Here is a 57,671-nt window from a genome sequence, read left to right as displayed (position 1 = left end):
TGTACACGACGCCACGGGCGCGACCATCGGGCCCGACCGTCACCTCGCGCACGTAGCACTCGGAGCGCAGGTCGAGGTTGCCGGTCGCGAGCGCCTCCGGCACGAACGTGTCCAGCGTCGACGAGCGCATGCCGCTCGGGTCGCCGTACCCGTTCCAGAAGCTGGTCCAGTTGGACGGCGTACGCCCGCGGTACGCCTGGCTGACCAGCGCCTGCGGGATCGGCATCGCGTTGATGCCCAGCTTCTCGCACGCCTCGTAGAAACGCTTGCCGGCCCGGGTCGGTGGCAGCGGCGGTGTGGGGTACGGCGTGCTGCGGTACGGCTCGTACTTGTCCGCGCCGTCCAGACCCGCGCAGCCGAAGGCCCACTCCACCTTCGACAGGTACGGCTCGAGGTCGTCGTAGGTGATCGGCCAGTCGGCGAGACTGGCCCCCTCGATGTCACCGTGCAGCGTACGCATCATGAAGTCCGACGGGCGGGGGCGCGGCAGCCATCCCGCCCAGTGCACCGTGCCGCCGCCGACCATCTGCGGCACCATCGAGAACGGCGTCGGCACGGCCGTCTCGTTCTCCTCCGTCCGCACGGTGCGGGGATTGACCCTCGGGTCGGACCACAGGTAGGTGCGGTTCAAGAACTTGATCTCGTCGCCGGAGAAGTGCTCGCGCGACCGCAGCCACGGCCCCCGCTCCAGGCCGACCACGTTCAGTCCGGCCTCGCACAGCACCTTCGCGGCGGTGCCCCCGGACGCGCCCATCCCGACGATGACGACATCGACCGGATCCGGTTTCCTCGCGTACTCCATGCAGCTGACCTCTCAACCGGGGCGGGCCGGGGCATCCGCCCCGGCCCGCTCGCCATCTCACGCGCTCTGTACCGCCAACTTGCGGGAGCTGCGGGCCTGGTAGACCTTGTCCAGGACGACAGCAAGCACCAGGATGGTGCCCTTGATCAGGTACTGGTTGAACGATGGAACGTTCATCATGTCCAGTCCGGTGTTGATCTCGCTGACCAGGATCGCGGCCAGGACGGTGCCGAGGATCGAACCCCGGCCCCCGGCCAGACTGGTGCCACCGATCACGGCGACCATGATGACCTCGAGCTCGTAGCCGGTCGCTGCCAGCGGCGAGGCCGACGACAGGCGCCCGGTCAGGATCAGGCCGCCGAGACCCGCCAACAACCCGCTGATCGCGAACACGATCACGATCGTGCGGCGCACGTTGATTCCCGCCAGCCGCGCGTTCTCCGCGTTCCCGCCGAGAACGAACAGGCTGCGCCCGAAGGCGGTCGCCTTGAGCACGAACGCGATCAACGCGGCGAGGACGAGGAAGAGAACCGTGATGGCCGGGATCGGCCCGTAGTTGGTGAGGCCGAACCAGTCGAACAGCGGGTCGGAGAACGTGATCCCCGCCGTGTTCGAACTGCCGATCGCCCACGCGATCATCACGTAGGTGAGGCCACGCGCCACGCTCATCATGCCCAGCGTGACCGCGAACGGCGCAAGCTTCAACAGTGAGATCAGCAGCCCGCTGAGCGCGCCGAGCAGCCCCGTCACCACCAGGGCGATCAACACCGAGAGGGCGGCCGGGAGCTTGACCGGGTTGGCGGCCGTGAACGCGGTGCCGAGCAGGCCGGCGCCGATCGCGCCGCCGAGCGCCATCATCGACCCGACCGACAGGTCGATACCGCCGATGGACCCGGTGCTGATGATGACGATCGTCAAGCCCAGCCCGACGATGCCGAACATCGACGCGCCGCGCAGCAGGTTCTCGACGCTGCCGGTGGACAGGAACTCCGGCGACTGGCTGGTGAACACCGCCGCCAGTAGGGCGATCAGGACTACGAGCGCCAACTGCTGTCCCTGCAGCGGCAGGCGCCGCATGCCGGCCGCGCCCGATTCACGTTGACGCCCTGGAATCCGTGCTAGCAACGACGACATCTACCTGTTCCTGTTCTCTGCGCGGGGCAACCGATGCGGCGTCGATCTCCTCATGTCCGCCTCCGGCGCCGGGCGATCCCGTCGAGGCTGATCGCCAGCAGCAGCACCAGCCCAGTGACGACGTACTGGATCTGCGTCGAGGCCCCGAACAGGTTGAGCGCGTTCTGGATCACGCCGACGGTGAAGACACCGATGAGGCTGCCGATGACCGAGCCCCGGCCACCCACCAGGCTGGTCCCGCCGATCACGACCCCGGAGATCGCGATCAGCTCGTACCCCGTGCCGTTGACGGTGGTGGCGCTGGCGAGCCGCGACGTCAGGATGATCCCGGCCAGGCCGGCGAGGAGGCCCAGCAGCGTGTACACCATGATCTTCGTCCGCTCGACCTTCAGGCCGCTGAGCCGGGCCGCTTCCGGGTTGCCGCCGATCGCGTAGATCGCGCGGCCGACCGTCGTCCGCCGCGAGATCCACCACAGCGCGACGACGATGACCGCGAACACCCAGACCGGCGTCGGGATCCCGAACAGTGCGCCCTGCCCGATGAATGCGAAGTCGTCCGGCATGGGCTGGAAGTTGACCGGGTACCCGCCGGTGAACAGGTACAGCAGACCCTTGACGAAAATCATCGAACCGAGGGTCGCCATGAACGGCTCGATCTTCGTCTTGGTGATGATCAGACCGTTGACGAACCCGATCAGGCTGCCGACGGCGAGTCCGACGAGGACGGCGAGCGGCACCGGCAGCTTGAAGGCGGTGACGAAGTCCGAGTTGCTGGCGGAGTTGGCCACCAGCGACGCGGTGACCGCCCCGACCAGGCCGACGGTGGAGCCGACCGACAGGTCGATACCGCCAGTGATGATCACGAGGGTCATGCCCGCGGCGATGATGCCGGTGATGGCCACCACCCGGGCGATATCGAGGAAGTTGGAGAACGACAGGAACGCCGGCGAGACCAGGCTGAGGACGATCACCAGACCCACCAGCACGACGCCGCTGGCGATGTTCTCGACCTGGATGTTCAGTCGAGCCAGGCCGCGCTTCGGCGCTTCGACGACCTGCCGGTCCATCTGCGCGGTGGAGCTCACGCGTTCGACCCTTCTTTCGTTGGCTCAAGTCCCGAGGCGTACATCACGATGGCCTCCTCGCTGAAGTCCGCCCGCGCGACCTCGCCGGCGATCCGCCCCTCGTGCATGACGAGGATGCGGTCGCTCATGCCCATCACCTCGGGAAGGTCGGACGAGATCATGATGATCGTCGCGCCCTCCCCGGCGAGCTCGTTGAGCAGCCCGTGGATGGCGGCCCGGGCACCGACGTCGACGCCGCGGGTGGGCTCGTCCACGATGAGAATCCTGGAGCCCGCGAACAGCCACTTCGCCAGCACCACCTTCTGCTGGTTACCGCCGCTCAGGCGGCCGGTCTCCTGCTCGGCACGCGGCGGGTAGACCTGCAGGTCCTGAATCAGCCGCTTGGCCTCCTGCTTCTCACCGCCCCGGTTGAGCTGACCGAACCGGCTCACCTTCGACATGCAGGCAAGGCTGATGTTGTGCGCGTTGCTCATCGACAGGACCGCCCCTTGGAGCTTGCGGTCCTCGGGCACCAGGCCGATGCCGTGCCGGATGGCGGCGCCCGGCGAGTCGACCGTGACCTTCTCGCCGTTGACGAAGATCTCGCCGGCGGTGATCGGATCGGCGCCGAAGATCGCCCGGGCCAACTCGGTCCGGCCGGAGCCGACGAGGCCCGCGATGCCGAGAATCTCGCCCTGGTGGGCGGCCAGGCTGACGTCGTTGAGCTTCACGGTCGACAGGCCCGATACGCGGAGCGTCTCGCGCCCCCGCTCGTGCTCGGTCTTCGGGAAGAGCTCGGAGAGCTCCCGCCCCACCATCATCGTGGCGAGCGAGTGGGAGGAGGTCGTCCTGGCGTCGACGGTGCTCACGATCTTGCCGTCGCGCAGGATGGTGGCCCGGTCGCAGATCTCGGCGACCTCGTGCAGCCGGTGCGAGACGTAGACGACGGAGACGCCGTCGGCCTTCAACGCCCGCATCAGGGTGAACAGCCGCTCGATCTCCGCCTCGGTGAGCGATGCCGTCGGCTCGTCCATGGTGATGATCCGGGCGTTCATCGAGAGCGCCTTGGCGATCTCGACCAGTTCCTGCTCGGCCGTGCCGAGGCGGCCGACGATCGTACGCGGATCGATCTTCACCGCGAGCCGCTCGAGGATCTCCCCCGCCTGCTTGTAGCAGGCCGCCCAGTCGACCAGCCAGGGTGCGCCCTTGCGCCGGGGCAGCCGCCCGAGGAAGACGTTCTCGGCGACGGTGAGGTACGGCAGGACACTCAGTTCCTGGTGGATGAACGCCAGGCCCGCGTCCTGCGCCTGCTTCGGCCCGGCGAACTCGGCCGGCTCGCCGTCGATGTGGATCGAACCGGCGTCGCGCTCGATCACCCCATTGAGGATGTTCAGCAGCGTCGACTTGCCGGCGCCGTTCTCGCCCAGCAGCCCCAGGACCTCGCCACGTCCGACCGAGAGGTCGACGCCGTGGAGCACCTGGACGTTGCCGTACGACTTGGTTATGCCCTCCATACGCAGGAGGGGCTGTGGAGTCGATGAAGCGACCATGGCACGCCCCCTTTCTCGTACTCCCGTTAGCGATCGGCCGGTAAGGGGCCCTTTCCGCTCACCGCGGGTCGGCGGTGAGCGGAAAGGGCAGATTCCGCAACGAAAATCCGGTCTATTACCAGCCGACAAACATCGGGTCGTTCATGTTGCTGGGGTCGACGCCGAAGAAGTCCGGCTTCACCCACGGCATGCCCTCGTGCTCGACGAGAGCGGCCTTGCGACCCTCGAACTCCTGGTTCGCCAAGTCGGGCTTCTCGCCCTTGAGCTGCTGGGCCATCAGCCGGGTGCCGATGACGCCTTCGTCCTTGGGGAAGAAGATGCCGTCGTAGTCGATGCCGCCCTTGCGCAGAATGTCCAGGGCGTTCTTGTCACCGTCACAGCTGATGATCTTGAGGCTGTCCCGGCGACCGGTGTTGTTGATCGCCTGGATGCCGCCGAACAGCATCTCGTCGGCCATGTAGTAGATGGCGTCGAGCTGGCCCTTGGGGAAGCGCTGGAGGATGGCTTCGGTCACCTGCTGACCACCACTGCGGGTGAAGTTGCCGTCCGCCTTGTAGACCACCTCGATGCCCGGGTTCTGGGCGATCACCTTGTAGAACGCACCACCCCGGTCGACCGTGGAGCCGGCCCCCGCGGTGCCCTCGACGACCGCGATCTTGCCCTTGCCGTTCAGCGCCTTGACAACCTGCTCGCCGCCGACGGTGCCGGACTTGACCATGTCCCAGCTGACCAGGAAGTCCCACTTGATACCGGAGCCCTTGGTCTCCATCCGCCGGTCGACGATCGCGAACGGCACCTTCGCCGCGTTGACCTTCTTCACCGCCGGAATCATCGGGTCGGAGACCGCGGGCGTCAGGATGATCCCGTCGACCTTCTGCGCCAGGAAGTTGTTGATCTGCTGCGTCTGGATTGCCGGGTCGTTCTTGCCGTCCGCGAGGATGACCTTCACGCCCTGCTTGGCGGCTTCCTCCTTGACCCCTTCCATCATCAACTGATAGACGGGGTGGTCGAAGTAGGCCACCGACCAGCCGATCGTGATCTCCTTGTCGGAGCCGCCGCCCGCCTTCGTCCCGGAGGCGCAGGCCCCCACGAGCAAGGCAGAGGCCGCGACGAGGGCCAAAGACGCGCGTCGCGTCGCCTTCGCGCCGAGAACTCGCATATGCGTACGTCCCTTTCGCTTCCGAGGTATCGCGTTGTGCAGGGAATGGCCTGCTGGCCGTTGATGAGTGCGCCGCGCGAGCACTCCCGGCAGAGCCGGGAGGTCGGCGGTGAAAGCCTGCTGAATCCGTCACCGGGATAGGCCGTGGAGGGGCTTTTCGACCAGCGTCGGTCCGGTGTCTGCTGTACGGATGACGCGCGTGCGGTCGCGTCGGAAACCGGGAAGGTAATCGATGTCACGACCGTGTGCGAACAAGTTAGGGAGCGTTAACCCGCATGTCAACCCTCTTCCAGACTCGGCGCTTACGGTGGCTTGGTATCGCCACGACGTCCGCGCATCGGCACAGCGTCAGGGGTGAATCTGGCGACCTGAGCAGGAAGAATACTTATCTTCCCGCTCGGGTTGCCGATGGGGCGCACGCCAAGCGACGGTCGCCGCCCGGAGGCCGGAACAGGCGCGTCAGTTGCCGCTCCTGCTGCGGATCCCGGACATCGAGACGGCGCGGGGGGCTGGACGGACCGCGGATCAGCGTGGCGTCCGACCGTCCGGACCGGCTTGTCTGCCTGGTCCGATGCCCTCCGAACTCGTCATCGTGAGCCGTAGGTAATCGATGTCACATGGTGGTTAGAACGTAGACACGCGCCCGAAACATGTCAAGAGGCCGGGCGGCACGGATCCTGACCGCTGTCGCGGTCCGATTCCGCCGGTCCGCCGAAGACCTCAGGGGCGAGTCTCCACCATCGAGCTGTCCCCCTCGCTGAGCAGGGACAACATCCGCTGCACGACCTCGGAAACGCCGGCGCGCGCGGGCGCGAGGTACTTGCGCGGGTCGACCAGGCTCGGCTCCGCCAGGGTCTCCCGTACCGCCGCGGTGAAGGCCACGTTGAGGATCGTTCCGATGTTCACCTTCACGATGCCGGCCGCCACCGCACCGCGCAGGTCCTGGTCCGCCACACCGGAGGAGCCGTGCAGCACCAGCGGCACGGGGACCGCGTCACGCAGCCGGGTGATGAGCTCGTGGTCCAGCCGGGCCGTCCGGGTGGTCATCGCGTGCGAACTGCCGACCGCGACGGCGAGGGAGTCCACGCCGGTGGCGGCGACGAACGCCGCCGCCTCGCCCGGGTCGGTACGCACGCCCGGTGCGTGCGCACCGTCCTTGCCACCCACCTTGCCCAGCTCCGCTTCCAGGTGCAGCCCTCGGGCGTGCGCCCACTCGGCGGCGGCCCGCGTCGCGGCGACGTTGGCGTCGTAGTCCAGATGCGACGCGTCGAACATGACCGAGCTCATCCCCGCGTCGGCCACCTGGTGCAGCAGCGCCGTGTCCTCGACGTGGTCGAGGTGCAGCGAGACCGGCACCGCGGCCTGCGCGGCGAGCGCCGCCGCGGCGGCGGCGAGGGGGGCGAGCTGGCCGCGATGGAACTTCACCGCGTTCTCGCTGATCTGCAGGATCACCGGCGCGCCGGCCTGCTCCGCGCCCGCCACAATGCCTTCGGCGTGCTCGAGGGTGATGACGTTGAACGCGCCGACTCCGACCCGCCGGGCGCGCGCCTCATCGATGATGGCCTGGGTGGTGACTAGCGGCATCTGCTGCCTCCGGGATGGGGGCCGGATCCGACCGGCGCGGGTGACGACAGGCGCGGACGATGAGACCCGGTGGGGAACCCCGACTCGTCGCGCTCTTGACAGAACTCCAACGAAACGCAACGCTATCCACCGAAACGCAACGGTGCAATGGTTAGCAGGTCGAGGAGACGTCATGATCCCGTTGCTCGTCGGCTTGGACGTCGGGACCACCAGCAGCAAGGCGGTGGTCTTCACCGCAGCCGGTCAGCCGGTCGCCCAGGGTCGCTCCGTGACTCCGTGGACCACCACCGCGCACGGCGCCGAGATGGACCCGGCCGCCGTACTCGACTCCGCGCGCGAGGCGCTGGCGAATGCCATGGCCGAGGCACCGGACGGCACGGTCATGGCGGTCGGGGTCACCAGCATGGGCGAGTCCGGCGTGCTGCTGGACGCACGGGGCGCGCCGCTCGGGCCCGTCATCGCCTGGCACGACACCCGCGACCGCGCGGAGGTCGACGACCTCGAGGCGACCGTGGGCGCCGACCGCTTCTCCCGACACACCGGCCTGCCGCTGCGCGGGCAGTGGTCGCTGACCAAGCACCGGTGGCTGCTCACCCACCACCCGCAGCTGCGCGACGCGACCCGCCGGCTCAACATCGCCGAATGGGTCGTCCGCGGGCTGGGCGGGGAGGAGTCGGCCGAGCAGTCGCTCGCCTCGCGCACCGGCTGGCTGGAGTTGAGCACGCGCAGCTGGTGGCCGGACGCCCTGGAATGGTCGGGAGCGGCGCGCTCGCTGATGCCCGAGCTCGTCACCGCCGGCACCCCGTTGGGCCGGGTCACCGCCGCAACCGGCCTCCCCCGCCTGACCGGCGCGGTCCTGACCGTCGCCGGCCACGACCACCAGGCGGCGACCATCGGCGCCGGCGCCTCCGGACCGGGCGACGAGCTGGACTCGTGCGGGACCGCCGAGGCACTGATCCGCACCGTCCCCATCGGACTCGACGCGGCCTCGGTCGCGAAACTCGCCAACGCCGGCATCACCGTGGGCTGGCACGTGCTGGCCGACCGGTGGTGCCTGCTCGGCGGCACCCAGGGCGGACTGGCCCTCCAGCGGATCCTGACGCTGCTCGGGCGCACGTCGCAGCAACTGCCCGACCTCGACCGCGAAGCGCTCACCCGCGACACACCCCGGGTGACGGTCAGCGGAGTAGACGACGAGACGCTGAGCATCTCGGGTCTCGGCAGCGGAGTGGACCCCGCCGACCTGTGGCGTGCCGCGCTCGAGGCCGTCACCGCGCAGGCCGCGTACGTCCACTCGGCCATGTCCGCGGTCGCCGGAGAGCACCAGTCGCTGGTGGTCACCGGCGGATGGTCGCGCAGCCAGGCGCTGCTCGCGGTGAAGCGCCGCGTCCTCGGTCCGCTGCGCAACCGCGGCGAAATCGAGGCCGGCACCCGCGGCGCGGCGCTGCTGGCCGGCATGGCGGCCGATCTCTACGCCACGACGGCCGATTTCCCGGCGCTCGATTGACACCGCCCGCCTCCATTGGCCGGTTCGCCGCTGCGCCTGGCCGTTCCGGTTCATCGTGAATCATCATCTCGGAAGCGGTCCGGTGGCGAACCCGGCGATGACGAAGGAGTAGATGGCATGAGCACGACGTGCGGCCCCGGCGGCGAGTCGACCCGGCCCGCCGCCGACGACCCCTCCGGTCGCCGCCTCACCCATCGCAACGCACCCCGTCGTCGCCGCGTCACGCACGAGGCAGGGAGCGCGTCGTGACCGCCACCGTTCCGCCACCCGACAACTCCGGCGACGCGCGCCGCGCGCCCTACGCCGCCGAACGCAAGCAAGCGATCATGACGGAGCTGCGGATGGCGGGACGGGTCGACGCGGCTGAGGTCGCGGCCCGGCTCAACGTCACGAAGGAGACGGTCCGCAAGGACCTGATCGACCTGGAACGACAGGGGCTGCTGCGCCGCGTACACGGCGGCGCCGTCCCGGTCGGCCAACTCTCGTACGAACCGGCCGTCGCCACCCGCACGTACTACTCCGAGGAGAAGACGCGCATCGCCGCCGCGGCGCTGGCCCACCTGCCCGCGGCGGGCACGGTCCTGATCGACGCCGGCTCGACCACCGCACGGCTCGTCGAGATGTTTCCGACCGACCGGGAACTGACCGTCTACACCAACACGCTTCCGGTCGCCCTCGCCCTGGTCGACCGGCCATTGCTCACCGTCGTCACCCTCGGCGGTCGGGTCCGCCCGCTGACCCTGGCGGAGGTCGACGACTGGGCCGCCCGCGCGCTGACCGAGATCAACGTGGACGTCGCGTTCCTCGGCGCCAACGCCATCTCCGTGGAGCGGGGCCTGACCACCCCCGACCCGGCCGAGGCCGCCATCAAGCGGCTCATGCTCGCCAGCGCGCGCCGGCGCATCCTGCTCGCCGACCACAGCAAGGTCGGCGGCGTGAGCCTGTGCAAACACGCCGACCTGTCCGACATCGACCTGCTCATTACCGACACGGGCCTGCCCGCTGCCGACCTGAACGCGCTCCGGGCCGCTGGCCTGGAGGTGGAGCTGACATGATCATTACCCTCACACCCAATCCCAGCGTCGACCGGACCGTCTTCATCGACGCGCTCCCGCGCGGCACCGTCATCCGCAGCAGCCGCAGCCGCAGCGAGCCCAGCGGCAAGGGCGTCAACGTGGCACTGGCCCTGCGCGCCCACCACCACGACGTCGTCGCCGTCCTGCCGGTCGGCGGCGCGGTCGGCACACAGCTCGTGGAGATGCTCCGCGCCACCGACGTCGCCCATCTCACCGTGCCGATCGCCGGCGACATCCGCAGCAACATCAGCCTCGTCGAACCGGACGGCACCGTCACGAAGGTCAACGAGCGCGGGCCCGCCCTCGACGGCGGCGAAGTGGAGGCGCTGATCGCCGCGACGCTCAAGGACACCCACAACGTGACCTGGCTGGCCGCCTGCGGCAGCCTCCCGGCGGGTGTGCCCACGGATCTCTACGCGCGGCTCACCCTCGACGCCCGCCGCAGCGGCGTCCGCACCGCCATCGACAGCTCCGGCCCGGCCCTGCGTGCCGCCCTCGCCGCCGGTCCCGACCTCGTCAAGCCCAACGCCCACGAACTGGCCGAGGTCGTCGGCCGTGACCTGCAGACCGTCGGGGACGTCGTCGACGCCGCCCAACTGCTCCGCGCGCAGGGCGCCCACGCCGTGCTGGCCAGCCTCGGCCCCGACGGGGCGGTGCTCCTCGACGACCAGGGCGCACTGCACGCCGAGGCGCCCGTGCCGAACGTGGTCAGCGCCGTCGGCGCCGGCGACGCGCTGCTCGCCGGCTTCCTGGCGGCGGGGGGCAGCGGCCGCGACGCGCTGCGGAGCGCCATCACCTGGGCCGCGGCGGCCGTCCAGCACGAAGGGACGCTCTTCTCCGGCGCCGACCCCGACTGCACGGTCACCATCCACGAGGAGGTCTCGCGGAACCGTCGGCTCGCCGAGCCGGTCACGCACGGGAAATGACAGAGTCAGGCTCCACACCCTGTCCGGTGCTGCGCGGCATTGGTTCGTCGCGGGGGTGATCGAGGGGTCGGGCCGATGGCAGGCTGACCTGCATGACGAGCAGCCATGCCGTGTTCGCGGTGTGCCCCGACCTCACCGATGACGAACTCAACGAATTGTTCACCGCTTCGTGGCCCGGCCATACATCGACGTCCTTCGCACCGATGATGGCCCGCAGTATCGCCTGGATCGCCGCGCTTCGAGGACGTCGGCTGGTCGGGTTCGTGAATGTCGCCGGTGACGGCGGAGCGCACGCCTTCATCCTGGACACCACCGTCCATCCGGATGAGCGTCGGCGGGGGGCCTGGGCTACGGCTGGTCCGCGCTGCCGCCGAGGAAGCACGAACGCGCGGAGCCCGGTGGCTGCACGTCGACTATGAGCCCCACCTCGAGTCCTTCTATGCGCAGTGCGGGTTCCGGCCCACCGCTGCGGGTCTCATGCGACTCGTCCCTTACGACTAATCGGCGAAGGCACCAATATCTACAACCGCGACCTCGGCCACACACTGAGACAGCATCGTCGAGCAGGAGGCTCTCCGTCGCCCCTTAGCGCGCGTCACCGTGCTGCACCCCCAGCGGACACGCCCTAGCGCTGTGCCACCGATGCCATCGCGGCCTGCCGGGTGGCGACCAGCAGTTCGGGTCGGAAACCGCACACCTGCAAGGTGAACAGCGTCGAACTGCCTTGCGGGGCAACGATGCGGGCCAACGCGCCCCCTTTCTCCTGCCGGCCGACGAGCCGGTCGATCAACCGGACGCCCGCACTGTCCAGAAAGGACACCGTGGCGAGGTCCACGATCAGGGCCGCCGTCGCCTCCGTCTGCCGCAGGATCTCCGTCTCGATCCGATCGGCGACCGCGATGTCGACATCGCCGTCCAGCTTGGCCACGTAACCGCCCGGAACGACGAGCACCGTCACCTGTGCCATGGTCACGCAACAGCCTCCGATGTGAGCCGCCGCCGCATGGTCACGACAGTGCCGACGCCACGCTCGACGGAAACCCCATCCATCAACGCCTTCATCAACGCCAGTCCACGGCCACGGTCGGTCGTCGCAGCCGGGCTCCGCCAGGATCCCCGGTCGCGCACAATGAGTTCGACCACCCCGTCGGCCACCCGGGCCCGCACCGACACCACCCCGATACGGTCGTCGCGGTACCCGTGCTCGACCGCGTTGGCGGCCGCTTCCGAGCAGACCAACAGCAGCGCGTCGCGCTCGTCGGCGCTCAGGGCGAGGGTGGCGAGCCACGCCCGGAAGTCGTCGCGCAGATTCTTCAACCGGGTCATGTCCGCGGCTATCTCGCGTTCGAACTGCGGCTCGACACCGAACCCGACGCACAGCAGACACACGTCATCACGATGTTGCACGTCGACCATCGTCTCGGCCAGATCGGAGAGCAACCCTCCCTGCGGAGCCCGGGAGCGTCGCCCTGCCTCCTCGGCCAGGCGTGCCATCTCCAGGTCGAGCCCGCGTCCACGGCGCTCCACCAGGCCGTCCGTGTACAGCAGCAGCCGCGACCCCGGGCTCAGTTGCACCTCATCCTCCGTCCGCGCCTTCATCCCCGCGAACGCCGCCAGCGGCGCGGACCGTCCACCCCAGAGGAACCGCTTGCTGCCATCGGGCTCGATCAGCAGCGGCGGCAGATGCCCCGCGCAGGAGTAACGCAGACGTCCGGTCGACAGATCCAGTTCGCCGTAGGCGACCGTGGCCATGCGGCCGGCCTCGAACCGGTCGACAAATCGGTCGAGCCGCTGCAGCAGGCTCGCCGGAGCCGGCTCGGTCGCCGCGAGGGCACGGATCGCACTGCGCACCTGCCCCATCGCGCTGGCGGCCGCGATGCCCCGGCCGACGACGTCCCCGATCACCACCGCGATCTTGTCGGGCCCGACCGGGAACACGTCGTACCAGTCGCCGCCGACCTCCAGGTCCTCACCGGCGGGCCGGTAGTAGCTGGTGACGGCAACGCGCGGATCGCGTGGCGGCTCCCCGGCGAGCAGACCGCGCTGCAGCAGGTGCCCGTTCTCCCGCTCCTGGTCGTAGAGGCGGCCGTTCTCGAGGGCGAGACCGGCCGCCTCGGCCAGTTCGGTGAGGAAACCCAGCAGGTCGCGGTCAGGTCGGGATCGGCCGAGGCCCAGTACGAGCACACCGACGACCCGACCGCGCGCCCGCAGCGGGAGAGCCGTCTCGGTGATCTCGTCGGTGGCGGACGCGGCGACCTGCGGTGTGCCCTCGGACAGCGCCAGCGCGACGTGCTCGCCGGGCTGGTCATCCGGATCCGCCCGTGTGGTTGCGGCCGCCTCGACCGCATGGCTCATGGTGCTCGTCGACACGGTGACGAGTTGCCGGTCGGCGAGCAACGCGACTCTGGCCCGCTCGGCGATCGCCGGCACCAGGCGCGCCACCAGTCGGTCGGCTCGCTGCCGCAGGCCGGGTGCTTCGTCCATGCGGCGGCTCAGGGCAGCGATGAACTCCGCCCGCTGCTGGCGTTCCAGCGCCTCGGCATGCAGTCGGACCCGTTCCAGCGCCTGCGCGCACTGAGCGGCGACGGTCCGCAGGAAATCGCGCTCTTCCGCGGCGAACGAGTGCTCGGCCGGCCGGTCCAACAGCAGAACGCCGAGCGACCGGGTGCCGCTACGCAGCGGAAGCACCGCCAGCGCACCGAACCGGTCCTCCGGCGGCAGATCGACCAGCCCGGGCAGCGCGGCGCCATGCTCCTCCGGCAGGTCGAAGAACGCGCCGTTCGACGCCGGCCACGACAAAGCCGGTGCCAGGTCGCCGGCGTCGCGCCGCCACGACCCCAGAACGGCTGGTGACACACCCGACGCCGCGGCGACCACCGGACCGACGGCGCCAGCGAGCACGAAGACGATCCGCTCGAAGTGCAGCGTGGCGGCAATCCGATCAACCGCGACACGCGCCACCTGCGCGGCATCCAGCGGAGCGGCCAGGGCCCCGGTGATCAGTTGCAGCGTCTCGGCCCGGTGTCGCAGCCGGCTCTCCGCTTCGAAGAGCGCGGCCCGCTGTAGCGCCTGTCCGGCTTGACGACCGAGTGTGCGCAGCAGTTGGAGGTCGTCGTCGTCGATCGCATGGGTCTGGTCGAACGAGAAGGACACCGCGCCGAGTGCCTGCTGCCCCACGGAAAGAGGTACGAACACCACGGCCTCACGTGCGGCGCCCACCATCAGCTCGGCGATCAGCGGGTACTGCTGCCGGGTCGCTTCGACGGAACCGAGCAGGACGATCTCATTGCGCCGGACAGCCTGCGTGTGTGGCATCGCGGCGTCGCGGGGCGCGCGCAGCAGCAGCGGATGGGGCGGCGTGCCCCCGGCGATCCGGACCAGCGTCGATCCGTCCTCAGCCAGCAGCCACAGCGTGCTGGCGACCGCCCGTACGGCTCGGCGCGCTTTGTCGACCAGGACCTCACTGACATCCATGCTGGTGGCCGCTGGCGTGAAGTCCGATACGAGCTGCTGCAACACCGCCAGGCGCTCCTCGGAACGCTCTGCGGTCCGCCGGGCGGCGAGCAGTTCACGCTCGTAGGCGCGACGCGACGTGGCGTCGAAGACAGTTGTACGGATGGTGACCGGCGCGCCGGACGCGTCGACCCGCAGAACCGAGTTGACCAGCGCCGGCAAGCGGGAACCGTCGTGCCGGATCAGTTCGACCGCGATCTCTCGGACCGCCCCCTGCATGGTGAGCAGCGGGCTGTAGTGGGTCTCGTAGTAGATGCGCCCACCGACGCTCAGCAGGCTCTGGAAGGTGCGGCGACCGACGATCTCGTCACGGTCGTAGCCGAGCCAGTCGAGCAGGGTGCGATTGATCTTGACGATCGTGCCGTCCGGACGGGTCGACAGGTAGCCGCACGGGGCATGTTCGTACAGTTCCTCGGCACTGTCGTCGACCGGTTCGGTGAGCTGTTCGTCAGGCTCATCGGGCACGTCCGCGATCACGACGCCCGCAGGAATGTCTTCATCACCGCGACGGTCTCTTCGGGCGCGCTGAGGTTGGGACAGTGCCCCGTCGCCTTGAGCACGACCAGTTCGCTGCCCGCGATCTGACGATGCACGTACTCGCCGACGGAGAGCGGTGCGATCACGTCATTCGAGCACTGCATGATCAATGTGGGCACGGAGACCTTTGGCAGGTCGGCACGGTTGTCCGACGTGAAGGTGAGCTGGGCGAATTGCCGGGCCACCCTCGGGTCGGTGCGGCAGAAGCTGTTGGTGAGTTCCTCGGCCAACTCCGGCTGGTCCGCGTTACCCATGATCACCGGCGCCATCGCCCGCGACCAGCCCAGGTAGTTGCTGTCCAGCGCGTCCAGCAGTTCGTCGATCTCCGCGCGGGCAAAGCCACCGACGTAGCTCTCCGCCGGGTCGTCGACGTACCGGGGCGATGGACCGATCATCACCAGATTGGCGAAGCGCTCCGGCTCGCGCAGCACCGCGAGGACGGCGATCATGGCGCTGACCGAGTGCGCGACGAACGTCACGTCACGAAGGTCGAGTTCGTGCACGATGTCGAGCACGTCCGCCGCGTAGGCGTCCAGGGACGAGTAGGAGGCGACAGAGTACGCGCTGAGGTCCGACCGCCCGTACCCGACATGATCGAACAGGACGATCTGGTGCGTATCGGCGAACGCGGGCGCCACGAAACGCCACATGCTCTGATCACATCCGAAGCCATGGGCAAACAGCAGCGGCCGGCCTCCAGCGAGGCCGGATACTGTTACGCCATTTTTCGCCACGGATCCCACAGCACCAAACAATAACGTCCTTATCGGCGTGAGCCACCAGCCGTGAACGCGGCAGCGGCCGGACAGGCCGCCGCGGGTCGGGCTCATCGCCCGCCGACCCAGCCGGACACGCTCGTCACAACACGATGCGCGAGTGGGCGGAGCAGGAACAATCCGATCCCGGCGACGGCGCTGCCGACAGCGACGGCGACCATCACCGGCGTATAGGTGCCGGTCGCGGCGTAGAGGACCGCCGCGGCCAGCGGTGTGACGGCCTTGGCCATGGTCGCCGGCAGGGCGAGGGCGCCGGCAAGGGTGGCGTACACGGCGGTGTCGTAGCGCTCGGCGAGCAGCGCCGGCCGGGCGATGGTCGCCACACCGAATCCCAGACCGAACACCACGACGCAGACGGCCGCGCCCGTACGGGTCTGGCCGACAAGCGGGAGAACGGCGACGGCGACGGCCTGCAGCGCGAACACGACGGCCGTGACGGTGGCTGTGGCATAGCGGCGGCCCAGCCCGGTGGTGGCCAGGCGTCCGGTGACGGAGAGGACGCCGAGGAGGCCGGCGATCGCGGCGGCGAACGCGGCGGGGTGGCCGAGCGTGCGCAGGTAGGTGACGAGGTGCACGGCGATGACGGCGACGGCGGCGGAGTGGGCGACGAACGCGGCGGTGAGCAGCCAGAAGCCACGGTCACGCAGCGCGGTCCGCAGTGCGACGGCACGGGCGACGCTGCCCGGGTGGCCCGCCTCGGTGCGATCGCGCGGTTCGGCCCGGGATAGCGCGAAGGCGTGCAGCGGAATCGTGCCGGCGCCGTGTATCACGGCCAGCACGACGAGCGCGTCCCGCCAGCACAGCCGCGTCTCGAGGAGACCTGTCAGCGGGAGGAAGATGCTGCTGGCGAACCCCGCGACAATGGTCACGGCAAGCAGCGCCGCCGGCCGGCCACGGGCGGTGAACCGGGCGACGATGATCGCGAACGCCGATTCGTAGAGGACCATCGCCGAGGCCAGGCCGATGAGCGCGAACACCGCGTACAGGGCGGCGACGGTCTCCACCTGCGACCACGCGAGCAGGGCGAGGGTGCCGAGGATCGAGCCCGTGGTCATCAGCCCGCGTCCGCCGTGTCGGTCCAGCCACCGGCCGACGGGGACGGCGGCGAGCGCGGCGACGAGCACGGAGACGGTAGCCGCGCCGGTGACCATGGTGGTGCTGGTGTGCAGGTCGGCGGCGATCGGGGTCAGGAACACGGCGAAGGCGTAGTACAGGACGCCGTAGCCGATGGTCTGGGTGATCGCGAGCGCGCCGACCAACCGGCGTCCGGTGGTGATGGGGCCGTGGCCGCCGCGCTCGGTGGAGGCGGCGGCCACGGCCTGGGTACCGGTCACCTCGTCAGCTGCCGCAGCAGCCGCCGGCCTTATCGCCCTCGGGCTCTCCGCCGACGCTGACCAGGGTCAGCGGCGCGGCGAGCAGCCCCCCGGCGATGCCGGTCGCGAGGCCGCGACCGGCAGATTCAACGGCCGGGGCCGATCCGCAGCAGCCCCCGCCCGCCTGCTCCTGCTCACCGTCGGCGAACGCGAGGTCGCTGGAGCAGACCCCGGTCTCGGGCAGGTCGAGCTGCACGTCGCGGGCAGCGGTCCAGTCACCGGCGAGCGCGGCGACCACGGAGCGCACCTGCTCGTAGCCGGTGGCCATCAGGAACGTGGGTGCCCGCCCGTAGCTCTTCATGCCGACGGCGTAGTAGCCGGGCTCGGGGTGGGACAGTTCGTCGACGCCGTGCGGCGGCACGGTGCCGCAGGAGTGCGCGTTCGGGTCGATCAGCGGCGCCAGCGTGCGGGTGGCCCCGAGGACCGGATCCAGGTCGAGACGGAGCTCGGCGCCGATGCTGTGGTCGGGGCGGAAGCCGGTGGCCGACACGATCCGGTCCACCGTCACGGTGCGCTCGGCGCCCGCGGCGTCCCGGCTGACCACCTCGACGCCGCCATTCGCCGCTCGGACGGCGTGCACGGAGAAGCTGGTGAGCAGGGTGATCCGACCGGAGTCGACGTGCGCGCGCAGTCGCGACCCGAGTGCGCCGCGGGCGGGCAGCGCGTCGGCGTCTCCCCCGCCGTACGCGCGGGTGGCGTTGCCCGCGCGGACCGCCCAGGTGACCGCGGTCTCCGGCTCCTGCTCGGCGAGCGCGGCGAGGGACAGCAGCGTGTTCGCGGCCGAATGACCCGCGCCGACGACCAGCACCCGGACACCGGCGAAGCGGTCGCGGTCGGCGCCGAGGACGTCGGGGAGCGCGTGCTCGACCCGGTCCGTCGCCGCGGCCTCGCCGTGCGCGGGCAGGCCGCCCGCGCCGAGCACGTTCGGCGTACGCCAGGTGCCGGAGACGTCGATCACCGCCCGCGCGAGCAACTCCTCGCCGTCGGCGAGCCGGATCACGAACGGGGCGTCCCCGCGTCCACGTGAGCGCACCCGGTCGATGCCGAGCCGGCCGAGCGCGGTCACCCGGGCGTCGTAGCGCACGTGTGTGGCGATGGCGCGCAGCTTCGCCAGCGGCTCCAGGTATGCGTCGACGAGCTGGCCACCGGTCGGCAGCCGCTCCGGGTCGGGGGCGTCCCAGCCGGCGGCCTCGAGCAGCCGGCGCGCGGCGGCGTCGATGTTGTAGCGCCACGGGCTGAACAGCCCGACGTGCCCCCACTGACGCACCGCGGCGGCGGTCTCGGAGCCGGCCTCCAGGACGACGAAGGCCATGTCACGCTCGGCCAGGTGGGCGGCAGCGGCGAGCCCGACCGGCCCGGCGCCGATCACGGCCACCGGCAGCTCTTCCAGACGGATGGTCATCCCATCTCCCGTTCCTCAGACAGTTGTCGAATCAGAAGCGTGTATTGCGTCCGGGTGCGCCGGGCCGGATGTAGTTGATGGACGGGCTCCGGCGTTCGGTGTCAGCCGCAGCACCCGGGCGCTCCGTGCGCCGCCGACGACCGAACCCGTTCCCTGACGCCGTCCACATCTGTCTGTGTGGTAACGATTTGCTCCATCTCGGCCTGATCGAATGCGCGGACCAGCGCAGGTAGGGCGTCGGCATGGTGGCGCGTGAGCGCATCCGGTCGATCTGTTCGGCGGCCCGGCGTTGCGGCGTGCAGACCTGTCCGCGCCCGTCACAGAACTCCACGCGACCGGCTCGGCGCGGCGACGACGCCACAGAGCAATCACGTCAGGCCCCCTGAGTAGATGATGTTCGAAGTAACGTCAGCTTGCAGGCTGGTTCGACAACTGTCAAGATAGAGACATGTCGAATCAGACGGCAACGGCGGACCCCGCGCCGACCCTCGGCGTCGCCTGCTGCGACCCACTGATGTCCGCCCCGCTCGACGTCGAGCAGGCCACAGACCTGGCCAAGGCGTTCAAGGCGCTCGGCGACCCGGTGCGCCTGCGGCTGCTGTCGCTGATCACCTCCGCGAAGGACGAGATCTGCGTCTGCGACCTCAGCGCCGCCTTCGACCTGACCGGGCCGACCATCTCGCATCACCTCAAGGTGCTGCGCGAAGCCGGGCTGATCGACGGCGAACGGCGCGGCACGTGGATTTACTACCGGGCCCGCCCGGAAAACCTGCGCCCGCTCTCCGCGCTACTGGACACTCCCGCCTGATCGACGGATCGTTCACCTGCCGGCCATCCGGATGCGGCGTCGCGTCCACTCGCCAGGTTGTATCATCAGGGCGTGATATCAGCCGCAGGTGATGTAAGAGCGGACGTGGCGCTGCGGCTACTGGCCGATCCCACCCGCGCCCGCATCGTCGAACTCCTTGCCGACGAGACCCTGTGCACGTGCCACCTCGTCGCCGAACTCGACGCGAAACAGACCAACATCTCCAACCATCTGCGCGCGTTGCGCGAGGCCGGGATCGTCGTCGCCGAGCCGGCCGGACGCTTCACGTACTACCGGCTCGTCCCCGAAGCGCTCGACGCCGCCGCGGACCAGCTCGCCGCGCTCGCTCAGCGCGCCCGCACCGCGGCACGCACCGACGCCCGACGGGAATGCTGAATGTCCATCACCGAAGCCCCGAACCAGGCGGCCCGCAGCGGTCGACTGTCAACGCTGGACCGGCTGCTGCCGGTCTGGATCGGCGCCGCCATGGTGCTGGGCCTACTGCTCGGCCGGTTGATCCCCGGGCTGAACAACGCGCTCGACGCGGTCAAGATCGGCGGGATCTCCGTGCCGATCGCCCTGGGCCTGCTGGTGATGATGTATCCGGTGCTGGCGAAGGTCCGCTACGACCGGCTCGACACCGTCACGCGCGACCGCCGGCTGTTGATCTCTTCGCTGGTCATCAACTGGCTGATCGGCCCGGCGGTCATGTTCGTCCTCGCCTGGCTGTTCCTCCCGGACCAGCCCGCCTACCGCACCGGTCTGATCATCGTCGGCCTCGCACGCTGCATCGCCATGGTGATCATCTGGAACGACCTCGCCTGCGGGGACCGGGAGGCCGCTGCCGTGCTGGTCGCGCTGAACTCGATCTTCCAGGTCCTCGCGTTCGGGCTGCTCGGCTGGTTCTACCTGTCTGTGCTGCCCGGATGGCTCGGCATGGAACAGGCCGGCCTGTCGGTTTCGGCGTGGGACATCGCCGCCAGCGTCCTGGTCTTCCTCGGCATCCCGCTCGCCGCCGGGTACCTCACCCGCAAACTGGGCGAACGCGCCAAGGGACGAACCTGGTACGAGGAGAACCTGCTCCCCCGCATCGGCCCGGTCGCCCTCTACGGGCTGCTGTTCACCATCGTGCTGCTCTTCGCGTTGCAGGGCGACACGATCATCTCGCAGCCGTGGGACGTCGCCCGCATCGCACTTCCGCTGCTCGCCTACTTCGCCATCATGTGGGCCGGCTCCTTCGCCCTCGGCAAGGCGATCGGCCTCAGCTACGAACGCACCACCACCCTCGCCTTCACCGCGGCCGGCAACAACTTTGAACTCGCCATCGCCGTCGCGATCGGCGTCTTCGGCGTCACCAGCGGCCAGGCCCTCGCGGGCGTCGTCGGACCGCTCATCGAAGTCCCCGTCCTGGTCGGCCTCGTCTACGTCAGCCTCGCCGCCCGCAACCGGCTCTTCCCGGCAACGGAGCAGTCATGAGCATCGAAAACGCCAAGCCCAGCGTGCTCTTCGTCTGCGTCCACAACGCCGGCCGCTCCCAGATGGCCGCCGGCTGGCTGCGCCACCTCGCCGGCGACACCGTCGAGGTACGTTCCGCCGGCTCCGAACCCGCCCACCAGATCAACCCCGTGGCCGTCGACGCGATGCGCGAGGTCGGCATCGACATCACCGCCAGCCAGCCGAAGATCCTCGACTACGCCACCGCCGAGGCCTCCGACGTGATCATCACCATGGGCTGCGGGGACGTCTGCCCCGCCTTCCCGGGCAAGCGCTACGAGGACTGGAAACTCGACGACCCCGCCGGCCGGGGCCTGGACAGCGTCCGTCGCATCCGTGACGAGATCCGCGACCGCGTGCGGAACCTGCTCGACAGCCTGCCGCCCACGCAAGCACCCGCATAGCCGCACATCCCATCCGAGCCAGGCCCTGGACACTCCCGCGCCGGTGCGCCGCGACATCAGCGAACTAGCGTCGACGTCGTGGAGACGACACACCGGCCCGCGTCGTCCCCCGGTTGGCGCCGCTGGCCCTACGGGTGCGCCGGGCGCGGGCGTACGGGTTCCGCGGCGTCGCCGAACTCGACATCGACTACCGCGACAGCCCCGCCGTGACCGACATGGGTTCCGGCTTGGACGGCCGTCCGCGCGCCGGCGACCGCGTTCCCGATGGAACCGCAACCGTGGACGGCCCACGACCTCCGGCTACACGACCTCCTGCACCACCCCGGCTTCCAGCTACTCCTGTGTGGAGATACTGCCGCGTGGGACTCCTCCGCGGTCCGCGGCCTCGCCGCCGGCTACGGCGGCCTGCTCACCGTGCACCGGGTCGCGTCAACCGCCCTCAGCGGCCCTCGGCACGATCAGCGCGTCGCGCAGTACCTGGTCCGCCCGGACGGACACATCGCCTACCGCGCCGCGGGCACCGACCTGGCCGGTCTCGACCGGTACCTCGCCACCTGGCTGACGCCGGGTCGAACCGGTTGAACGAACCTGCGGCGGCGACCGCCGACGCGGTACGCGGGGCGGGTTCCACCTGGTCGTCCGGACGCGGGAGCGGCACCCCACACCCGGTCATCCGCGCACTCGATCAACTACACCTCGGCGGGCGTCACCGACATCAGGCGCGAAGTTGCGGGGTGAGGTCGTCCAGCGTCAAGCCACCGAGGCCGTTCTGCTCGATCCGTGCCGTCAGCGTGCGCGCCCACGCGGTGAGCCCGGCGGCGTCCACGCCGTGCGGCGCGTCGCTGGCGCAACTCTCCACGCGGTCGGCAGCGCGTCTCAGCAGCTCCATCCCTCCGACCGCGTTGCCCCGCCGCGCGTGCGTGAGGCCCACGGCGAGCTGTGCCAGCCCTCGCCACAGCTCACGTTCGGCCTCTGGGGCGGCCTTCCAGGCGCTCTCCAGCACCTCGTGCGCCTGAAACGCGCGGCCCGCGTCGAGGAGTCGCTGCGCCTCGGCGAGCGCCTCGTCCGGAGGTAGCGCGAGATCGTCGGGAATGGCTTCGACGCCGGCGGCGCCGCGCGGCAGGGGTCGACCCAGCTCGTCACGGGGACGGGCGTTGCGCGGACGCCCCGCAGCGTCCCTGTCGCGCTCACCGCCACCGGCTGAAGTCATCGCTTCGACTCGTGGCTGACAGCGCCGCCACACACCGGAACACGAAGGCGCACGCACAGCACTTGCGGCGAAATCATGGAAGCAACGTACCGTGCACCCCATCCTGATGCCCGCGCTGATCCGACTGGAGCACGCCGAATTGCTGCGCGACGGCCGAGCGGCGCCACCGGCTCGCCGCCTCGACCGTCCCGCCCCTTCACGGGGCTGCGACGCCGGACCGGTCACCGGCGCGGGATGCCCGTCCCCGGTTGGCCGGTCCGTTCCGGCAGCTCCCCGTGCCCGTCCTTGACCACGTTCCGGTGCAAGATGGTGTGGCCGCAACGCGAGATCAGCACTTCACGTCGACGCCGCGTGCCCTCATCCACGGCGCGGGGTTGAGTTGTTTCCAAAGCCCTCGGTGCACCTCGAAGTGCAGATGCGGCCCGGTCGAGTCCCCGGTCGAGCCCTCACGACCGATCAGTTGCCCGGCTTCGACCGACCGCCCGTGTTTGACGGTGGTCTTGTTGAGATGGGCGTAGTGGGTGAAGATGCCGTTTCCGTGGTCGATGACGACCGAGATGCCGTACCCGCTGTAGAGGCGGCCAACGCCGTAGACCTTGCCGGCGGAGGCGGCGTTGACGGGGGTGTTTTCCGGCTCCGCGTAATCGATCCCCTTGTGCATCGTGCCCCATCTGCGTTCCCAGCAGGAGGTGACCTCGGCACCGGGCATCGGGCTCACCCATTTCGCCTTCTTCCCCCTCTCTGCCGGCGGCCGCAGTGGCTGATCGACCTGCGCGAACCGCGCGCCGTCGCCTCGGGCCTGTTCGGCATTGACCGCCGTCGCGGCCTGGGCCGGTCGGCCAGCGCCCGTCCCGGCCGCGACTGCCGTGCCACCAACCAGGAAGCCGACGAGCACCGCGAAACGGAGGACAACCTCACGAATGCTCGTATGAATTCTGTCGGAGGTATTGACGGTGCGAGCACCGCCCTCACTGCGTTTTTCGCGTGACGTTTTCGGGTGCACGGAAACCTCCCCATCATGAATAATCAGAATCGGTATCCGGCGTGGTCATCCCCCACAACGCGGTCGGCGTTTGCCGCCGGGGGCGTCAGCCCGGGGGAACTGAGGGGATCGGGCGAATCGAGAGCTCGTTCAGTTTCCACGTACCGTCCAGCTCAGCGAGAACTCCCCCGGATAGCGCTGGCGACGCGATTGCGTTTGATGCGCTTGCCGCATGAACGCGGGCAAGGGATGCATCTTCTCGCACACTGATTCCACATGAATCTGATACCCTCCCCGACCGGCGACTCACCCCGTACGGCGAGCGTCATTCAGCCCGCCCGTGTCCGGGCGCCGACGCCGTGGGCCAGTCACGACGCCATCGCTACCGCTCGGCGGTCCATGGCCGCGGCAGCGTGGCGAGTCCGGCCACGGGCTACCTAACAGGACCAGTCGTGACACCCGCCACGAAGCCGCTGCAAACAGCGGCGAACAGTCCTAACCGGCAATCCGCGGCCAGGCGCGCCTCTCCTGTTCATGACTCATCGAACGGAACCTCACCGGGCACGCAGGGGTGCGGCACTCATGCCTTTTCGTCGTCGTCTTCGGCGCGCGCCGCAGCCTCTTTCTTCGACCCGGGCGCGAGGGTTTCGCCGCGGTCGGGCACCACCTCGCCGGACTCGATGGCCTTGCCCGGCTCGACCCCGCGCAGCTCGGCACTGAGCTCGACGAGCTCCTGGCCGCCGGCCATCTCCGTCGTCAACTGCGTCAGCGTCAGCTCGTCGCGGTGGGCGTCGAGCACGACCCGACCCAGCTTGAGGATGACGAAGTGGTCACCGACGAGGTAGGCGTGCTGCGGATTGTGGGTGATGAAAATGACGCCCAGGCCGGCGTCGCGGGCCTTGATGATGTACCGCAGCGCCACGCCGGACTGCTTGACGCCGAGCGCGGCGGTCGGCTCGTCGAGGATGATCACCTTGGCGCCGAAGTAGATCGCCCGGGCGATGGCGATGCACTGGCGCTGGCCGCCGGAGAGCCCGCCGACCGGCCGATCGAGATCGGTGATGACGATCCCCATCCGGTGCAGTTCCTCGTGGCAGATCCGCTTCATCTTGTCGATGTCCAGAACGCGGAACGGTCCCTTGCAGATCTCGTTGCCGAGGAAGAAGTTCCGCCATACCGACATCAGGGGCGCGAGCGCGAGGTCCTGGTAGACGGTGGCGATCCCGCTGGCCTGGGCGGCGCGTGGTGACCCGAACCGGCACGGAGCCCCGTTGAGCGTCATCGCGCCGTCGGTGTAGTCGTGCAGGCCGGAGATGATTTTGATCAGGGTCGACTTGCCCGCACCGTTGTCGCCGAGCACGCAGGTGACCTCGCCCTGGCGAACCTTGACGCTGACGCCACGCAGGGCGTGGACGTTGCCGTAGCTCTTGCCCACGTTGTCGAGTTCGAGGATCGGCGCGTCCGGGCGTCCGGCGACGAGGTCTCGCTCGCTGGTCGCGGTGCTCATCGCAGATCCGCCTTCTTCTTGACGTACATGTTGACGATTGTCGCCAGCAGCAGCATCAGGCCGAGGAAGGCCTTGAACCAGTCGGGGTTCCACCCGGCGTAGTTGATGCCGAGCTGGGTCATGCCGAAGATCAGCGCGCCGATCGAGGCGCCGACGACCGAGCCGTAGCCGCCGGTGAGCAGGCAGCCGCCGATCACCGCGGCGATGATGAAGATGAACTCCTTGCCGACGCCCTCGCCGGACTGGACGGTGTTGAACTGGAACAGCAGGTGCATGCCGGAGAGCCAGGCGCAGAAGCCCGCGGCCATGAACAGGGCGACCTTCGTCGCGCGCACCGGCACGCCCACGGCCCGGGCGGCCGCGGCGTCACCGCCGACGGCGAAGATCCAGTTACCCATCCTGGTACGCAGCAGCACGTAGGCCGCGATCACGGTGAGCAGGAACCAGTAGAGGACCGTGACCTTCAGGTTGACCGGCCCGAGGGTGACCTCTGACCCGAAGATCTTCTGTGCGCTGGCGAAGCCGTCCATGTCGGTGATGTCGGAGCTGGCGACGTTGCCGGTGAGCAGCCGCGTGACGCCGAGATTGACGCCCTGCAGGATGAAGAGGGTGCCGAGGGTGACGAGGAAGCTCGGCAGGCCGGTCTTGAGCAGCAGCCACCCGTTGAACGCGCCGATGGCCAGGGAGATCGCCAGGGCCAGGATGATACCGACCCAGACGTTGAGGCCGAAGTTCCAGGCGAAGAGGGACGCGGACAGGCCGGAGGTGGTAACCGCGACGCCGGTGGACAGGTCGAACTCGCCGCCGATCATGAGCAGCGCCACCGGGACGGCCATGATGCCGATGGTCGAGGCCCCGTAGAGGATCGTCCCGACGTTGGCGACGTTACGGAAGGGCTCCGCCACCGCCATGAAGAGCAGGAAGATCACGATCGCACCGATGAGCGACCCGACCTCGGGTCGACTCAGCAGCCGCGGCGCCAGGGCGCGGGCGGCGACGCGGTCGTCGCCCGCCGCCCCCGCGCTGGTCGGCTCCGTTGCCGTGACGGTCACGTCAGATCACCTCGTGCCGTTGCCGGCGAACGCCTCGACAGCCGCGACGTTGGAGTTGTCGATGAAGGCGGGACCGGTCAGGGTCGCCTGGCCACCGCCGATCATGTTGCCGTTGAACTTGTAGAGCCACAGGCTGTCGACCGCGAGGTAACCCTGGAGGTACGGCTGCTGGTCGACCGCCCACTGGACCTGACCGCTCTTGATGGCAGTCACCAGGTCCTTGTTGGTGTCGAAGGTGACGATCTTGGCCTGACTGTTGGCGTCCTTGACGGAGTTGACGGCCGTCAGCGCGAACGGCGCACCGAGGGTGAGCACGCGGTCGATGCTCTTGTCCTGCTGGAGCTTCGAGGTGATGGCCGCCTGCACGCTCGGCATGTCGGTGCCGGTGACGTAGATCTTCTCGGTGTTCGGGAACGTCGACTTCGTGCCGTCGCACCGGCTCTCGTGACCGACGTTGCCCTGCTCGTGGATGACGCAGAGCGCCTTCTTCGCGCCGTCCTTCGTGAGCCGCTCGCCGGCCGCCTGTCCGGCGATCTTCTCGTCCTGGCCGAAATAGCCGAGCACGCCCATGCTCTTCCAGTGGTCGATCCCGCCGTTGAGCGCGACGACGGGGACCCCGTTCTGGCTGGCCTTCTGCACGTTGGCCTTCATGGCCTCCGGCTTGGCCAGGGTCACCGCAATGCCGTCGACCTTCTTGTCGATCGCCGACTGCACGAGGTTGGCCTGGTTCGCGCCGTCCGGGTCCGACTGGTACTGCAGGTCGATGTTGTCCTTCTTCGCCGCGGCCTCGGCGCCCTTGCGGACCAGGTCCCAGAACGTGTCGCCCGGGGCCGAGTGGGTGATGAAGGCAACGGTCATCCTGGGGGTGCCCGCCCCCGCGGCGTTGCCGGCACGATCGTTCTCGGCAGCCGCTTTACCTCCGCTTGAGCTGCAGGCCGCGAGCGCGAGCACCGTCAGGGCGCTGACCGCGAGCACGGACGCGCGGGACGTACGAGTCATGGTTCTGCCTTTCACTGTCCGCCACGGCATCGGGACGGATCTGGGGGAACGGGGGTGTTCAGGTTGGTGATGCGGTCGTATGAAATTACGCCGTGCATGGCGATCGGTGGTGCCGGCAGGTGCTGCCGTGAGAGTTACTCAACGTAGTGGGCCGCAGGATCGCAGGTCGACCAGGGGCGATGGGGATCATCGTCGGGTCGGTCATCGGTGCATGGTCTCGGGTGGCGCCAGGTACGGGCGCTGGGTGGCCTTGTGCGCGACGTACGTGTCGTAGGCCCGCCGCGTGGTCTCAAGGTCGCTGACCTGGCTGACCGGGACATCCCACCATGACTCGCTGTCCGGGCCGTGCACGGTGGGCTCGGTCTCGACATGGATGACGACGGGACCGCCGTCCGCCGGGGCGGCCCTCGCATTCTTGATCGCCTGCTCCAATTCTCCGCGGCTGTGCACCTCGATGACGGTAGCGCCGAGGCTGCGGGCGTTCGCGGCGAGGTCGATCGGCAGCTTCCCGCCGTCGAGGCGACCGGTGGCGCCGTTGCGAAAGCGGTATTTCGTACCGAATCGCTGCGAACCGAGCGATTCCGAGAGCGAGCCGATGGAGTGGAAGCCGTGGTTCTGGACCAGGACGACGATGATCTTGACCCGCTCCTGCACCGCGGTGACCAACTCGGTCGGCATCATCAGGTACGAACCGTCGCCGACCAGAACGAAGACGTCCCGATCGGGGTCAGCGAGCCGCACCCCGATGCCACCGGGAATCTCGTAACCCATGCAGGAGTAGCCGTATTCGACGTGGTAGCCCTTGCGGTCCCGGACCCGCCACACCTTGTGCAGGTCGCCCGGCATGGAGCCGGCGGCGCAGACGACCACGTCCCTCGGGTCGGACAGCTCGTTGACGCAGCCCAGCACGGTGCCCTGGGTGAGCACACCGTCGGGCAACGCCTCGACAACTCCCCTGGGCGGGTTGTAGGTCAGCTCCACCTGGGCGTCCCAGTCACGCCGCAGCGTCTCCTGACGCGCCCGGTACGCCGGGTCCACGGCGTACCCGTCAAGGGCCGCGGTGAGCGCGGTGAGAGCCTCGCGCGCGTCGGCCACGACGCACCGGCCCGCGTGCTTGCCCGCGTCGAACCGGGCGATGTTGATGTTCACGAAGCGGACGTCCGGGCTCTGGAAGGCGGTGCGCGAAGCGGTAGTGAAGTCGCTGTAGCGGGTGCCGATGCCGATGACGACGTCGGCCTCCCGGGCGAGCGCGTTGGCCGCGGTCGTGCCGGTCGAGCCGACGGCGCCCGCAGCCTGCGGGTGCGCGTACGGCAGCGAACCCTTGCCGGCCTGGCTCTCGCCGACCGGGATGCCGGTCGCCTCGCAGAACGCGCGCAGCGCCTCCTCCGCGCCGGCGTAGTGCACCCCGCCCCCGGCGACCACGAACGGCCGCCGGGCCGAGCGGATGAGCGCGGCGGCGTCGGAGATGTCGACGGCCTCGGGTAGCGGCCGGGGCACCCGCCAGATCCGTTCGGTGAACAGCTCCACCGGCCAGTCGAACGCCTCTGCCTGCACGTCCTGCGGCAGCACGACGGTCACCGCACCCGTTTCCACCGGGTCGGCGAGGACCCGCGCGGCGCCGAGCAGGGCCGAGGGCAGCTGCTCCGGGCGGTTTACCCGGTCGAAGAAGCGCGACAGCGGACGGAAGGCGTCGTTGACGGTGAGGTCCGCGCCGTACGGCGCCTCGAGCTCCTGGAGCACCGGCCCGGATGCCCGCGTCGCGAACGTGCCCGAGGGCAGCAACAGCACCGGGAGCCGGTTGATGGTGGCGAGCGCGGCGCCGCTGAGCATGTTCGTCGAGCCGGGGCCGACGGACGCCGTGCAGGCCCACGTCTGGAGCCGGTCCTTCTGCCGGGCGTAGGCCACCGCCGTGTGCACCATGGCCTGCTCGTTGCGGCCCAGCACGTAGGGCAGGCGCCCGTCGCCGCCGGCAAGCTCGTTCTGCAGCAGTGCCTGCCCCACGCCGGCGACGTTGCCGTGACCGAAGATCCCGAGGCACCCGGCGAACAGCTTCTGGCGTTGGCCGTCGCGCTCGGTCCACTGGTTGGCCAGGAAACGTACGACGGCCTGGCCCACGGTCAGGCGGACCGTTTCCGCGCTCGATGTCATCCGCGTCCTCCGAACGGCAGTCTTCGATCCACGTCCTGCTGCGTCCAGGACTTCCGCACCCAGCCGTGGGCGGGGTCGTCGCAGATCAGCCAGGCCCGGGTGGCGCCGGGGCCGGCCATCACGTTGAGGTAGTACAGGTCGTAACCGGGCGGTGCCATCGCCGGACCGTGCCACCCGTGCGGCACGAGCACGACGTCGCCGGAACGCACCTCGGCGAGGACGTCGATCGGCCGCTCGTTTGTGCCGTAGACCCGGTGGTACCCGACGGGGTCCGGAGCCCCGGCCGGATCAACGCCGGCGGCCTCCGGCCGGACCTCGAAGTAGTAGATCTCCTCCAGCTCGGTCTCCACGCCGTCGCGCTCCTCGTCGTGCTTGTGCGGCGGGTACGAGCTCCAGTTGCCCGCCGGCGTGATCACCTCGCACGCGATGATCGAATCGGCGTCGAGGACCTGCGGAGTGCCGAAATTGCGCACTTCGCGCGAGGCCATGCCGGCGCCGCGGAGTTCGACCGGAACGTCGGCCACGGCCACGTAGCGCAACGGCAGCGGCGCCGGCAGTTTCCTCGCCTTCGCGCCGCAGAGCGCGACGGTGGCCGGACCCGCGCCGGCGTTCCGCACCGCGACGCTGGCACCCCGCGGGACATACGCGACGTCGGTCGGACCGGCGAACGGGCTCTCCCGTCCCGCGAGCCGCACCTCGTGGCGCTCTCCGGCGTGGTCGACGGCCGTGACGTCCAGGCTCCCCCGCAGGGGCACGACGATGACCTCGCTGTCGCCGGCGGGGAGGCCCACCTGACGCGTCGGGGCCAGCGTGGCGACCCGCAGACTGGTGTGCTCCCACCCGTCCAGAGCGTCGGTGATCGACACCTGGAACTCGCCCTCGTCGGCCGCCCCGAAGGGGTGGAACCAGCGTCCGTCGTCGGTCATCGCCGGTCCCGGTGCACGAGCGCCGAGGCGATGTCGACGGCGGCGGCGACATCGCCGCCCGGGGGGAAGAGCAGCGCCCGCCCGACGACCAGCCCGCGCACAGCGGGCAGATCGAGGGCCCCGCCCCACGCGGCGTACGTCTCGTCGGGATGGCCATCCGGGTCACCGCCGAGCAGGAGCGTCGGCAGTGTCGTGGCGTCCATCACCCGCTCCAGGTCGTCGACGACCGGCAGTTTCAGCCACGTGTGCTGGCTCGTCGCCCCGAGCGCAGAGGCGATGTGGATCGAGGTGATGGTCGAGTCGGGGTCGAGGAGGTTGCGCACCCGGCCGTCCCCGTGGACGGAAAGGAAGGGCTCCACCATCGCCATGACGCCATGGGCGGCCAGCTCGGTGACGACGCGGGCGGTCGCCTCGAGCGTGGCCGCGGTCGCCGCGTCGCCGAGGCAGATCCGGGTGAGCATCTTGCCCCCCTCAAGACCCCGGGCCACGATCTCGTGCGTGGTGTAGGCCGTGAACCGGTCGTCGAGCTCGAAAACCGCGCCGTGCAGACCCCCCCGATTCATCGAACCGATGGCGACCTTCTCCTCCAACGCGCCCATGAGGAGCAGGTCGTCGAGGACGTCGGGCGTGCCGAGGACGCCGTCGACGCCGGGACGGGACAGCGCTGTGCGGAGCCGCTCCAGCAGATCACTGCGCGACGCCATGGCCCGACGATCACCCCGGACGCCGAGTGCGCCGCGGGCCGGGTGGTCCGCTGCCACGATGAGCAGCCTGCCGTCCCCGCCCACCAGCTCGCGCCGCTTGCGCGCGGCCCAACCGGCGGCGATCCGCTGCGGCTCGCGCACCCGGATCTCGGTCAGTTCCCCGATGCCCGGTCGGCCCGACGTCGTGGTCATGGTGACCCGTCCTCTCCCTGACCGTCGAGCATGGCCTCGACCTCGGCCTCTGTCGGCATGGCGGCGGAGCATTCGAGCCTGCCGGCGACGATCGCTCCGGCCACGTTGGCGAACCGCAGCACGCGGCGCACGTCCCACCCGCTGCGCAGCCCGTGGACGAGGGCGCCGCCGAAGGCGTCGCCGGCACCGAGGCCGTTGACCACCGTCACGGGGAAGGGCGGCACCTGCACGCGCTCGTCGGCGGTCGCGGCGAGCACTCCCCCGGGACCCTGCTTGACGATGGCGAGCTCCACGCCGCGCTCCAGCAGCGCGTTCGCCGCGCGCTGCGGATCGGTCTCACCGACGGCGACCTCGCACTCCTCCCGGTTGCCGACCGCGACCGTGACGTGCGCAAGCGCCTTGCCCACCTGCACGCCGGCCTCCGCGGGGTCCGGCCAGAACATGGGCCGGTAGTCGAGGTCGAGAACGGTATGCGTCCGCCGCCCGCGGGCCTGCCAGGCGGTGAAGTGCGCCGAGCGGGACGGCTCCTGCGACAGCCCGGTGGCGGTGGCCCAGAAGACCGCCGCCTCACGGACCGCGTCGAGCGGGATCTCGTTCGCCTCGATCATCAGGTCCGGGGCGGTCGGGTAACGGTAGAAGTACAACGGGAAGTTGTCCGGGGGGAAGATCTCGCAAAAGGTCACCGGCGTCGGTGGCCCGTCCACCTCGCCGACGAAGACGTCGTCGACGTCGAAGTCACGCAGCGTCCTACGGATGTAGCGGCCGAACGGATCGCGGCCGGTGCGCGTGATGATGCTCGTACGGCGCCCGTGCCGGGCGGCGGCGACCGCGACGTTGGTGGCGCTGCCGCCGAGAAACTTCTCGAAGCGCGTGACGTCCTCGAGTCCCACGCCGTGGTCGAGCGGGTAGATGTCGACGCCGCACCGGCCCATGGCCACCAGGTCATACGGCGCCGCGTCAGGGGGAACGCGCGCCATCCGTCAGGCCCCTGCCGTACTCGGTCCGCTGGTCGCGGCCGGGTCACCGGCCACGGCGAGCAGATGCCGGATGCTCGCCCGTACGTCCGCCGCCGGGTCGGGCCCCTCTCCCCCGTCGCCGGGCGCGCCGGCGAGGATGGTGTCCTGCTCGAGGACGTACCAGCCGGCATATCCGTTGCCCTCGAGGGCGGCCACGATGCATCCGATGTCGACGTCGCCCTGGCCGAGCGGAACGTACATGCCGCCAGCCACGGCCTCGGTGTACGTGGCCTCGCCGGACTGCACGCGGCACGCCCAGTCGATCCGTACGTCCTTCAGGTGGATGTGGGCGATCCGCCGGGGGTGCTGCTGCGCCACGCCGACGGGGTCGCCACCGCCGATGAGGAGGTGCCCGGTGTCGAGGCAGAGGGCGATGCGGCTGCCGGCGAGCACACGTTCGGTCTCCTCGCCGCTGGAGATCATCGTGCCGACATGCGGATGCAGCGTGGCCACGAGTTCGCGGCCGGATGCCGCAGCGGCGATGCGGTCGAGGTTGCCCAGCAGGGTCGACCAGCCGGACTCGTCGAGGACCGGGCGGTCGTCGTAGCCATTGACGCCGCTGACGGCGGCGATGATGACGGTCGAGGCGTGGGCTGCGACCAGCCCTTCCATCGCGCGCTCGACGTCGGGGAGCGGGTCGTGTCCCGGGTCGTGCAGGACGACGGGGACGAACTGCCCCACCGCCTTCAGGCCGAACTCGGCCAGCGCCGCCGCTTTGGCCCGCGGGTCATCGGGCAGGAAACCGTCGGGGCCGAACTCCGTGCCGGCCAGGCCGAGCTCACGCATCTGGCGCAGCACGATCTCCGGTCCGAGCTGGTAGCCCCAATCGGGGACCTCGCAGACGCCCCAGGAGATGGGTGCCCCGGCGACGCGCCCGGCGACAGGGCTGGCAGCGGGCATCGCCTCAGACCCCCTTGATCTCGGCGAGCGCGACGGGCCTGCGCTGCGCCCGGGAGAGCTCGCACGCCTCGGCGACGCGGAATGCCTCGAGTGCGTCGCGGACGGTGCACGGCGACGGTCGACCACCCCGCGCGACCTCGATGAACGCGGCTAGCTCGGCCCGGTACGCCGGGAGGAAGCGTTCCATGAACGACCGTTTCCGGGGGCCTCGCGGGAAGTCCACGTCCGCCTCCGCCGAGTGCATCGCCAGCGAGTGGTCCAGCCCGACCGCGATCGTGCCCCGGTCGCCGAAGACCTCCATGCGAACGTCGTGGCCGCCGCCGTTGTAGCGGGTCGAGGAGACGAGGACGATCGTGCCGTCGTCCATGGTCAGCAGGGCGCCTGCGGTGTCGATGTCGCGGGCGTCGGAGAAGAAGCGGGCGCCCTTGTTGGCACCGGTCGCGTAGACGGAGGCCACCTCGCGGCCAGTGACGAACCGGAGGATGTCGAAGTCGTGCACGTTGCAGTCGCGGAAGATCCCGCCCGAGGTCGGGATGTAGGACGCGTGCGGTGGGGACTGGTCGTGGGTGTTGGCCCGGATGCTGTGGATGAAGCCGAGTTCGCCGGACTCCACGGCCCGCCGCGCGCGCCGGTAGCCGGCGTCGAAACGCCGTTGGAAGCCGACGTGCACCGGCACGTTGCTGGCCGCGGCGAGGTTGGTCAGTCCGATGGTCTCGGCGAGGGTGGCCGCGACCGGCTTCTCGCAGAACGTCGGCACGCCGGCGGCGATGCCCTGGCGCAGCAGGGGGGCGTGGCCGGGGGTGGCCGTGGCGATCACGAAGCCGTCGATGTGCGACGCGAGCAGTGTCTCGGCGTCCGGAGCGACCTCCACCCGGAGCTCGTCGGCGAGGGCCTTGGCGGCCTCGAGGTCGGTGTCCATGACCACGAGCTCGTCGATCACACCAAAGCCCACCAGCGTCCTGGCATGGAAGGCACCGATCCGTCCGACACCCGCGAGCCCGATGCGCATCGGCGTCCCGTCCCATCACCCGTCGTCAGGTCGTGCCTGCCGTCGCATGCTCCGTCCGGCCGCCGACCGTCGCGTGTAGCCTGCCCGCCCAGCGAACAGCACGTCAACACCTTGTCCTGACATCGTTACGTAACGTCTTTCGGCACGACCCGGATCGCGCCAGCGCCGGCGCCGCCCGCAGGCGGCGCCGGCCGGTGCCTTCACCGTCGGTTGGCCGGTCAGATCCGACGGGCGGTACGCCACCGCTCCGCCCAGTAGCCGCGACCGTCCAGCGTGGACTCGCCCGCGAGGTCGCCCATCGTCGGGCCGTCCGCCTGGGCGCGGCTGGACATGAACCGGGGGTGCCCACGGTCGTCGCGTCCGAGGTACATGCCCGAGTGCTCGATGTGGCCGTCGAGCACCGGCCCGGCGTTGAAGAACAGCAGGTCGCCGGGGAGCAGGCGGTCGACCCCCTGGGCCCGCTGGCCGGAGTTGGGCATCAGCTGGGCTCCGGGGCCCACCTCGGCCATCGCGTACGCCCGGCGCGGAAGACCCTCACCCGCGGTGTTCGTGCCACGCAGGGGGTACCCGAGCCGGTAACCGTAGACCATCCGGAGGAAGCCGGAGCAGTCGATCGCCAGTTTGCGCTCCGGTGACGGCCTCTGCTTCTTGCCGTCGGGGAACTCCCACCGCACCCCGAGGTAGTCGTAGAAGTCGGAGGCCTCGTCACGCCCATCGGGATCGTCGGCCGAGAGCGGCCCGAATGAGGCGTCGCCCGAATACTGCCGTCCCTCGTTGTCCTTCTTCGCCGGAGCACCGATCATGTATTCCCTTGCGATTGCCAGAACGTCGGGCGAGCGGTCGTTGCGGGCCGCGGCGAGCCAGTCGGTGAACCACTTCTGCGATTCGGCGCCCGCCTGCCACGCCTGCGGCGCGAGCCGGACCCAGAGCTTGGTGTGCACCTTCGCCCTGGTGAACCGCGGCTCGTCGAAGGTACGGGGCGGACCGTAGATGTGCGCGGTCCGGGCGCCATCGGTCATGATCGCGACCGGGTTTCCGGACGAGTCCATGATCTCCGTACGGTCCGGTGCCGTCGATCGGCGGTAGCTGTAGCCCGACGTACCGTGTGTCGGGCTTTCGGACCCCTTTCCCGTACCAAGAGTGAGCGCCGGTTGGTCCGCCGGCGACGGTCGCGCCACGACATAGGTGGTCGTGGCGACAGCGACCAGCAGAGCGATCCCCGCGGCACTCAGCAGAGTCTTCCGGTATTTCATGCCCATCTCCTCTCTGATCGTCGGGTGAGCTGTCAGGTGACCGGCACGAAACCGGCGACAACGCCGCTGAACGCGACACCGAATGTCATCGCGGTCACGATGATGGTGGCCAGAATGGTGGCCTTCGGTGGCTGACGCACGAGCTGGTACGCGATCAGTCCGGGAATGACGAAGCCCAGCGTCTGGTGGGCGAACAGCAGTGGGAAGTCACGCTGGACGATGACGAACAGGGTCAGTTGCAGGAAGACGCTGAGCAGCACGATCGCCGCGAACAGCCGCTTTCCGTAGAGGATCACCACCCGCTGCATCAGTCGGGTGAGGAAGTACGTGACCACGGTCATCACCACGATGATCCCGGCCTGCAGCGGATCCTCGATGAGCGTCAGAGCGATCCAACCGGGGGAGATCATGCCGCCCGGTGACAGGTTGGTGGTCAGGTAGCACAGCAGCGCGAATACCAGTCCGATGCCGAGGTTCGCAGTGGCCAGCGGCGCGCTGAACTCTCCGTTGTACGTCATCATCGGATCCTTTCCCGCGTGTTCGTACGAGGCGTCCGGGCGGATGGTGAGCCGTCCTCGCAGGACCAACTCGGCAGGGCCTCCAGCTCGTGGAGCAGCACCTCCCCCTGGCCGTGGATGTTCCCCACCGCGATGATGGAGGAGCCGTCCGGCGTTGCTGCGGTCACGCCTTCGAGCAGGCGGTCCGGGACGAGCTTGCCGCCGAGGTCGACGACCCGGTCCTGAAGTTCCCCGGGCACCGTGTTCCGCGCGCTCTTGGTCGCCTCGCCGATCAGCACGATGGTCTGCGGTTGAACCTGCGCGCTCATCTCGCCCATCTGACCGTTGCGTTCGATCCGGTCCGGGCGGCAGTTGATCACCATGGTGAGCGGACGACTGATGAGCTCCTGGTCCTCCAGTTGCCGGATGTTCATGAAGGTGGATTCGGGGTCGTTGGCGGCGAAGATGTTCGCGAACCGGATCCGCTTGTCGCCGTGCATCACCCGTGCGACCGCGAGGACACCGGGATCGGGTGGTGCCTCCCACATGCCGGCCAGTGCCCTCTGGCGGTCGACGCCGAGTTGCTCGGCGACGGCCAGCGCGATGGCGACGTTCTCCTTGAAGGTGATCCAGCCGAACCCGGCCATCTCACGATCGCTCACCGACTCCGGGTCGACCGCGATGAGGCGGCAGTCGCGCCGATCGGCTTCCTCCTGCAGGATGGGCAGCCGCTCCCGCTCGGCCGTGATGCAGATACCTCCCACCGGCATCGAGCGGCTCAACGACCGGGCGACATCGTCCAAGGTCGGTCCCATCTCCGTCAGATGGTCCTCGCGCACGTTGCACAGCACCCCGATCGTCGATCGGATCAGCTTGCTCTGATTGGTCTCCTGCAACGCCGGCATCACCGCCATGCACTCGATGACGAGAGCATCCGGGTGGTAGACGGCGGCCCGGCGGACGATGCCGATCTGCTCGGCCACGTTGGCGATGTCGAACTTGCGATGCACCGGCTCTTCCGTGGCATCCGGGAAGATGAACCTGGCGGCCGTGCCGGTCGTCTTGGCCACCACGACCCGTTCGCCGCCGCGCAGCGCACCGGCGCAGAGCCGGGTGATCGAACTCTTGCCCCGGATCCCGTTGACCAGCACGCGTTGCGCGATCTTGTCCAGGTTGCGGTAGTGGTTTCGCTGCTCGATGACGCCGGCAGCCAGCAGAGCCAGGCAGCAGAGGACGAAAACGGTGTACAGGTAGATCACGTCAACTCCTTCCGCCCCGATCGGCCGGGGGCGTTCGGCTCAGTCGCGAGGAGAGCCCTCGGCGCGGCCAGGACCGATCCGCTCCTGCAGGCGGGGGCAGACCGCGCAGTTCTCCCCCGTGCCGCCCATCCGGCTCGCACCGCCGAGTCGGTCAGGACCGGTGTGCCGGACCTGACGGCAGATCTCCAGACACATCGCCACCGCGCCGACGTCGTCGTGGCGTTGCGGCGGGATCGGCACGTCGAAGGAGCCGGTCCGGATCCGGTCCGCTTCACCGGCCAACTGCCGCAACGGCCGGGCGAAGACGTAGAAATGCCACACCTGAATGAGCAGCACGATGCCCGCCGCGATACCGGCGATCAGCAGCGTCCAACGCCGGCTGAAGCTTTCCGGCAGCAACAGCCCGGCCAGGTCCTGCTCCACCACGACCGACCACTTCAGGTGGGCGACCGTATTCGGCGCGCTCAGGCCGGCTGCGGCGAGCAGTGCCGGATCGCCCCCGGGAGTCTTCGCCCGTCCGACTGTCGCGCCCGTCAGCGCCTCGGTGGCCGCCTGCCGTGCGCCACCCTGCAACGCCTGGAAAGCCCGGAAACCCTCCGAGTCCAGGACCGTACGCAGGTCCGAGTCGACGACGCGTACGCGCCCGTGGTCCTGGCGCATCCTCCCCAGCAGATAGTCGATGTCAAACTCACCCACCAACGCGAAGCCGTTGGCGACGGGCCGGAAGGCGTAGACCACCGGCAGGCGCGAGGTGTGGTCGTCCAGACCGATGCCGCCCTCACCGGACAGCGGCTTGGCCGCCCGGAGCGGCTCACGTCCGGCCGAGCTGACCACCGACCCGCTCGGATTCACCAGGTAGAGACCGCGGAAGCGGCGCTGGTCGGCAAACTCGCGGTCGAGGGCCGCGGTCGCCCCCGCCCGGTCAGTCACGTCGGGCGACCCGGCGATGCGGGTCACCCGCTGCAGACCGTTGTCCAACGCCTTGCCCAGGGCGGTGCTCGCCGCCTCCGCCCGGCTCTCCTCGTCCTTGACCAGTTGATCGGGGACCGACGGCCCGGATGCCGCGAGTGTGGTCGCCACGGCCGCTGCCGGCCACAGCAGCGCCACCACGGTGGCGGCGGCCAGCCCCTGCGTCACGGTCGGCCGCCACCGCATGCGCCGTGCGGCAGGAGCCGAGGGATCGCCGGAGGTAACGGCGAGCGCCCGCACGATCCGGTGCGCCTCCGCGACGCGCAGCCGCTGCCGTTTCTTGGTCACCGCGCCGCAGGCATCGCCCTTGACGTAGTTCAACAGCGCCCGGACCGGCCCGACCAGCGAAACCCGCATCAGCAGGAAACTCAGCCCCGCCATCGCCAGCAGGATCAGGCCGAGCACCGCGCCGCGGGTGGTGGAGGTGCCGCCCGTCACGTCTGCGACGATCAGGGATGCCACCGTCAGACCCGTATCCCCCACCGGTGCGGACGAGACGACCAGCTGCTGGTCCGGCCATTCGGTCACGGTGATCGGGTGGCTGTCGCGGGACTCGGACTGTGCGAGCCCGCGGAACACCACCGGCAAATGGACCTCGTCGACAGCGCTGACCCCCTGCATCAGGGTGCTCTTGCCGTCCGGTGCGATCACGAAGATGCCCTGGCGGGCATCGGAGTTGAGCCGAGGGGTGCCGATGTCGAGCGGTTGCATCGCCAGCAGCGTCCGTGAGGCGTCCAGCGTCGTGCTGCGGACCATCGACGGGCCGTCGGCGGTCACGATCGGGAACGTGGCGTTGACGGGGAGCGCCGGCGGCAGCAGCTCGAAGGGGACCGCGGGGCCGAGCGCCGCCAACGGGCGCCGGGTCGAGGTCTCCACGATCGCGGCGCCGCTCCAGGTCGACGCGTCCCCTACCACCTGGTTGAGCAGTTCGGCATCAGGCGTCATCGCGGCTACCCCCGCCGCGACCAGCCGGTCGAGGTCCTCGATCGAGTGCTCGCTCGGCAGCTCGATGCCGGCGGCCAGCTTTGACACGTTGTCCCGCTGCGAATCGACCACGGCCGGGGGCACCCCCCGCTCGTGGTTGAGCGCAAACCCCAGCACCATGACCGCCGCCAGGAACATCGTCGCCCAGAGGTAGACCAGCGATGGCTTACCGGAGCCGGCGGGAAACGCGGCGGTCGGTAGCTGTTGGTCAAGCGCGCGGCGCCGCGAGGCGACCACCTGCTCGTGCGACAACTGGTCGGTCTGCCGGTCACGCGCATGCTGTGCGGGTCTGCCCTCTCTCTTCATGGCGACCTTCCCTTCCAACGAACATCGGAAGTTGCACCGTCCGGCTCGGTGATCGGACTCGCCGGGGTGAGACGCGCATCGCGGGAAGCTGGAACGCGATGCCTGCATAGAAGACGTACCCCGACGAGCTTCGTGAACGCGCCCTGCCCGAGCCAGGACTGCGCGGCCGCCGCGGTTCTGATTCGTGGTCGTTGTTGCCGAGCCGGCGGTGACACCACGGCCGTAGCCGGCCGCGGCGCAGGAAAGCCTGCGATGCGACCGGCTAATCGTGTCCCGCGCGTCAGCGCCCGAGCGCGGTCCCATCCCTGCGCGGGTCCGCCGCGCCGATAAGCCGATTCCCTCGAACCTCGATCGCGGTGATACCGCTGTTGAGTGGTACGACCCGGGCACAAGGATGGCCGCGCGCCTTGAGTTTGGCGAGGTTTCCTGCGACCGGCTTCTGTGTTTCGAGCTCGGAGGGCACTCCAATTACCCCTTGGCAGTTACCGGTGATCTCCTGCCCGCTGTAATGGCCCTGAGCGATCGCCTCGGCCGGCCCCATGTCGTCAACGATCACGCCGACCAGCGTTTGGGTCACATAGTCAGGGATGTGCCCGCCGCCGGCAGCGCCCACCACGAGCTTCAGTTTCTTCGCCTCGCGGTCGAGCACGACGGTCGGCGCCATCGCCGCCGCGGGTCGTTTGCGCGGCTCCATCACGTTCACCCCCTTGCCGGGTGAGATCGACGAGGTGTCCGTGAAGTTGTTCTGCGCGTCGTTGAGAATCATCCCCCGTGCCTCGAGGTGCGACCCGAAGTGACTGTTGATGGTCGTCGTCATGGACACGGCGTTTCCGTCGGCATCGACGATGCTCATGTTGCTCGTTGGATTGCCGCCGTCCTGGGTACTGGCGTCAGCGCTGGGAGCGGCCGCGGGAGCGGCAGCTCCCGCAGGTTTCCCGGGCCGAACCGGATGGATCGCCCGGGTACCGGAGAAGAGCGAGAAGCGCTTGTCGAGATAGCCGCTGTTGAGCAGCCCGGCGACGGGCACCTTTCGGTAATCCGGGTCGCCGATGTAGGCGCGGCGGTCGAAGTTCGCCAGACGACTGGCCTCGAGCGAGAGGTGCGTGCGCTTCGCCGAACCGGGGTCCGTCGTCTGCACCTCGCCGCGGTCGAGCATCCCGAGCATTTCCAGGACGGTCACTCCTCCGAACGCCGGCGGCGCGGAACTGCAGACGACCACCCTGAAAACATCACCGCACACCCGGTCGCGCTCCACCGCACGGTAGTCGGCGAAGTCGTCCACGGTCATGAGACTGGGTATCACCGCAGGGCCCTGTTTGTCCCCGACGAGCTTGAACGGGCCCCTGCCCGCACGTTCCACGATCGCCGGAGCGATCTTGCCGTTCGGATCGTAGAACGCGTCCGCGCCCCCCTGCCGGATCTCCCGCAGCACCTCCGCGACCTCATCGTTGTACAGCGTCGCCCCCACCGGCTTCGGCGTGTCACCGTGGCAGTAACGCACACGCAGGTCCGCGTAGTCGCAGCGCTTCGACCCGTCGACGCGCTCCCCGAGCCCGGCGTGCAGGTTCGGGGGCATCGGGAAGCCACCCGCGGCCAGCCCGATGGCGTCGTCGAAGAGCTGATCCCACCGGAGGGCGCCGTACAACTCATGCACATCCGAGAGCACGCGGACGGTCCCCGGAACACCGAAGGCCCGTCCGGTTGCGGAGACCGCGCCCGGGAAGCGATTGACCCCGAAATCCTTGCGCTCCTGATCGGTGGGGGTTTTGAGGTTTCGGGCCACGCTCTTCGGAGCCCTGGCAAGACCGTCGAAGAACCGGACGGTCCGTTTATCGGCATCCCAGTAGGTGATGAGCGTGCCGCCAGCCAGCCCGGAGGCATGTGGCTCGACAACCGTGAGGACGGCCTGAACGGCTACTGCCGCATCCACCGCGCTGCCACCCTTGGCAAGAACCGAACAACCAGCCTCGACCGCGAGAGGATTCGCGGCCGCGACCATGAATTTCTTGCCGGTCGCATCTGCTGCTGGTCGTCCTTTCGGATTCTTGCAGCCATCGGCACGCGAAGACACCGTGTCCGCGCCACTGGGTCCTATCACAACGGCTGCCAGACCCAGTGTCGCCACCAGCGTCGGGATGAAGTAGCGCAGCTTGCGTGCAGACATATAAGGACCTTTCGAACTCGATGCGGTATGGGCGCCGAGCTGAACGTCAAGACGTCGTCGCAAGAACTTTTCACCTGTCGCGGGCCGATTGTCCCGGCTGTCAGGTTCGTCCACCACGTTCCCCGCTACGGGGTGTGCGACCAACCGCGCGACTGGTCGCGCCACCCCCGGCTTGGGCACCTGCCAGCGATATCCCTGTACCCTCAGCAACCTCCGGTTAACTTGATCGATGCAGTTGCATCCTTCGCTGGCGCTGGCGCTGGCGCTGGCGCCGTGTCGGGACGAGCCCGGGCGCGGATCGCCGGGACGGGCTCGAGCATGCGCAACCGCGCCCGGCTGTCGTGGACGTTCCCGCACGGGCCTCCCACCGAGAGCCCCAGGTCGCCACCGGCCGCGCGCCCGCCGACGTGATTGTCACCACTGTGGACACACGTGTGGCACTGACGACACCAGTTGTCCGCCCGCGTCCGCGCCACACCGCCGTACCCGGCCACCGTCACCGACATGGACCTCCCGCCGCCGGACCGATCCGTCGGCCGACGCGGACCTGCGCGCCCACCTGCGCATCCGCGATCCGCCGCCAGTGGCGGCCACCCGCGATGGCGGGTCGACACCGTGTCCTTCCACTTCGCGTGCAGCCGCCCGGAAGCACTGACGACGCGAGCTCGGCGATGGCCTGTCTCAGCCCCGCCGACGACACCGGCCCCTTGATCCAATAGCCTCCAGCGCGTCTCGGTGTGAACCCGGTGTCGACGCCCCGGGCAAACCCCGCCGTCCGTTTTCAGGAGGACCATGAGCACGTCTCTGCGCATTCCCCAGCCGAAGCCGACACCGCTGGTGGGGAACCTGCCCGACCTCGACTCGGAGAAGGGCGTCCTGGGGCTGGTGGAGCTGGCCGGGGAGTACGGGCCGATCTATCGGCTGCAGATGCCCGGCAGGGACATGATCGTAATCAGTTCGCAGGAACTGGTCGATGAGCTCTGCGACGAGAGCCGGTTCGACAAAATGCTGAGCGCACCGCTACGACAGGTGCGTGACTTCGCCGGGGACGGCCTGTTCACCGCCGAGACATCCGAACCGAACTGGGGCGCGGCGCACCGCATCCTGATGCCCGCATTCGGACCGGCGGCGCTACAAGGGATGTTCGACGGCATGGTGGACATCGCCGACCAACTCCTGCTGAAGTGGGAACGCCAGGGCCCCGGCCAGCGCATCGACGTCGGAGACAGCACGACGCGACTGACGCTGGACACCATCGCGCTGTGTTCGTTCAGCTACCGGTTCAACAGCCTCTACTCGGATCACCTGCATCCCTTCGTCGGCGCCATGGTGCGATCCCTCGTTGAGTCCGGCGACCGGACCAGACGGCTGCCGCTACAGAACCGGCTGATGCTGCGCGCCCGGCACCAGTACGAGGAAGACAAGCGCCTGATGCATGAGGTCGCCGACCATCTCATCAACGAGCGGCGGCGCCATCCCCTGCCCGCGGGGCAGCAGGACATCCTCGACACGATGCTCACCGCCACCGACCCGCGCACCGGTGAGCACCTGTCCGACGAGAATGTGCGCTACCAACTGGTCACGTTCCTGATCGCGGGCCACGAGACCACCAGTGGGATGCTCACATTCGCGCTCTACGAGCTGCTGCGCCACCCGGAGATTCTCGCCCGCGCCCGCGAGCACGTGGAGCAGGTGCTGGGCGACCATGCGCCGCGATTCGAACACCTCGCCCGGCTCACCTACCTCGATCAGATCCTGAAGGAGACGTTGCGGCTGTGGCCCACAGCCCCGGCGTTCGCCGTGCAACCGCACGAGGACGAGACCACGCTGGGCGGGCGCTACCGGGTGCGCCGGGGACAGATCCTGGTGGTGCTCACACCGACGCTGCATCGGGACCCGGCCGCGTGGGGTCCCGACGCGGAGGCCTTCGATCCGGACCGTTTCGCGTTCGACCGGGCGCAGCAGTTGCCGCCCAACGCGTGGAAGCCGTTCGGCAACGGTCAGCGCTCCTGCATCGGCCGCGGATTCGCCCTGCAGGAGGCCACGCTCTTCCTGGCGATGCTGCTGCAGCGCTTCGACCTCTCCGCGGCCGACCCGCACTACGAGCTGAAGATCAAGCAGACGCTGACGATCAAGCCCGAAGGCCTGTTCATCCATGCCCGTCGCCGCGACACCGACATCGTCAGCGGCCCCGTCACCCATCGAACCACCCCGCGGTCCGAGGCGGCCCCGGCCGCGGCCAACGGCGTTCCACTCCGGGTGCTCTACGGATCCAACGCCGGCACGTCCGAGGCCTTTGCCCAGCGAATCGCCAACGACGCCGGACTGCGCGGCTACAGCGCCACTCTCGGCACCCTCGACAGCGCGGCCGCGAACCTGCCGACCGACGGCGCCGTCGTCATCGTCACCTCCTCCTACGAGGGGCAGGCCCCGGACAACGCCCGCGCGTTCCTGTCCTGGGTGCAGGCACTGCCCGACGGAGCGCTCGACGGCGTGCGCTACGCCGTGTTCGGATGCGGCAACAAGGACTGGGCGCGCACCTACCAGGCCGTACCCGCGGCGGTCGATCAGCATCTTGCCCGTGCGGGGGCGCGGCGGCTGGTCGAGCGGGGCGAGGCGAACGCGCGCGGGGACTTCTTCGGCGACTTCGAGGACTGGTACGCCGGATTCTGGGGCCCGGTCAGCACCGAGTTCGGGCAGGATGCGCAGGCTCCCGCCGCCGCACCGCTGCTGCACGTCGAGTTCGTCGGCGCTACCCGCGACCCCCTCCTACGGCAGAACCGGCTGCAGATGGGCACCATCGTCGCCAACCGGGAACTGGTCGACATGAGCGCCCCGTACGCCCGCTCCAAGCGGCATATCGAGATCGCCCTCCCCGAGGGCGCCAGCTACCGGGCCGGCGACTACCTCGCCGTCCTGCCGCTGAACCCGGCAACCGTCGTCGACCGCGTGCTGAGCCGCTTCGGGCTGGCGTACGACGCCCAGACCGTCGTCAGGGTCGGCGAGGGCAGCCAGACGTTCCTGCCCACGGACACCCCGGTCACCGCGGGCGAACTCATCGCCAGCTACGTCGAGCTCTCCCAGCCCGCCACGCGCAAGCAGATCGAACAGCTCGCCGCCGCGACCCTCTGCCCGCCGGACAAGCAGGCCCTGCACGCTCTCTGTGACGACGCCGCGGCCTACACCACCGAGGTGCTCGACCGGCGCGTCACCGTCCTGGACCTGCTCGAACGGTATCCCTCGTGCCAGCTCGCGTTCGCGTCGTTCCTGCAGATGCTCGCTCCGCTGGCACCCCGGCAGTACTCGATCTCCTCGTCCCCCCGGTGGAGCGAGGATCACTGCACGCTGACGGTGGCGCTGCTCAACGCGCCGGCCATGTCCGGCAGCGGCACCCACCAGGGCGCCGCGTCGACGTACCTCGCCCACGCCCGCCCCGGCACCAAGGTGCCGGTCACGGTCCGGCCCTCGAACGTGGCCTTCCATCCCCCGCAGTCGCTCACCACCCCCATCGTCATGGTCTGCGCGGGCAGCGGGATCGCGCCGTTCCGGGGGTTCCTCCAGGACCGCGCCCTGCAGGCCCAGGCGCAGAACACCACCCCGGCGCGGACGCTGTTGTTCTTCGGCTGTGACCACCCCGACGTCGACTACCTCTACCGCGACGAGCTCGCCGCCTGGGCCGAACAGGGCGTCGTCGAGGTTCGTCCCGCGTTCTCCGCCGCGCCGGTGGATGGCGTCACGTACGTACAGGACCGGCTATGGGCGGACCGCGCCGACATCATCGACCTCGTCCAGGAGGGCGCGCAGTTCTACGTCTGCGGCGACGGCCGTCACATGGCCCCCGCCGTCCACGAGACCTGCGCCCGCATCTACTCGGAGGCGACCGGAGCCAGCGCCGAGCAGGCCGACGCGTGGATGACCGAAATGGAGCTCGAGCACGGACGGTACGTCGCCGACGTGTTCGCCTGATCCAGCCAGGATCGATGCCGTCACGGGTGCCCGCCGGGCTCCCCGACCCGCCGACCGCGAGGTCGACGACTCCCGTTCCACACCCGCGCGCGGGTGCGGAACGGGTCAGGGTCGAGGGGTCCGGCGGCACGTGGTCGCCGGCGGGAGCTCGGACACGCGTCCAGATCGGTCGGTGGCGCCGCCCGCGCATCATGAAAGGGTGCTACGTCTCGTACTGAATCTGCTCTGGCTCGTGTTCGGCAGCGGCATCGTCCTGGCCATCGGCTACGGGATTGCCGCGCTGATCTGCTTCGCCCTCGTCATCACCATCCCCTTCGGCGTCGCGGCGCTGCGCCTGGCGTCGTACTCGCTGTGGCCGTTCGGCCGCACCTTGATCACCAAACCCACCGCCGGCCTCGCTTCCGGGGCAGCCAACGTCGTCTGGGTCCTCGTCGCCGGGTGGTGGCTGGCCCTGTCCCACATCGTCGCCGGCATCGCCCAATGCGTCACCGTCGTGGGCATCCCCTTCGGCATCGCCAACTTCAAACTCGTCCCCGCCGCATTCTGGCCGCTTGGACGGGATGTCATCGAGACCGATAGTCCGCACCGCCTGACGAACCCCTGACCGCACCACCCGCGCAAGCGATCACGCGTCACCATCGACTGTTCTGCCAACCACGGCCCCAGGGAAAGACCGCCATCGTCCCACCGTTGAAGAGGAGCAGGAACGTGGAAGTGACCGGAGTCTTCACCGCCATCATCATCGGTCTGTTCATCGGTGCCCTCGGCCGCCTCGTCGTACCCGGCAAGCAGGACATCCCGATCTGGCTCACGCTGCTCATCGGCGTCGTGGCCGCCATCCTCGGCACCCTCCTCGCCGCGGCCCTCGGCGTCGACGACACCGGCGGCATCGACTGGATCGAACTCGCCCTGCAGGTCGTCTTCGCCGCCGTCGGTGTCGCCGTCGTCGCGGGGGCCCGCGGTCACCGCGCGCCGTGACCTTCCGCCGGTAGCTCAGCTGGCCCGACGACCTGCTCGGGCCAGCTGAGAACACCGTCCCGCGGGACGACGTACCGCCACGCGCCCCGAACCGGATCGCTCCCTCAGCTGGCTGGCCGCGCCCGACCCGTCACAGGAGCAGGTTCAGCAGCAGGACCCCGATGAGGCCGACGACCGAGATGATCGTCTCCATCACCGACCAGCTTTTGATCGTCTCACCGACGGTCATCCCGAAGTACTCCTTGACCAGCCAGAACCCGGCGTCGTTGACGTGGGAGAAGAACACCGAGCCGGCGCCGATCGCGAGGACCAGCAGCGCGACCTGGGGCCGGTCCAGCGCGGCGGCGAGCGGGGTGACGATGCCCGCGGCGGTGATCGTGGCGACCGTCGCGGAGCCGGTGGCGAGCCGGATGCCCACCGCGACCAGCCAGCCGAGCACCAGGGTGGAGAGGTGGGCGCCCTCGGCCGCGTCGGCGATCACGTTTCCGACGCCGGCGTCGACGAGGGTCTGCTTGAAACCGCCGCCGGCCGCGACGATCAGCACGATGCCCGAGATCGGCGGGAGCGCCCCGCCCACGGCGTCGGAGACCCGACCGCGACTCATGCCGGACGCGGCGCCGAGGGTGAGCATCGCGACGATCGTGCCGATCAGCAGCGCCACGACGGGGTTGCCGAGGACGTCGAGGACGTCGCGGACGTTGTTGCCCTTGTCGAGGAGGAGTTCGCCGACCGCCCGGGCGAGCATGAGGATCACGGGCAGCAGCACGGTCAGCACGGTGGGCGCGAAGCCGGGCCGCCGGCGCCGGTCTCCGGTCGGCACATCGCCGCCACCAGCGACGCCCGGACCGCCGCCACGGCCCGCGTCGCGGCGGCTGGCCGGCGTGGCGACGCTGTTCGGATTCCCGAGATCGTCCTCGGCCTGCGCCGCGCCGAGTTCTACCACCTCCCCACGCGCGACCAGGATCGGCGGCCGGGCGGAGACGTACCTGCTGATGAACGAGCCGAACACCGAACCCGCGATGATCACCGTGGGGATCGCGAGCAGCAGGCCCAGCGCGAGCGTGAGCCCCAGGTCTGCGTTGAGGGCGGAAATCGCCACCAACGGCCCCGGGTGCGGTGGCACGAACCCGTGGAGCACGGACAGACCGGCGAGCGCGGGAATGCCCAGACGCAGCAGCGGCACGTCGGTGCGCGTGGCAACCAGCAGCACGATCGGCACCAGCAGCACCACGCCGACCTCGAAGAAGAGCGGGATGCCGATGAGCGCCGCGGCGCCGGCCATCGCCCAGGGCAGCGCCCTGGACGATGTGCGGCCCACGATGGTCTCGACGATCTCGTCGGCGCCGCCGGAGTCCGCGAGGAGGCCGCCGATCATCGCCCCGAGCGCGATGAGCAGCCCGACGCTGCCGACCGTCGAACCGACGCCCTTGGCGAAGCTGTCGACGGTCTTTGCCGCCCCGAGCCCGGCGACGAGGCCGAGCACGGCCGATCCGAGGATGAGGGCGAGGAACGGATGGACCTTGAGCCACGTGATGAGCAGGACCACGGTGGCGATGCCGAGGAGCGCGGCGACGACGAGAACCGTGTTGCTCGTCGAGGCCTCGGCGGCGAGCTGCATCATGGCGCCTCCTGGGACGTGGCGAGGGTGGTGGGACGCTCACGCCCCAGCGCCTCCAGGACGTGATCGACCACGATCTCCGGCGGCACGTCGCCCGGGATCGCCGTCCCGGGCTCGTCCGGCTGCAACGGCTCGAGCGTGTCCAGCTGGCTGTCGAGGAGCGAGGCGGGCATGTAGTGCCGGCGTCGCTGGACGAGCCGATCACGCAGCACGTCGCGCGGGACGTTCAGATGCACGAACCACACGGACGGGTTGTCCTTGCGGAGCAGGTCCCGGTACGCGCGCCGGAGCGCCGAGGAGGTGACGATCACGTTCTTCCTGGCGACCTGGTGGTCGTGGATCCAACGCGCGATCGCCCGCAGCCACGGCCACCGGTCTTCGTCATCGAGCGGACGACCGGAACGCATCTTCTCCACGTTGACCGTGGGGTGGAAACCGTCCCCCTCGGCGTAGTCCCACCCGAGCCGACGCACCAACTCCATCGCCACGGTTGTCTTCCCGGCGCCGGCCACCCCCATGACGACGACGGTGGTGGTCGGCGGCGGCGGCGCTGGAGGGTCGGCCATGCGCGGGGGTACCGACCCGGGTGGGCGTCAAACCAGTCCGAGGCATTTTTCTCCACCGACGTGTCGGACGCGGGGCGGCGACCACGCTCCCCCGCGATCACCGTCCGTCGGTCGGTCCTGCGACACGGTCGGGGTGACCAGCCGGGGTGATGCCGCGCCGGTGCTCGCCGCGCGTCCCCGGGGTGCGGCAATATGTCCGATCCGGCCGATCAGCACCAGATGATCAAGATGTATCGTACGAATGCGATGACGTCCGAGCGCGGCGGCGGGGCGCCGTGTGCCATACCCGACCCGCCGCACGCGATGCCCGAAAACCGACGCCGCCCCGCCCTCTGCCGTCATCGTCCGGGGCAACGCGCCGCACCGGACGTGGCGACGGGCCGGCTGGAGCGAGCCATTGACATACTGCGAGGACCGACCAGATGCACGACCGGGCATTGACGTGGTTTCGTGAGCGAAGCTCGACGTGGCACGACTGGCCGCTGGACCGCTTACTCGACGGCAAGTTCCGTCAGGGCCTGCGGATCAGCCTGGTGATTCCCGCGCGGGACGAAGCGACAACCATCTCCGAGATAGTGACCGGGCTGCACACGGCTCTCGTGAAGGACGCTCCGCTGCTCGACGAGCTCGTCGTCATCGATTCCAACTCCAGTGACGCCACGGCGACACTTGCCGAGCGGTCCGGCGCGACGGTGTATCGAGCCAGTGACATCCTCCCCGAACAGGGCAACCACCACGGCAAGGGTGAAGCACTCTGGAAATCACTCTTCGTCACCAGCGGCGATCTGCTGGTCTTCGTTGACGCCGACCTCACCCAGTGGGGGCCGCACTTCGTGACCGGTCTGCTCGGACCACTGCTCGCCGACCCCGGCACGCTGCTGGTCCGGGCCGCCTACACCCGACTTCGTACCGGGACCGACGGTTCGACCTCACCCGACGGCGGGCGCGTCACGGAGCTGGTGGCACGCCCGCTGTTGAGCCTGTACTGGCCGGAGCTGGCCGGCGTCGTGCAGCCGCTCGCCGGGGAGTGGGCGGCCAGGCGCGAGCTCATGGAATCGCTGAGCATCCCGGTCGGGTACGGAGTCGAGATTTCCACGCTTGTGGACACCGCGTCCCTGCACGGCATCGACGCGATCGCGCAGGTTCACCTCGGCGCACGCGCTCACCGGCACCGTACCGATGCCGACCTCGCACTCACGGCGGCTGAGCTGCTGGCCGTGACCGAGCACCGGAAGACCTCACCCGCCCGGTCGCCGGGCGCCACGGAGCTGCACCAGTTCGTGCAGGACGGGGCCTGGGTGCGTCCACACAGCCGACCGGTACCGAGCTACGAGCGCCCCCCGGCCGCCGGTGTTTCCCGCGCCGCCCCGGGCAGCGATCGGAGCTCGGCATGACACGCCGATCGGCGCGCGGACGACGGTGACCCGGGCCGGGTGCCCAGCATTGTGAGACGGCACACCAACTTGCCAAGGTGGAAAACTTGCCAGCTTGGCAAGATCTGCTGTTAGTGTTGGGCGCATGACCGGTGAGATGAGCCTTCGCGAGCGCAAAAAACTCGCGACCCGACTCGCGCTCAGTCGCGCCGCGCTGCGACTCGCCGTCGAACATGGTCTCGATTCCCTGACGCCGGAGGCCATCGCCGAGGCCGCCGACGTCTCGCCACGCACCTTCCGCAACTACTTCTCCAGCAAGGAGGAGGCGATCGTCGCGGAACTGCAGCAGCGCGTCACCGACATCGCGGACGCGCTGCGGTCGCGGCCGGCCGACGAGCCGATCTGGCAGTCGTTGCGGGCCGTGGTGGGCACGGTGATCGAACCGCCGAGGCAGGAAGAGCACCAGATCGTCGCCTTCATGCGGCTGGTCAAGGACAATCCCGCGTTACTGGCCCAGCACCTGACCGTCTTCGAAGCCATGCACCAGCAGCTCGTCGAGCTCATCGCCGAGCGCACCGGCACCGATGCCAGGCGCGACCTCTATCCCGGACTCCTCGCCGCCGTTTCGGCCTCCTGTTTCAAGACCGCCCTCGACATGTGGTCGGAGGGGTGCAGCGACGCGACGCTGTCTGACCTCATCGACGACGCTTTCGACCAGGTCAGCCACGGCCTGCCCGTACCATGATCAGCGTGTTCGCCGGCTTCATCCTGTCGCCGGAGTCCGCCACCACGGCGCACGTACGCCGCGTCCCTGCGCGCCCCCGCCCGGTGCGCGAGCTGCGGCTGGTGGCCGCCCTGTTCGCCGCGTACAAGCTCGGCCGGCTCGCGATCGACGGCAACGTGGTGACGGCGGTCGGCAACGCCAGCGCGGCGCCGGCATGACCGCGACACTGACGGCCGTCGCGCTGTCCGTGCTCTCCGCGATCGCGTACGCGCTCTCCGCCGTCGCCCAGGAGCGTTTCGCCGCACGGTCACGCCGCCCGGCGAACCCCTGGGCGCTGCTCCGCTCCGCGCGCTGGTGGGGCTCCGTCAGCCTCAACGCCGGCGGCGCCGTCCTGCACATCGTGGCGCTGCGATACGCCTCGCTGGCCGTCGTGCAACCTCTCGGCGCGCTGACCCTGGTCCTCGCGCTGCCCATCGGCGCAGCGGTCACCGGACGGCGGGTCACCGGACGCGAATGGCGGGGTGCGACAGCCACCCTCACCGGACTCGGCGGACTGCTGCTCGCCGTCGACACCGGGGCACCCACCGAAGCACTCGACACCCCCGGGATCGTCGCACTCAGCGTCCTGACCGCCGCCGCCATCACGGTGCTGGGTCGCGCCAGCAACGCGTCCGCCCGTGCCCGTGGCCTGCGCCTCGCGACCGCCAGCGGGATCGCCTTCGGTATCTCCTCGGTGCTCACCCAGACCGTCATGCTGCGCCTCACCGACCCGGCGTCAGGCGCGATCCCCGACGCCACGACCGCCGCCACGGCAGCCGCGGTCGCCGTCCTCTCCGTCGGCGGGCTGCTGCTGTCGCAGGCCGCCTACCAAACCGGACTCGGCGCCCCACTGGCCACCCTGACCATCGCCAACCCCGTCACCGCAGCGGTGGTCGGATTCGTGCTACTCCGCCAGAACACGGCACTGACCCCGCGCGCGACGGTCGTCGCCGTACTCGCCACGGCGCTCGCCATCCTCGGTGTCCTGCTGCTCGCCACGCCCGCCACACCCGCGATGCGCCGCCCCTGCAACACCCGGCGGCTACCGCGGCGACCTGCCTTCCACCGGTCGCGCAGACCCCGCGAGCGGCGCGTACCGGGACGCACCACCGCGCCCACGCCGGCCCGCCGATCACGGAACCCGTGACGTCTTTTCCGAGATCGCCCGCGCGAGCTCACCTGCACCGGGACCACGTTCGACACGTCCGTCGAGCCGAAGAAACGGCGCGTCACGCAACCGTTCCCCCGACCGTACGAGTCCTTGACGTATGAGAGGTCGCGCTCTTCTGCTCACCGTGCTGGCTCTGCCCGTCTTCGCCGCGTGTGACGATCCGGCACCCACAGATCCAGGCGCGCCGCGTTCCACACCCCCGGGGGCGCTGCCCGTCCGGCCGCTGCGACTGCCCACCGTCGCCGCCGGCGCCGAATGTCCGACGACCCCTCGCCAGTCCTGGTCGGGCCCCGGCGTGGCGACAGCGGTGCTCGGCGGGGGCCCGCTGTACCCGGTGGCCGACTACTTCATGGAAGGTACCGTCCTGGAACTGCGGGACCAGGACGCCGGGTCCAACGGCAGCTACGTGAAGAAGGTCCGTTGGATCAGCACCGGCTACATTGGACCTGTCCTCGTCCGGGCTGGCCGGATCGACGGTAAGGGAACCGCGAGCGTCACGTTCTCCTACCGCGGCGAGGAGCGCGACGGCGGCCACTACGCCGACCTGAGCACGTCGGAGAACGACATACCGGCAACGACAGTTGTCGACGGGCCGGGTTGCTACGCCTACCAGGTCGACGGCGCCACCTTCAGCACAACGATCGTCTTCCGTGCCGCCCGGGAAGGCGCCGTGGGCCGCCCCGGGCTTCGCGACCGTCCAGCTCCGATGCGGGGCGTCGGCTGAAACGCCAGCCCATCTGAACGACCGCCCTCCGGCCGAGGAGGGTCGCGCTCACAATCGGACTTCCTGCCCCGGCCAGCGGGACCGCAACCAGCGATCATGGCTGGCCATCACGACGGCGCCGGGACCCGTCCCGAGAGCCTCTTCCAGTTCGTCGCAGAGCCCGGGTGCGAGGTGGTTGGTGGGCTCGTCCAGCAGCAGCAACTCGGGCGGGTCGGCCACCAGCAGCGCCAACGCGAGCCGACGCCGCTGGCCGACCGACAGCTCACCGACCGGCCTGCGTGCGTCGCGCGGGGCGATCAGGCCGAGGGAGCCCAGCGGTACGGACCCGGCGCGCTCGGCGCCCAATTCCAGCTCGTAGGTCTCCTGGGCGGTGCGGTCCGGCCGGTCGAAAACGGTGTCCTGGGTCAGCAGACCGACCCGCAGGCCCCGCCGCCGGCGGACCTCACCGGCAGCTTCCAGCCGCCCCGCCAGCACCGCGAGCAGCGTCGACTTGCCGGTTCCGTTCGCTCCGGTGACCAGCAGACGGTCGGTGGCCGACACGTCGAGGCGGTCGAGGGTGAGTCGACCCGGCACCCGGACGTCACGGAGCGCCATCACGATCCCGTCGGTGGCGGTGGTGGCGAACGCCGGCGCCCGTAAACGCAGCGGTTCCGGCGGTCTGCGCACCTGGTCGCGCTCCAGTTCGTCGAGCCGACGGGCAGCGTTGCGAACCCGCCGCGAGATCTGGTTCTGCACCCGGCCGGCGGTGTGCCCGTAGCCCATCTTCTCGCTGTCCCGCGGGCCGTGGCCCGGCGCGACCTGACGCGCGGTCACCGCGACCACCCGGCGCAGATCGTTCAGCTCTTCCTGTTCGTCGTCGAAGCGCCGCTGCCAGCGTTCCCGCTCGGCACGCTTCTCCGACTGGTACGCCGTGTAGTTGCCGCCGTAGCGGGTCGGGCCCTCCACCGCCGGGTCGAGGTCGATCAGGTCCGTGCAGGCGGCGTCGAGGAAGGCCCGGTCGTGGCTCGCCACCACGACGACGCCGGGCAGGCCACGCAGCTGCGCTTCCACGAAGGCCGCGGCGTCGTCGTCGAGGTGGTTGGTGGGCTCATCGAGCAGCAGCGCCGTGGGGCGCCGGACCAGGAGGGCGGCGAGCGCGAGCCGGCCGCGCTGTCCGCCCGAGAGCGACTCGAGCGTACGGTCGTGCGGAATCCGCCCGAGGCCGAGTCCCGCGAGGACGATCTCCGCACGCCGGTCGGCGTCCCACGCGTCGTGCTCCTGAGCGCGGTCGAGCCGCTCTCCGTACGCGCCGAGCAGGTCGGTGTATCCGTCGAAGCCCTCCGGTGTCGCGGCGAGGGCGTGCGTGAGTCGGTCGAGTTCAGCGAGGTCGTCGCGGGCTTCGCGCAGGGCGTCGTCGAGCACGTCGGTGATCGTCGCCGCTGGGTCGTACGGCATCTCCTGGTGCAGGAAGCCCAGGTCGGCGGGGCGCACGACGGTGCCGGCGTCCGGCTCGTCCGCCCCGGCGAGCAGCCGTAGCAGCGTCGATTTCCCGGTGCCGTTCTCGCCGATGAGCCCGATCCGGTGGCCGGGGGCGGCGGTGAGGGAGACGCCGTCGAGCACGCGGCGGGTGCCGAGGGTGCGGACGAGGTCATGGGCGAGCAGAGCTGATGCGGGCATGCAACACCACCGAAGAGATACATCTCTGTTGCCCGCCGGGCAGTGCCTCGTCGCGGGCGCGGAAGTGTCAGCGGCTCACATCCCCTCCACCATAACCGCGAAGCGAAGAGCCGTACAACCGATGTGACGACCTGATCGTCGTGGCCCTCGGCGACATCGATGCCCGCGGTCGCGATGACGGGCCACTCCTTGTCGGTCTCGTTGGCGCTCATCGGTTCACGCGGTACCGCGCGAGGGTTTCGGATCGCACCCAGGCCTCCCCGCTCGAGCTCGAGGTGACCACCTCACTCGGGTTCGGCACGGTCGCCCGTCCGATACAGGAGTTTCTCGATACCCCGCTGATGCGCGCGGGCGGCAGCGTCGACTGAAGCGGCGGCTAGCGGCTTTGCGCGGCGTTCCGGGTGTGCAGGGCGGCACGGTCGGCGGCGGCCCGGCCGGAGTCCCAGCCCTCGCGGCTGTCGACCCGGCTGCCCCGGGCCCGGACCGTGCGGGGGAAGACGCTGCGCATGACCTCGTGAACCTGCTCGTCGCGGGAGGCGAGCACCGGCAGCAGGTCGGGCGCGTCGGCGGTCCCGGCCTCGCCGGAGGTCCGGGTGGCGTCGGCCAGGGCGGCCTCGGCGGCACCGGCCAGCCGCTCACCGATCCGCACCGCGAACGCCACGAGGAAGGACTGCCGGAACGTCTTCAGCCGGGCCCGGCCCGCCTTGCCGCCAGGCGGTTCGGCTTGTGCCATCGCCCGGTGCGCCTGCAGCAGCAGCGAGGTGTGCAGCAGGTCGACCGCGTCAATGTCGGCGTCGAAGCCGAAGACGGTAGCGAATCCGAGCTCTGGCGACCATACCGCGTGGCAGCGGTTGGCCCGGGCGACGGCGTCGAGCAGGGTCGCCTTCTCGTCCTCGTACGGATGGTCCACGCCGATCCGCCGCGCGAAGGGCACGACCTCCGCGCCGCCGCCCCGCGCGACCAGCAGCGCCTCGTCGAGGCTGTGTCGGGCGACGAGTTCCTGGGCCTTGGCGGTGTACGTCTCCGCCTCCGCCGGGTACGTGCTCGACTCGGCCTTGGCGAGCAGTGCACGCACCCGGTCCAGGAGCCGCACGTCGATCGGCCGGCGTGCACCCGATCCACCGATGCCTGAGCGGTGGCCGCGAGGAAGGGCGGTTCCGGGCGGCGGGACGAGCACCTCGATGGGCGGCAGTTCGGACAGGGTCGCGAGCAGGGTCAACACCACGTCGAGTACGGCCACCCGGTCGAGCTTCCAGCGGGTGGCGATCTCGTCGAGGTACGTGGCGGGGTCGGTCCACCAGACGTGCGCGCCGAGCGCGTCGGCCTGTCCCAGCCACCGCTCGTCGACGGCGGCCGGGGGGAACTGCCGCAGGTGCGCGGCGACCGCGTCTGTCACCAGGTGGGCGTGCATCGTGTCGCCCCGTCGGGCAACGACCCGGTGCAGCTCGACCGGCTGCCAGCCGCCCTGCCACAGCGCGGTGAACGCGTCGTGGAGGACGGCGATCAGCACGGGGTCGACCTCAGCCGACGGTATGACGGTCAGCGCGTCCAGCCCGCGTTCGTAGCCGATCGCCCCGTTGAGTACCGCGCTGATTCTCTCCCGCACCGTTGTCACCCGGACAAGGTTACGGAGCAGGTACGGCGACCGACGGATGGTGTGATCAAGCTGGTCGCCTGCGGAACCAGAAAAGCCGGGGAGCGCGGGCCTCAGCCGTCGGTCGGTCCCGCCGTGGCGGTGATCAGCGTTCGCTACCGGACCATGCCCCGGGTACGCGCCCCCTCTCCGTTGCGTGTCAGGCCGGCTGGTGCGCGAGTGCCTGGCCGAGGATGCGCGCGCCGGCGGGGAAGGCTGCGGGGTTGGGCCCTGCGTAGTTGAGCCGTACGAACGGTCCGGTGGGTTCTGCGGGAAACCATTCGGTTCCGGGGGCGATGATCAGTCCGGCTTTCTCGCAGTCGTACGCGAGCTGGTGGACGTCCGTTCCGTCGGGAAGGCGTACCCACAGGTTCAGGCCTCCTGCCGGCACGTGGTCGATGTCTGCTCGTGGTGCGTGCTCCTGCAGGGCGGTGGCGAGAAGGTCGCGCCGTGTGCCGAGTTGCTGGTGCAGGCCGCGGAGGTGTGTGCGCCAGGCCGGTTGGGTGACGATGTCGAGCGCCGCGGTTTGGAGCAGGCTGCTGACATACATCGACTCGGCCCCGCGATCGGCCAGGATCCGTTCACGCGCCGGTCCGCGGGCGATTACCGCGGCGACGCGGATGGCCGGGGACACGCTCTTGGTGAGCGAGCGCAGGTAGACGACGTGTCCGCGGTCGTCGTGGGCGGCCACGGGCGTCGGGGTGCTGGTGATGCCGAAGTCGTGTGCCCAGTCGTCCTCGACCAGGAACGCGCCGTGCTCGCGCACCACCTCGAGTACCTGCCCATGCAGTGCCGTCGGCCATTGCGTTCCGGTGGGGTTGGCGTAGTTCGGTTGCGCGTAAAACAGGCGTGCGGCCGTCTCGCGGAAGGCGCGTGCCAGTTCGTCGGGGTCCGGGCCGGCAGGGCCGGTGGGCACCGGCACGACGAGGACGCCGGCTTGCTGTGCGGCCAGGATGGCTCCCCAGTACGTCGGGGACTCCATCAGCAGGGGTTGCCCGGTCCCTGCCAGGGCGCGGAACACCGAGCTCAGTCCGCTCTGGCTTCCGGGGAGAATGATGACGTCGCTGGGTGTGGGTGGCGTGACCCCAGCCGGGGTCACGGCGCCGAGCTCATCGGCGAACCAGGACTGCAGTTCCGGCAGGCCTGCCGCGGGAGGGCGGGTCAGGGCCGCGTCAGCGCGCGCTGCACGCGTGAGGGCTGAACGGATCAGACGCCCCGGGAGAAGTTCACGGTCGGGGTAGCCCGCATGCAGGGCGATAACGTCGTTGGGAGTGCTGCGCAGCGCGGTGGAGACCGACTGGATGCGCGTTCGGGGTGAGCGCAGGGCCGCGGTCTGCCAGCCGTAGTCGGCCGGTCGCGCGGTGCGCACCGCTCGGATGAACGTGCCGACCCCGGGGTGAGTCTCGATGAGCCCTTGGACGGTGAGGGTCCGTAGCGCATTCTGCACCGTTACCGGGCTTGCCCCGTACTGGGCGACCAGCTCTCGCGTTGAAGGCAGCCGGGCACCAGGCACCGCCGTAGCGATCCATTTCCGCAGACCTGCGGCAATCCGGGAGCTGCTACCGTCATTCATGAGAGATCAGAGTAGCGCTACTACGGTTGCGGACCCTGCGGTATCGGATACCCGCACATCGGGCCTGTGGTGGGGACTGCTGGGAGTAGCGGCCTTTTCGTTCACGGTCCCTCTTACTCGGGTGGCGGTGGGCGGACTTTCGCCGCTGTTCATCGGCTCTGCCCGGGCGGTTGTGGCGGCGGCTCTGGCCGTCGTGGCGCTGGCCGTCACCCGCCAACGGCTGCCTCGTGGTGCGCAATGGCCCCGACTCGCCGTGGTCGGTGGTGGCGTCGTTGTCGGCTTCCCGCTGCTGACGTCGTTCGCACTCACGAGCGCGCCAGCCAGTCACGGTGCGGTCGTCATCGCCATGCTGCCGGCTGCCACGGCGGTGATGGCCGTCATTCGTGGGCACGAGCATCCACCGGTCGGGTTCTGGGTCGCCGCGGGCGTCGGCGCGTTCGCCGCGATGGCCTTCGCGTCCGCGC

The 57,671-nt window shown here is 69.8% G+C and carries 51 protein-coding genes (2 of these 51 running past the window's edge); 19 read left to right on the top strand and 32 right to left on the bottom strand.

The annotated features are described in order from the left end of the window. From AB0J06_RS05805 to AB0J06_RS05780, 6 genes are all read right to left on the bottom strand, one after another. A protein-coding gene (locus tag AB0J06_RS05805; protein ID WP_357425043.1) for a GMC family oxidoreductase crosses the window boundary here: on the bottom strand, positions 1-802 show its beginning. It extends 896 nt beyond the left edge of the window; only the first 802 of its 1,698 coding nucleotides appear in the window; it begins with the start codon at positions 800-802; its stop codon lies beyond the left edge, outside the window. Between the two features lie 57 nt (positions 803-859). Further along, positions 860-1,879, bottom strand: coding sequence for an ABC transporter permease (locus tag AB0J06_RS05800; protein WP_357425041.1), 1,020 nt, complete (start codon positions 1,877-1,879; stop codon positions 860-862). Between the two features lie 107 nt (positions 1,880-1,986). Next, complete coding sequence (locus tag AB0J06_RS05795; protein ID WP_357425039.1) at positions 1,987-3,021, bottom strand: ABC transporter permease; 1,035 nt, start codon at positions 3,019-3,021, stop codon at positions 1,987-1,989. Then, positions 3,018-4,514: a sugar ABC transporter ATP-binding protein gene (locus AB0J06_RS05790; RefSeq protein ID WP_357425037.1), complete on the bottom strand. Its 1,497-nt coding sequence runs from the start codon at positions 4,512-4,514 to the stop codon at positions 3,018-3,020. The genes AB0J06_RS05795 and AB0J06_RS05790 overlap by 4 nt, the downstream gene beginning before the upstream one ends. Before the next feature lie 151 nt (positions 4,515-4,665). Beyond that, positions 4,666-5,709 carry a substrate-binding domain-containing protein gene (locus AB0J06_RS05785; protein ID WP_357425035.1) on the bottom strand — a complete coding sequence of 348 codons (1,044 nt, stop codon included), beginning with the start codon at positions 5,707-5,709 and terminating at the stop codon, positions 4,666-4,668. 720 nt (positions 5,710-6,429) lie between these two features. Continuing rightward, complete coding sequence (locus AB0J06_RS05780; protein ID WP_357425033.1) at positions 6,430-7,293, bottom strand: class II fructose-bisphosphate aldolase; 864 nt, start codon at positions 7,291-7,293, stop codon at positions 6,430-6,432. A gap of 172 nt (positions 7,294-7,465) precedes the next feature. Here AB0J06_RS05780 and AB0J06_RS05775 point away from each other — a divergent pair, with 172 nt between their 5' ends. From AB0J06_RS05775 to AB0J06_RS05755, 5 genes are all read left to right on the top strand, one after another. Then, positions 7,466-8,800: an FGGY family carbohydrate kinase gene (locus AB0J06_RS05775; RefSeq protein ID WP_357425031.1), complete on the top strand. Its 1,335-nt coding sequence runs from the start codon at positions 7,466-7,468 to the stop codon at positions 8,798-8,800. Positions 8,801-8,917: 117 nt separating this feature from the next. After that, a complete protein-coding gene (locus tag AB0J06_RS05770; RefSeq protein ID WP_357425029.1) occupies positions 8,918-9,049 on the top strand; it encodes a hypothetical protein in 132 nt (43 codons plus the stop codon). After that, a complete protein-coding gene (locus tag AB0J06_RS05765) occupies positions 9,046-9,855 on the top strand; it encodes a DeoR/GlpR family DNA-binding transcription regulator (protein ID WP_357425027.1) in 810 nt (269 codons plus the stop codon). The genes AB0J06_RS05770 and AB0J06_RS05765 overlap by 4 nt, the downstream gene beginning before the upstream one ends. Next, entirely contained in the window at positions 9,852-10,802 is a 951-nt protein-coding gene (gene pfkB / locus AB0J06_RS05760; RefSeq protein WP_357425025.1) for a 1-phosphofructokinase, read from the top strand. The genes AB0J06_RS05765 and pfkB overlap by 4 nt, the downstream gene beginning before the upstream one ends. A gap of 92 nt (positions 10,803-10,894) precedes the next feature. Continuing rightward, positions 10,895-11,221: a GNAT family N-acetyltransferase gene (locus AB0J06_RS05755; protein WP_357425023.1), complete on the top strand. Its 327-nt coding sequence runs from the start codon at positions 10,895-10,897 to the stop codon at positions 11,219-11,221. Between the two features lie 206 nt (positions 11,222-11,427). Here the strand turns inward: AB0J06_RS05755 and AB0J06_RS05750 are convergent, their stop codons facing one another. The 5 genes from AB0J06_RS05750 to AB0J06_RS05730 are packed head-to-tail and all read right to left on the bottom strand — an operon-like array spanning position 11,428 to position 18,403. Continuing rightward, on the bottom strand, positions 11,428-11,769 hold the full coding sequence (locus AB0J06_RS05750; RefSeq protein WP_357425077.1) for an STAS domain-containing protein: 342 nt from the start codon (positions 11,767-11,769) through the stop codon (positions 11,428-11,430). A 2-nt stretch (positions 11,770-11,771) separates the two neighbouring features. After that, positions 11,772-14,780, bottom strand: coding sequence for a SpoIIE family protein phosphatase (locus tag AB0J06_RS05745; RefSeq protein ID WP_357425021.1), 3,009 nt, complete (start codon positions 14,778-14,780; stop codon positions 11,772-11,774). A gap of 8 nt (positions 14,781-14,788) precedes the next feature. Next, positions 14,789-15,682 carry an alpha/beta hydrolase gene (locus tag AB0J06_RS05740; RefSeq protein WP_357425019.1) on the bottom strand — a complete coding sequence of 298 codons (894 nt, stop codon included), beginning with the start codon at positions 15,680-15,682 and terminating at the stop codon, positions 14,789-14,791. Beyond that, entirely contained in the window at positions 15,679-16,962 is a 1,284-nt protein-coding gene (locus AB0J06_RS05735; RefSeq protein WP_357425017.1) for an MFS transporter, read from the bottom strand. The genes AB0J06_RS05740 and AB0J06_RS05735 overlap by 4 nt, the downstream gene beginning before the upstream one ends. A 4-nt stretch (positions 16,963-16,966) precedes the next feature. Next, positions 16,967-18,403 carry an NAD(P)-binding domain-containing protein gene (locus AB0J06_RS05730; RefSeq protein ID WP_357425015.1) on the bottom strand — a complete coding sequence of 479 codons (1,437 nt, stop codon included), beginning with the start codon at positions 18,401-18,403 and terminating at the stop codon, positions 16,967-16,969. Positions 18,404-18,917: 514 nt separating this feature from the next. On the opposite strand from AB0J06_RS05730, the gene AB0J06_RS05725 reads away from it, so the two are divergent. The 5 genes from AB0J06_RS05725 (at position 18,918) to AB0J06_RS05705 (ending at position 21,691) form a co-directional block, all read left to right on the top strand. After that, entirely contained in the window at positions 18,918-19,211 is a 294-nt protein-coding gene (locus AB0J06_RS05725; protein WP_357425075.1) for a metalloregulator ArsR/SmtB family transcription factor, read from the top strand. Positions 19,212-19,316: 105 nt separating this feature from the next. Then, positions 19,317-19,607: a metalloregulator ArsR/SmtB family transcription factor gene (locus AB0J06_RS05720; protein ID WP_357425013.1), complete on the top strand. Its 291-nt coding sequence runs from the start codon at positions 19,317-19,319 to the stop codon at positions 19,605-19,607. Further along, positions 19,608-20,687: an ACR3 family arsenite efflux transporter gene (gene arsB / locus AB0J06_RS05715; RefSeq protein ID WP_357425011.1), complete on the top strand. Its 1,080-nt coding sequence runs from the start codon at positions 19,608-19,610 to the stop codon at positions 20,685-20,687. After that, positions 20,684-21,109, top strand: coding sequence for an arsenate reductase ArsC (locus AB0J06_RS05710; protein WP_357425009.1), 426 nt, complete (start codon positions 20,684-20,686; stop codon positions 21,107-21,109). Before arsB ends, AB0J06_RS05710 begins: the two co-directional genes overlap by 4 nt. A gap of 264 nt (positions 21,110-21,373) precedes the next feature. Next, positions 21,374-21,691: a hypothetical protein gene (locus tag AB0J06_RS05705; protein ID WP_357425007.1), complete on the top strand. Its 318-nt coding sequence runs from the start codon at positions 21,374-21,376 to the stop codon at positions 21,689-21,691. A gap of 133 nt (positions 21,692-21,824) precedes the next feature. Here AB0J06_RS05705 and AB0J06_RS05700 read toward each other — a convergent pair whose 3' ends face one another. The 16 genes from AB0J06_RS05700 to AB0J06_RS05625 form a co-directional block, all read right to left on the bottom strand. Further along, positions 21,825-22,319, bottom strand: a complete 495-nt coding sequence (locus tag AB0J06_RS05700; RefSeq protein WP_357425005.1) for a DUF309 domain-containing protein — start codon at positions 22,317-22,319, stop codon at positions 21,825-21,827. A gap of 328 nt (positions 22,320-22,647) precedes the next feature. Then, entirely contained in the window at positions 22,648-23,322 is a 675-nt protein-coding gene (locus tag AB0J06_RS05695; protein WP_357425003.1) for a M23 family metallopeptidase, read from the bottom strand. Between the two features lie 559 nt (positions 23,323-23,881). Continuing rightward, positions 23,882-24,808, bottom strand: a complete 927-nt coding sequence (locus AB0J06_RS05690) for an ATP-binding cassette domain-containing protein (RefSeq protein WP_357425001.1) — start codon at positions 24,806-24,808, stop codon at positions 23,882-23,884. Beyond that, positions 24,805-25,860, bottom strand: a complete 1,056-nt coding sequence (locus AB0J06_RS05685) for an ABC transporter permease (protein ID WP_357424998.1) — start codon at positions 25,858-25,860, stop codon at positions 24,805-24,807. Before AB0J06_RS05685 ends, AB0J06_RS05690 begins: the two co-directional genes overlap by 4 nt. 6 nt (positions 25,861-25,866) lie before the next feature. Beyond that, a complete protein-coding gene (locus AB0J06_RS05680) occupies positions 25,867-26,859 on the bottom strand; it encodes a sugar ABC transporter substrate-binding protein (RefSeq protein WP_357424996.1) in 993 nt (330 codons plus the stop codon). Positions 26,860-27,060: 201 nt separating this feature from the next. Continuing rightward, positions 27,061-29,007, bottom strand: coding sequence for a 3D-(3,5/4)-trihydroxycyclohexane-1,2-dione acylhydrolase (decyclizing) (iolD, locus tag AB0J06_RS05675; protein ID WP_357424994.1), 1,947 nt, complete (start codon positions 29,005-29,007; stop codon positions 27,061-27,063). Beyond that, entirely contained in the window at positions 29,004-29,933 is a 930-nt protein-coding gene (iolB, locus tag AB0J06_RS05670) for a 5-deoxy-glucuronate isomerase (protein ID WP_357424992.1), read from the bottom strand. Before iolB ends, iolD begins: the two co-directional genes overlap by 4 nt. Continuing rightward, the gene (locus tag AB0J06_RS05665) at positions 29,930-30,829 is read right to left on the bottom strand and encodes an aldolase (protein ID WP_357424990.1); all 900 of its coding nucleotides are present in this window, start codon (positions 30,827-30,829) and stop codon (positions 29,930-29,932) included. The genes iolB and AB0J06_RS05665 overlap by 4 nt, the downstream gene beginning before the upstream one ends. Next, positions 30,826-31,806: a 5-dehydro-2-deoxygluconokinase gene (gene iolC, locus AB0J06_RS05660; RefSeq protein WP_357424988.1), complete on the bottom strand. Its 981-nt coding sequence runs from the start codon at positions 31,804-31,806 to the stop codon at positions 30,826-30,828. Before iolC ends, AB0J06_RS05665 begins: the two co-directional genes overlap by 4 nt. Before the next feature lie 3 nt (positions 31,807-31,809). Continuing rightward, entirely contained in the window at positions 31,810-32,745 is a 936-nt protein-coding gene (locus AB0J06_RS05655) for a TIM barrel protein (RefSeq protein WP_357424986.1), read from the bottom strand. A gap of 4 nt (positions 32,746-32,749) precedes the next feature. Next, complete coding sequence (locus AB0J06_RS05650; protein WP_357424984.1) at positions 32,750-33,754, bottom strand: Gfo/Idh/MocA family oxidoreductase; 1,005 nt, start codon at positions 33,752-33,754, stop codon at positions 32,750-32,752. A 218-nt stretch (positions 33,755-33,972) separates the two neighbouring features. Then, a complete protein-coding gene (locus AB0J06_RS05645) occupies positions 33,973-35,007 on the bottom strand; it encodes an NlpC/P60 family protein (protein ID WP_357424982.1) in 1,035 nt (344 codons plus the stop codon). A 32-nt stretch (positions 35,008-35,039) separates the two neighbouring features. Beyond that, positions 35,040-35,525 (bottom strand): poly-gamma-glutamate biosynthesis protein PgsC/CapC, encoded by a 486-nt coding sequence (locus AB0J06_RS05640; protein WP_357424980.1) that lies wholly within the window; start codon positions 35,523-35,525, stop codon positions 35,040-35,042. Further along, positions 35,525-36,763: a poly-gamma-glutamate synthase PgsB gene (gene pgsB, locus AB0J06_RS05635; RefSeq protein ID WP_357424978.1), complete on the bottom strand. Its 1,239-nt coding sequence runs from the start codon at positions 36,761-36,763 to the stop codon at positions 35,525-35,527. The genes AB0J06_RS05640 and pgsB overlap by 1 nt, the downstream gene beginning before the upstream one ends. 39 nt (positions 36,764-36,802) lie before the next feature. Continuing rightward, positions 36,803-39,022: a HAMP domain-containing protein gene (locus AB0J06_RS05630; RefSeq protein ID WP_357424976.1), complete on the bottom strand. Its 2,220-nt coding sequence runs from the start codon at positions 39,020-39,022 to the stop codon at positions 36,803-36,805. A 280-nt stretch (positions 39,023-39,302) separates the two neighbouring features. Beyond that, positions 39,303-41,186 (bottom strand): gamma-glutamyltransferase, encoded by a 1,884-nt coding sequence (locus AB0J06_RS05625; RefSeq protein ID WP_357424974.1) that lies wholly within the window; start codon positions 41,184-41,186, stop codon positions 39,303-39,305. 792 nt (positions 41,187-41,978) lie between these two features. Between AB0J06_RS05625 and AB0J06_RS05620 the strand changes: the two genes are divergently transcribed. The 3 genes from AB0J06_RS05620 to AB0J06_RS05610 all read left to right on the top strand — a co-directional run bounded on the left by AB0J06_RS05620 (position 41,979) and on the right by AB0J06_RS05610 (position 46,130). Beyond that, positions 41,979-45,152, top strand: coding sequence for a cytochrome P450 (locus AB0J06_RS05620; protein ID WP_357424972.1), 3,174 nt, complete (start codon positions 41,979-41,981; stop codon positions 45,150-45,152). Between the two features lie 199 nt (positions 45,153-45,351). Next, the gene (locus tag AB0J06_RS05615) at positions 45,352-45,756 is read left to right on the top strand and encodes a YccF domain-containing protein (RefSeq protein WP_357425073.1); all 405 of its coding nucleotides are present in this window, start codon (positions 45,352-45,354) and stop codon (positions 45,754-45,756) included. A 104-nt stretch (positions 45,757-45,860) separates the two neighbouring features. Continuing rightward, positions 45,861-46,130, top strand: coding sequence for a GlsB/YeaQ/YmgE family stress response membrane protein (locus tag AB0J06_RS05610; RefSeq protein WP_357424970.1), 270 nt, complete (start codon positions 45,861-45,863; stop codon positions 46,128-46,130). A 130-nt stretch (positions 46,131-46,260) separates the two neighbouring features. Here the strand turns inward: AB0J06_RS05610 and AB0J06_RS05605 are convergent, their stop codons facing one another. Together AB0J06_RS05605 and AB0J06_RS05600 are read right to left on the bottom strand one after the other, a co-directional pair. Then, positions 46,261-47,751, bottom strand: a complete 1,491-nt coding sequence (locus AB0J06_RS05605; protein ID WP_357424968.1) for an SLC13 family permease — start codon at positions 47,749-47,751, stop codon at positions 46,261-46,263. After that, positions 47,748-48,314 (bottom strand): gluconokinase, encoded by a 567-nt coding sequence (locus AB0J06_RS05600; RefSeq protein WP_357424966.1) that lies wholly within the window; start codon positions 48,312-48,314, stop codon positions 47,748-47,750. The genes AB0J06_RS05605 and AB0J06_RS05600 overlap by 4 nt, the downstream gene beginning before the upstream one ends. Before the next feature lie 422 nt (positions 48,315-48,736). On the opposite strand from AB0J06_RS05600, the gene AB0J06_RS05595 reads away from it, so the two are divergent. From AB0J06_RS05595 to AB0J06_RS05575, 5 genes are all read left to right on the top strand, one after another. Then, complete coding sequence (locus AB0J06_RS05595; protein WP_357424964.1) at positions 48,737-49,708, top strand: glucosyl-3-phosphoglycerate synthase; 972 nt, start codon at positions 48,737-48,739, stop codon at positions 49,706-49,708. Between the two features lie 124 nt (positions 49,709-49,832). Then, positions 49,833-50,432, top strand: a complete 600-nt coding sequence (locus AB0J06_RS05590) for a TetR/AcrR family transcriptional regulator (RefSeq protein WP_357424962.1) — start codon at positions 49,833-49,835, stop codon at positions 50,430-50,432. A gap of 5 nt (positions 50,433-50,437) precedes the next feature. Further along, a complete protein-coding gene (locus tag AB0J06_RS05585; protein ID WP_357424960.1) occupies positions 50,438-50,629 on the top strand; it encodes a hypothetical protein in 192 nt (63 codons plus the stop codon). After that, positions 50,626-51,597, top strand: a complete 972-nt coding sequence (locus AB0J06_RS05580; protein WP_357424958.1) for a DMT family transporter — start codon at positions 50,626-50,628, stop codon at positions 51,595-51,597. Before AB0J06_RS05585 ends, AB0J06_RS05580 begins: the two co-directional genes overlap by 4 nt. Before the next feature lie 148 nt (positions 51,598-51,745). Then, a complete protein-coding gene (locus AB0J06_RS05575; protein ID WP_357424956.1) occupies positions 51,746-52,345 on the top strand; it encodes a hypothetical protein in 600 nt (199 codons plus the stop codon). Between the two features lie 48 nt (positions 52,346-52,393). Here the strand turns inward: AB0J06_RS05575 and AB0J06_RS05570 are convergent, their stop codons facing one another. The 3 genes from AB0J06_RS05570 to AB0J06_RS05560 all read right to left on the bottom strand — a co-directional run bounded on the left by AB0J06_RS05570 (position 52,394) and on the right by AB0J06_RS05560 (position 57,207). Then, a complete protein-coding gene (locus tag AB0J06_RS05570; RefSeq protein WP_357424954.1) occupies positions 52,394-54,001 on the bottom strand; it encodes an ABC-F family ATP-binding cassette domain-containing protein in 1,608 nt (535 codons plus the stop codon). Positions 54,002-54,377: 376 nt separating this feature from the next. Next, positions 54,378-55,616: a DUF2786 domain-containing protein gene (locus AB0J06_RS05565; protein WP_357424952.1), complete on the bottom strand. Its 1,239-nt coding sequence runs from the start codon at positions 55,614-55,616 to the stop codon at positions 54,378-54,380. A 178-nt stretch (positions 55,617-55,794) separates the two neighbouring features. Then, a complete protein-coding gene (locus tag AB0J06_RS05560; RefSeq protein ID WP_357424950.1) occupies positions 55,795-57,207 on the bottom strand; it encodes a PLP-dependent aminotransferase family protein in 1,413 nt (470 codons plus the stop codon). Between AB0J06_RS05560 and AB0J06_RS05555 the strand changes: the two genes are divergently transcribed. Then, positions 57,206-57,671, top strand: partial view of a DMT family transporter gene (locus AB0J06_RS05555; RefSeq protein ID WP_357424948.1) — the 5' end (the start) only. 545 nt of this gene lie beyond the right edge of the window; the window shows 466 of its 1,011 coding nt (coding positions 1-466); the start codon lies at positions 57,206-57,208; its stop codon lies beyond the right edge, outside the window. The two genes, AB0J06_RS05560 and AB0J06_RS05555, sit on opposite strands and share 2 nt — an antisense overlap.

It is taken from the genome of Micromonospora sp. NPDC049679 (assembly GCF_040659735.1).
In the GTDB taxonomy this organism is placed as follows: domain Bacteria; phylum Actinomycetota; class Actinomycetes; order Mycobacteriales; family Micromonosporaceae; genus Micromonospora_I.
Note: the sequence above shows the minus strand (reverse complement) of the source record. Positions and strands in the feature narration are given on the sequence as shown.

Excerpts from the sequence above, each read along its gene's own strand:
- AB0J06_RS05640 (WP_357424980.1), bottom strand. The coding sequence starts at position 35,525 with ATGACGTACAACGGAGAGTTCAGCGCGCCGCTGGCCACTGCGAACCTC.
- AB0J06_RS05730 (WP_357425015.1), bottom strand. The coding sequence starts at position 18,403 with ATGACCATCCGTCTGGAAGAGCTGCCGGTGGCCGTGATCGGCGCCGGG.
- AB0J06_RS05625 (WP_357424974.1), bottom strand. The coding sequence starts at position 41,186 with ATGTCTGCACGCAAGCTGCGCTACTTCATCCCGACGCTGGTGGCGACA.
- iolB (WP_357424992.1), bottom strand. The coding sequence starts at position 29,933 with ATGACCGACGACGGACGCTGGTTCCACCCCTTCGGGGCGGCCGACGAG.
- AB0J06_RS05570 (WP_357424954.1), bottom strand. The coding sequence starts at position 54,001 with ATGCCCGCATCAGCTCTGCTCGCCCATGACCTCGTCCGCACCCTCGGC.
- AB0J06_RS05560 (WP_357424950.1), bottom strand. The coding sequence starts at position 57,207 with ATGAATGACGGTAGCAGCTCCCGGATTGCCGCAGGTCTGCGGAAATGG.
- iolC (WP_357424988.1), bottom strand. The coding sequence starts at position 31,806 with ATGGCGCGCGTTCCCCCTGACGCGGCGCCGTATGACCTGGTGGCCATG.
- AB0J06_RS05600 (WP_357424966.1), bottom strand. The coding sequence starts at position 48,314 with ATGGCCGACCCTCCAGCGCCGCCGCCGCCGACCACCACCGTCGTCGTC.
- AB0J06_RS05785 (WP_357425035.1), bottom strand. The coding sequence starts at position 5,709 with ATGCGAGTTCTCGGCGCGAAGGCGACGCGACGCGCGTCTTTGGCCCTC.
- AB0J06_RS05650 (WP_357424984.1), bottom strand. The coding sequence starts at position 33,754 with ATGCGCATCGGGCTCGCGGGTGTCGGACGGATCGGTGCCTTCCATGCC.
- AB0J06_RS05595 (WP_357424964.1), top strand. The coding sequence starts at position 48,737 with ATGCACGACCGGGCATTGACGTGGTTTCGTGAGCGAAGCTCGACGTGG.
- AB0J06_RS05590 (WP_357424962.1), top strand. The coding sequence starts at position 49,833 with ATGACCGGTGAGATGAGCCTTCGCGAGCGCAAAAAACTCGCGACCCGA.
- AB0J06_RS05605 (WP_357424968.1), bottom strand. The coding sequence starts at position 47,751 with ATGATGCAGCTCGCCGCCGAGGCCTCGACGAGCAACACGGTTCTCGTC.
- AB0J06_RS05580 (WP_357424958.1), top strand. The coding sequence starts at position 50,626 with ATGACCGCGACACTGACGGCCGTCGCGCTGTCCGTGCTCTCCGCGATC.
- AB0J06_RS05645 (WP_357424982.1), bottom strand. The coding sequence starts at position 35,007 with ATGAAATACCGGAAGACTCTGCTGAGTGCCGCGGGGATCGCTCTGCTG.
- AB0J06_RS05725 (WP_357425075.1), top strand. The coding sequence starts at position 18,918 with ATGTCCGCCCCGCTCGACGTCGAGCAGGCCACAGACCTGGCCAAGGCG.
- AB0J06_RS05630 (WP_357424976.1), bottom strand. The coding sequence starts at position 39,022 with ATGAAGAGAGAGGGCAGACCCGCACAGCATGCGCGTGACCGGCAGACC.
- AB0J06_RS05750 (WP_357425077.1), bottom strand. The coding sequence starts at position 11,769 with ATGGCACAGGTGACGGTGCTCGTCGTTCCGGGCGGTTACGTGGCCAAG.
- AB0J06_RS05620 (WP_357424972.1), top strand. The coding sequence starts at position 41,979 with ATGAGCACGTCTCTGCGCATTCCCCAGCCGAAGCCGACACCGCTGGTG.
- AB0J06_RS05705 (WP_357425007.1), top strand. The coding sequence starts at position 21,374 with ATGGAACCGCAACCGTGGACGGCCCACGACCTCCGGCTACACGACCTC.
- AB0J06_RS05790 (WP_357425037.1), bottom strand. The coding sequence starts at position 4,514 with ATGGAGGGCATAACCAAGTCGTACGGCAACGTCCAGGTGCTCCACGGC.
- AB0J06_RS05680 (WP_357424996.1), bottom strand. The coding sequence starts at position 26,859 with ATGACTCGTACGTCCCGCGCGTCCGTGCTCGCGGTCAGCGCCCTGACG.
- AB0J06_RS05775 (WP_357425031.1), top strand. The coding sequence starts at position 7,466 with ATGATCCCGTTGCTCGTCGGCTTGGACGTCGGGACCACCAGCAGCAAG.
- iolD (WP_357424994.1), bottom strand. The coding sequence starts at position 29,007 with ATGACATCGAGCGCGGAAACGGTCCGCCTGACCGTGGGCCAGGCCGTC.
- AB0J06_RS05770 (WP_357425029.1), top strand. The coding sequence starts at position 8,918 with ATGAGCACGACGTGCGGCCCCGGCGGCGAGTCGACCCGGCCCGCCGCC.
- AB0J06_RS05740 (WP_357425019.1), bottom strand. The coding sequence starts at position 15,682 with ATGAGCCCGACCCGCGGCGGCCTGTCCGGCCGCTGCCGCGTTCACGGC.
- pfkB (WP_357425025.1), top strand. The coding sequence starts at position 9,852 with ATGATCATTACCCTCACACCCAATCCCAGCGTCGACCGGACCGTCTTC.
- AB0J06_RS05665 (WP_357424990.1), bottom strand. The coding sequence starts at position 30,829 with ATGACCACGACGTCGGGCCGACCGGGCATCGGGGAACTGACCGAGATC.
- AB0J06_RS05710 (WP_357425009.1), top strand. The coding sequence starts at position 20,684 with ATGAGCATCGAAAACGCCAAGCCCAGCGTGCTCTTCGTCTGCGTCCAC.
- AB0J06_RS05700 (WP_357425005.1), bottom strand. The coding sequence starts at position 22,319 with ATGACTTCAGCCGGTGGCGGTGAGCGCGACAGGGACGCTGCGGGGCGT.
- AB0J06_RS05655 (WP_357424986.1), bottom strand. The coding sequence starts at position 32,745 with ATGCCCGCTGCCAGCCCTGTCGCCGGGCGCGTCGCCGGGGCACCCATC.
- AB0J06_RS05755 (WP_357425023.1), top strand. The coding sequence starts at position 10,895 with ATGACGAGCAGCCATGCCGTGTTCGCGGTGTGCCCCGACCTCACCGAT.
- AB0J06_RS05690 (WP_357425001.1), bottom strand. The coding sequence starts at position 24,808 with ATGAGCACCGCGACCAGCGAGCGAGACCTCGTCGCCGGACGCCCGGAC.
- arsB (WP_357425011.1), top strand. The coding sequence starts at position 19,608 with ATGTCCATCACCGAAGCCCCGAACCAGGCGGCCCGCAGCGGTCGACTG.
- AB0J06_RS05780 (WP_357425033.1), bottom strand. The coding sequence starts at position 7,293 with ATGCCGCTAGTCACCACCCAGGCCATCATCGATGAGGCGCGCGCCCGG.
- AB0J06_RS05800 (WP_357425041.1), bottom strand. The coding sequence starts at position 1,879 with ATGCGGCGCCTGCCGCTGCAGGGACAGCAGTTGGCGCTCGTAGTCCTG.